Source organism: Pigmentiphaga litoralis (assembly GCF_013408655.1).
In the GTDB taxonomy this organism is placed as follows: Bacteria; Pseudomonadota; Gammaproteobacteria; order Burkholderiales; family Burkholderiaceae_B; genus Pigmentiphaga; species Pigmentiphaga litoralis_A.
Genome location: NZ_JACCBP010000001.1, coordinates 3,135,006 through 3,189,773, shown reverse-complemented (window position 1 = coordinate 3,189,773; position 54,768 = coordinate 3,135,006). Strand labels below are relative to the sequence as shown.

General features: G+C 66.1%; 58 protein-coding genes and 1 pseudogene (2 of these 59 running past the window's edge). 22 read left to right on the top strand and 37 right to left on the bottom strand.

Annotated elements, in window-relative coordinates; translation table 11 throughout:
- The 6 genes from HD883_RS14435 to HD883_RS14410 form a co-directional block, all read right to left on the bottom strand.
- On the bottom strand, window positions 1–200 hold the beginning of the coding sequence (locus HD883_RS14435; RefSeq protein ID WP_179584285.1) for a catecholate siderophore receptor Fiu. 2,146 nt of this gene lie to the left of the window's left edge; only the first 200 of its 2,346 coding nucleotides appear in the window; the start codon lies at window positions 198–200; its stop codon lies beyond the left edge, outside the window.
- Between the two features lie 329 nt (window positions 201–529).
- Complete coding sequence (locus tag HD883_RS14430) at window positions 530–1,909, bottom strand: hypothetical protein (RefSeq protein WP_179584287.1); 1,380 nt, start codon at window positions 1,907–1,909, stop codon at window positions 530–532.
- Window positions 1,910–2,081: 172 nt separating this feature from the next.
- Entirely contained in the window at window positions 2,082–3,080 is a 999-nt protein-coding gene (locus tag HD883_RS14425) for a Bug family tripartite tricarboxylate transporter substrate binding protein (RefSeq protein ID WP_257022197.1), read from the bottom strand.
- 8 nt (window positions 3,081–3,088) lie between these two features.
- Window positions 3,089–4,012 (bottom strand): LysR family transcriptional regulator, encoded by a 924-nt coding sequence (locus HD883_RS14420; RefSeq protein ID WP_179584290.1) that lies wholly within the window; start codon window positions 4,010–4,012, stop codon window positions 3,089–3,091.
- Between the two features lie 43 nt (window positions 4,013–4,055).
- Window positions 4,056–4,847, bottom strand: coding sequence for an amidohydrolase family protein (locus HD883_RS14415; protein WP_179588558.1), 792 nt, complete (start codon window positions 4,845–4,847; stop codon window positions 4,056–4,058).
- Window positions 4,848–4,873: 26 nt separating this feature from the next.
- A complete protein-coding gene (locus HD883_RS14410) occupies window positions 4,874–6,067 on the bottom strand; it encodes a CaiB/BaiF CoA transferase family protein (RefSeq protein WP_179584291.1) in 1,194 nt (397 codons plus the stop codon).
- 205 nt (window positions 6,068–6,272) lie between these two features.
- Here HD883_RS14410 and HD883_RS14405 point away from each other — a divergent pair, with 205 nt between their 5' ends.
- Window positions 6,273–6,578 carry a hypothetical protein gene (locus HD883_RS14405; protein ID WP_179584292.1) on the top strand — a complete coding sequence of 102 codons (306 nt, stop codon included), beginning with the start codon at window positions 6,273–6,275 and terminating at the stop codon, window positions 6,576–6,578.
- A 107-nt stretch (window positions 6,579–6,685) separates the two neighbouring features.
- Here the strand turns inward: HD883_RS14405 and HD883_RS14400 are convergent, their stop codons facing one another.
- The 20 genes from HD883_RS14400 to HD883_RS14305 all read right to left on the bottom strand — a co-directional run bounded on the left by HD883_RS14400 (window position 6,686) and on the right by HD883_RS14305 (window position 25,071).
- Window positions 6,686–7,852 carry a PAS domain-containing sensor histidine kinase gene (locus tag HD883_RS14400; RefSeq protein ID WP_179584293.1) on the bottom strand — a complete coding sequence of 389 codons (1,167 nt, stop codon included), beginning with the start codon at window positions 7,850–7,852 and terminating at the stop codon, window positions 6,686–6,688.
- Window positions 7,853–7,856: 4 nt separating this feature from the next.
- Window positions 7,857–8,660: an alpha/beta fold hydrolase gene (locus tag HD883_RS14395; RefSeq protein WP_179584294.1), complete on the bottom strand. Its 804-nt coding sequence runs from the start codon at window positions 8,658–8,660 to the stop codon at window positions 7,857–7,859.
- A 153-nt stretch (window positions 8,661–8,813) separates the two neighbouring features.
- Window positions 8,814–9,176: a 6-pyruvoyl trahydropterin synthase family protein gene (locus HD883_RS14390; protein WP_179584295.1), complete on the bottom strand. Its 363-nt coding sequence runs from the start codon at window positions 9,174–9,176 to the stop codon at window positions 8,814–8,816.
- Window positions 9,173–9,808 carry a 7-carboxy-7-deazaguanine synthase gene (gene queE / locus HD883_RS14385; RefSeq protein WP_179584296.1) on the bottom strand — a complete coding sequence of 212 codons (636 nt, stop codon included), beginning with the start codon at window positions 9,806–9,808 and terminating at the stop codon, window positions 9,173–9,175. The genes HD883_RS14390 and queE overlap by 4 nt, the downstream gene beginning before the upstream one ends.
- Before the next feature lie 12 nt (window positions 9,809–9,820).
- Complete coding sequence (locus tag HD883_RS14380) at window positions 9,821–10,162, bottom strand: hypothetical protein (RefSeq protein WP_179584298.1); 342 nt, start codon at window positions 10,160–10,162, stop codon at window positions 9,821–9,823.
- 111 nt (window positions 10,163–10,273) lie between these two features.
- The gene (locus HD883_RS14375; RefSeq protein WP_179584300.1) at window positions 10,274–11,647 is read right to left on the bottom strand and encodes a heavy metal sensor histidine kinase; all 1,374 of its coding nucleotides are present in this window, start codon (window positions 11,645–11,647) and stop codon (window positions 10,274–10,276) included.
- Complete coding sequence (locus HD883_RS14370; protein ID WP_179584302.1) at window positions 11,644–12,327, bottom strand: heavy metal response regulator transcription factor; 684 nt, start codon at window positions 12,325–12,327, stop codon at window positions 11,644–11,646. Before HD883_RS14370 ends, HD883_RS14375 begins: the two co-directional genes overlap by 4 nt.
- A 9-nt stretch (window positions 12,328–12,336) precedes the next feature.
- Window positions 12,337–13,128, bottom strand: a complete 792-nt coding sequence (locus HD883_RS14365) for an ABC transporter ATP-binding protein (protein ID WP_179584304.1) — start codon at window positions 13,126–13,128, stop codon at window positions 12,337–12,339.
- Window positions 13,129–13,130: 2 nt separating this feature from the next.
- Entirely contained in the window at window positions 13,131–14,795 is a 1,665-nt protein-coding gene (locus HD883_RS14360) for an ABC transporter permease (RefSeq protein WP_179588559.1), read from the bottom strand.
- Window positions 14,792–15,841: a Fe(3+) ABC transporter substrate-binding protein gene (locus HD883_RS14355; RefSeq protein ID WP_179584306.1), complete on the bottom strand. Its 1,050-nt coding sequence runs from the start codon at window positions 15,839–15,841 to the stop codon at window positions 14,792–14,794. Before HD883_RS14355 ends, HD883_RS14360 begins: the two co-directional genes overlap by 4 nt.
- Window positions 15,842–15,956: 115 nt before the next feature.
- Window positions 15,957–16,568: an HAD family hydrolase gene (locus HD883_RS14350; RefSeq protein ID WP_179584308.1), complete on the bottom strand. Its 612-nt coding sequence runs from the start codon at window positions 16,566–16,568 to the stop codon at window positions 15,957–15,959.
- Between the two features lie 3 nt (window positions 16,569–16,571).
- A complete protein-coding gene (locus HD883_RS14345) occupies window positions 16,572–17,402 on the bottom strand; it encodes a phosphodiesterase (protein ID WP_257022196.1) in 831 nt (276 codons plus the stop codon).
- Between the two features lie 14 nt (window positions 17,403–17,416).
- Complete coding sequence (locus HD883_RS14340; RefSeq protein ID WP_179584312.1) at window positions 17,417–18,478, bottom strand: ABC transporter ATP-binding protein; 1,062 nt, start codon at window positions 18,476–18,478, stop codon at window positions 17,417–17,419.
- Window positions 18,468–19,265, bottom strand: coding sequence for an ABC transporter permease (locus HD883_RS14335; protein ID WP_179584314.1), 798 nt, complete (start codon window positions 19,263–19,265; stop codon window positions 18,468–18,470). Before HD883_RS14335 ends, HD883_RS14340 begins: the two co-directional genes overlap by 11 nt.
- 4 nt (window positions 19,266–19,269) lie before the next feature.
- Window positions 19,270–20,079, bottom strand: a complete 810-nt coding sequence (locus HD883_RS14330; RefSeq protein WP_179584316.1) for an ABC transporter permease — start codon at window positions 20,077–20,079, stop codon at window positions 19,270–19,272.
- Window positions 20,080–20,098: 19 nt separating this feature from the next.
- Complete coding sequence (locus HD883_RS14325) at window positions 20,099–21,112, bottom strand: ABC transporter substrate-binding protein (RefSeq protein ID WP_179584317.1); 1,014 nt, start codon at window positions 21,110–21,112, stop codon at window positions 20,099–20,101.
- Window positions 21,109–22,167, bottom strand: coding sequence for a LacI family DNA-binding transcriptional regulator (locus HD883_RS14320; RefSeq protein WP_179584319.1), 1,059 nt, complete (start codon window positions 22,165–22,167; stop codon window positions 21,109–21,111). Before HD883_RS14320 ends, HD883_RS14325 begins: the two co-directional genes overlap by 4 nt.
- A 99-nt stretch (window positions 22,168–22,266) precedes the next feature.
- Entirely contained in the window at window positions 22,267–22,743 is a 477-nt protein-coding gene (locus tag HD883_RS14315) for an aromatic-ring-hydroxylating dioxygenase subunit beta (protein WP_179584321.1), read from the bottom strand.
- Window positions 22,744–22,754: 11 nt separating this feature from the next.
- On the bottom strand, window positions 22,755–23,999 hold the full coding sequence (locus HD883_RS14310; protein WP_179584330.1) for an aromatic ring-hydroxylating oxygenase subunit alpha: 1,245 nt from the start codon (window positions 23,997–23,999) through the stop codon (window positions 22,755–22,757).
- 61 nt (window positions 24,000–24,060) lie between these two features.
- Window positions 24,061–25,071 carry a Bug family tripartite tricarboxylate transporter substrate binding protein gene (locus HD883_RS14305; RefSeq protein ID WP_179584332.1) on the bottom strand — a complete coding sequence of 337 codons (1,011 nt, stop codon included), beginning with the start codon at window positions 25,069–25,071 and terminating at the stop codon, window positions 24,061–24,063.
- A 287-nt stretch (window positions 25,072–25,358) separates the two neighbouring features.
- Here HD883_RS14305 and HD883_RS14300 point away from each other — a divergent pair, with 287 nt between their 5' ends.
- Complete coding sequence (locus tag HD883_RS14300) at window positions 25,359–26,072, top strand: GntR family transcriptional regulator (RefSeq protein WP_179584334.1); 714 nt, start codon at window positions 25,359–25,361, stop codon at window positions 26,070–26,072.
- A 148-nt stretch (window positions 26,073–26,220) separates the two neighbouring features.
- Here HD883_RS14300 and HD883_RS14295 read toward each other — a convergent pair whose 3' ends face one another.
- Window positions 26,221–27,195 carry a tripartite tricarboxylate transporter substrate binding protein gene (locus HD883_RS14295; protein ID WP_179584336.1) on the bottom strand — a complete coding sequence of 325 codons (975 nt, stop codon included), beginning with the start codon at window positions 27,193–27,195 and terminating at the stop codon, window positions 26,221–26,223.
- A 423-nt stretch (window positions 27,196–27,618) separates the two neighbouring features.
- Between HD883_RS14295 and HD883_RS14290 the strand changes: the two genes are divergently transcribed.
- The 3 genes from HD883_RS14290 to HD883_RS14280 all read left to right on the top strand — a co-directional run bounded on the left by HD883_RS14290 (window position 27,619) and on the right by HD883_RS14280 (window position 29,487).
- Window positions 27,619–27,936, top strand: a complete 318-nt coding sequence (locus HD883_RS14290) for a hypothetical protein (protein WP_179584338.1) — start codon at window positions 27,619–27,621, stop codon at window positions 27,934–27,936.
- A 6-nt stretch (window positions 27,937–27,942) separates the two neighbouring features.
- The gene (locus HD883_RS14285) at window positions 27,943–28,704 is read left to right on the top strand and encodes an IclR family transcriptional regulator (protein WP_179584339.1); all 762 of its coding nucleotides are present in this window, start codon (window positions 27,943–27,945) and stop codon (window positions 28,702–28,704) included.
- Window positions 28,705–28,788: 84 nt separating this feature from the next.
- Window positions 28,789–29,487 carry a hypothetical protein gene (locus tag HD883_RS14280; protein WP_179584341.1) on the top strand — a complete coding sequence of 233 codons (699 nt, stop codon included), beginning with the start codon at window positions 28,789–28,791 and terminating at the stop codon, window positions 29,485–29,487.
- A 31-nt stretch (window positions 29,488–29,518) separates the two neighbouring features.
- Here the strand turns inward: HD883_RS14280 and HD883_RS14275 are convergent, their stop codons facing one another.
- Window positions 29,519–30,397 (bottom strand): LysR family transcriptional regulator, encoded by an 879-nt coding sequence (locus tag HD883_RS14275; protein WP_179584343.1) that lies wholly within the window; start codon window positions 30,395–30,397, stop codon window positions 29,519–29,521.
- A gap of 191 nt (window positions 30,398–30,588) precedes the next feature.
- Here HD883_RS14275 and HD883_RS14270 point away from each other — a divergent pair, with 191 nt between their 5' ends.
- Entirely contained in the window at window positions 30,589–30,801 is a 213-nt protein-coding gene (locus HD883_RS14270; RefSeq protein WP_179584345.1) for a hypothetical protein, read from the top strand.
- Here the strand turns inward: HD883_RS14270 and bla are convergent, their stop codons facing one another.
- Complete coding sequence (gene bla, locus HD883_RS14265) at window positions 30,802–31,752, bottom strand: class A beta-lactamase (RefSeq protein ID WP_179584348.1); 951 nt, start codon at window positions 31,750–31,752, stop codon at window positions 30,802–30,804.
- Window positions 31,753–31,884: 132 nt separating this feature from the next.
- Here bla and HD883_RS14260 point away from each other — a divergent pair, with 132 nt between their 5' ends.
- Window positions 31,885–32,754, top strand: a complete 870-nt coding sequence (locus tag HD883_RS14260; protein WP_179584350.1) for a LysR family transcriptional regulator — start codon at window positions 31,885–31,887, stop codon at window positions 32,752–32,754.
- Here HD883_RS14260 and HD883_RS14255 read toward each other — a convergent pair.
- Together HD883_RS14255 and HD883_RS14250 are read right to left on the bottom strand one after the other, a co-directional pair.
- On the bottom strand, window positions 32,747–34,294 hold the full coding sequence (locus tag HD883_RS14255; protein WP_179584352.1) for a UxaA family hydrolase: 1,548 nt from the start codon (window positions 34,292–34,294) through the stop codon (window positions 32,747–32,749). The two genes, HD883_RS14260 and HD883_RS14255, sit on opposite strands and share 8 nt — an antisense overlap.
- Window positions 34,295–34,326: 32 nt before the next feature.
- Window positions 34,327–35,361 carry a Bug family tripartite tricarboxylate transporter substrate binding protein gene (locus tag HD883_RS14250; protein WP_179584354.1) on the bottom strand — a complete coding sequence of 345 codons (1,035 nt, stop codon included), beginning with the start codon at window positions 35,359–35,361 and terminating at the stop codon, window positions 34,327–34,329.
- On the opposite strand from HD883_RS14250, the gene HD883_RS14245 reads away from it, so the two are divergent.
- The 5 genes from HD883_RS14245 to HD883_RS14225 all read left to right on the top strand — a co-directional run bounded on the left by HD883_RS14245 (window position 35,360) and on the right by HD883_RS14225 (window position 39,865).
- Window positions 35,360–35,569, top strand: coding sequence for a hypothetical protein (locus tag HD883_RS14245; protein WP_179584356.1), 210 nt, complete (start codon window positions 35,360–35,362; stop codon window positions 35,567–35,569). The two genes, HD883_RS14250 and HD883_RS14245, sit on opposite strands and share 2 nt — an antisense overlap.
- Before the next feature lie 69 nt (window positions 35,570–35,638).
- On the top strand, window positions 35,639–36,511 hold the full coding sequence (locus HD883_RS14240; RefSeq protein ID WP_179584358.1) for a VOC family protein: 873 nt from the start codon (window positions 35,639–35,641) through the stop codon (window positions 36,509–36,511).
- Between the two features lie 2 nt (window positions 36,512–36,513).
- Complete coding sequence (locus tag HD883_RS14235; protein ID WP_179584360.1) at window positions 36,514–37,293, top strand: IclR family transcriptional regulator; 780 nt, start codon at window positions 36,514–36,516, stop codon at window positions 37,291–37,293.
- Window positions 37,290–39,023, top strand: coding sequence for a bifunctional 3-(3-hydroxy-phenyl)propionate/3-hydroxycinnamic acid hydroxylase (locus HD883_RS14230; protein ID WP_179584362.1), 1,734 nt, complete (start codon window positions 37,290–37,292; stop codon window positions 39,021–39,023). Before HD883_RS14235 ends, HD883_RS14230 begins: the two co-directional genes overlap by 4 nt.
- Window positions 39,020–39,865, top strand: coding sequence for a fumarylacetoacetate hydrolase family protein (locus tag HD883_RS14225; protein WP_179584364.1), 846 nt, complete (start codon window positions 39,020–39,022; stop codon window positions 39,863–39,865). The genes HD883_RS14230 and HD883_RS14225 overlap by 4 nt, the downstream gene beginning before the upstream one ends.
- Window positions 39,866–39,916: 51 nt before the next feature.
- Here HD883_RS14225 and HD883_RS14220 read toward each other — a convergent pair whose 3' ends face one another.
- Entirely contained in the window at window positions 39,917–40,873 is a 957-nt protein-coding gene (locus tag HD883_RS14220; RefSeq protein ID WP_179584366.1) for a LysR family transcriptional regulator, read from the bottom strand.
- Window positions 40,874–41,051: 178 nt separating this feature from the next.
- Between HD883_RS14220 and HD883_RS14215 the strand changes: the two genes are divergently transcribed.
- Entirely contained in the window at window positions 41,052–41,384 is a 333-nt protein-coding gene (locus tag HD883_RS14215; protein ID WP_179584368.1) for a CzcE family metal-binding protein, read from the top strand.
- A 78-nt stretch (window positions 41,385–41,462) separates the two neighbouring features.
- Here the strand turns inward: HD883_RS14215 and HD883_RS14210 are convergent, their stop codons facing one another.
- Entirely contained in the window at window positions 41,463–42,209 is a 747-nt protein-coding gene (locus HD883_RS14210) for a DUF481 domain-containing protein (RefSeq protein ID WP_179584370.1), read from the bottom strand.
- 314 nt (window positions 42,210–42,523) lie between these two features.
- Between HD883_RS14210 and HD883_RS14205 the strand changes: the two genes are divergently transcribed.
- Entirely contained in the window at window positions 42,524–43,537 is a 1,014-nt protein-coding gene (locus HD883_RS14205; protein WP_179584372.1) for a mechanosensitive ion channel family protein, read from the top strand.
- Here the strand turns inward: HD883_RS14205 and HD883_RS14200 are convergent.
- Entirely contained in the window at window positions 43,452–45,134 is a 1,683-nt protein-coding gene (locus HD883_RS14200) for a class I SAM-dependent methyltransferase (RefSeq protein ID WP_179584374.1), read from the bottom strand. The genes HD883_RS14205 and HD883_RS14200 overlap by 86 nt on opposite strands.
- Before the next feature lie 271 nt (window positions 45,135–45,405).
- Between HD883_RS14200 and HD883_RS14195 the strand changes: the two genes are divergently transcribed.
- Both HD883_RS14195 and HD883_RS14190 read left to right on the top strand, forming a co-directional pair.
- Window positions 45,406–46,659: an FAD-dependent monooxygenase gene (locus tag HD883_RS14195; RefSeq protein WP_179584376.1), complete on the top strand. Its 1,254-nt coding sequence runs from the start codon at window positions 45,406–45,408 to the stop codon at window positions 46,657–46,659.
- Window positions 46,660–46,707: 48 nt separating this feature from the next.
- Window positions 46,708–47,490 (top strand): DsbC family protein, encoded by a 783-nt coding sequence (locus HD883_RS14190; RefSeq protein ID WP_179584378.1) that lies wholly within the window; start codon window positions 46,708–46,710, stop codon window positions 47,488–47,490.
- 84 nt (window positions 47,491–47,574) lie between these two features.
- Here the strand turns inward: HD883_RS14190 and mltA are convergent, their stop codons facing one another.
- Window positions 47,575–49,035, bottom strand: coding sequence for a murein transglycosylase A (mltA, locus tag HD883_RS14185; protein ID WP_257022185.1), 1,461 nt, complete (start codon window positions 49,033–49,035; stop codon window positions 47,575–47,577).
- 37 nt (window positions 49,036–49,072) lie between these two features.
- Between mltA and HD883_RS14180 the strand changes: the two genes are divergently transcribed.
- Entirely contained in the window at window positions 49,073–49,249 is a 177-nt protein-coding gene (locus HD883_RS14180) for a hypothetical protein (protein WP_179584382.1), read from the top strand.
- Here the strand turns inward: HD883_RS14180 and apaG are convergent.
- Window positions 49,243–49,617, bottom strand: coding sequence for a Co2+/Mg2+ efflux protein ApaG (apaG, locus tag HD883_RS14175; RefSeq protein ID WP_179584384.1), 375 nt, complete (start codon window positions 49,615–49,617; stop codon window positions 49,243–49,245). The genes HD883_RS14180 and apaG overlap by 7 nt on opposite strands.
- 112 nt (window positions 49,618–49,729) lie before the next feature.
- Here apaG and rpe point away from each other — a divergent pair, with 112 nt between their 5' ends.
- From rpe to HD883_RS14155, 4 genes and pseudogenes are all read left to right on the top strand, one after another.
- Window positions 49,730–50,446, top strand: a complete 717-nt coding sequence (rpe, locus tag HD883_RS14170) for a ribulose-phosphate 3-epimerase (RefSeq protein WP_179584386.1) — start codon at window positions 49,730–49,732, stop codon at window positions 50,444–50,446.
- A gap of 114 nt (window positions 50,447–50,560) precedes the next feature.
- A complete protein-coding gene (locus HD883_RS14165; protein ID WP_179584388.1) occupies window positions 50,561–51,277 on the top strand; it encodes a phosphoglycolate phosphatase in 717 nt (238 codons plus the stop codon).
- A gap of 281 nt (window positions 51,278–51,558) precedes the next feature.
- Entirely contained in the window at window positions 51,559–53,079 is a 1,521-nt protein-coding gene (locus HD883_RS14160) for an anthranilate synthase component I family protein (RefSeq protein WP_179584390.1), read from the top strand.
- Between the two features lie 125 nt (window positions 53,080–53,204).
- Window positions 53,205–53,579 (top strand): annotated as a pseudogene (locus HD883_RS14155) (acetyl-CoA C-acyltransferase); the annotation flags it as partial.
- Window positions 53,580–53,650: 71 nt separating this feature from the next.
- Here the strand turns inward: HD883_RS14155 and HD883_RS14150 are convergent.
- The gene (locus HD883_RS14150; RefSeq protein ID WP_179584392.1) at window positions 53,651–54,559 is read right to left on the bottom strand and encodes a LysR family transcriptional regulator; all 909 of its coding nucleotides are present in this window, start codon (window positions 54,557–54,559) and stop codon (window positions 53,651–53,653) included.
- Between the two features lie 95 nt (window positions 54,560–54,654).
- Between HD883_RS14150 and HD883_RS14145 the strand changes: the two genes are divergently transcribed.
- Window positions 54,655–54,768 carry the 5' end (the start) of a VOC family protein gene (locus HD883_RS14145; protein WP_179584394.1) on the top strand. Its footprint extends 456 nt past the window's final position, so 114 of the gene's 570 nt are visible here — the first part of the coding sequence; it begins with the start codon at window positions 54,655–54,657; the stop codon falls past the right edge of the window.

The window sequence follows — 54,768 nt, the reverse complement described above, 5'->3', positions numbered from 1 at the left end:
GAGGACAGCGCATCGGCCTTGTAGTCGTTTTGCGCTTCGCCGCTGACGGTGATTTCGGGCAGCGATGTCGTCGAGCCGGTGGCGGTCTGGGCGCTGGCCGGATGCATGGCAATCCCCGCCGCGAGGGCGGCGGCGGTGGCCGCGGCAGTCGATGGGCGGCGCGGCGCAGCGGGATGCTTGCGGCTCTTGATGTACGACATGGGTGCTCCTGTAGGGGACCCCCCCCTGGGCGCTTCGCGCCTCCCCCGGGGGCGGCACTGGCGGACTGGCGGAGCCAGATCCGCTGTGCCCTGGATGAGTGGTTCTTGACTGAATGTAATTAGTAATACGAATGATAATGGATATCATTTGAATTGTGAAGAAATGTGGAGTTTTGTTTGGCAGATGTGTTGAGTGGTTTGCGGGAATGGCGTGGCCGTATCTACGTCGCGGCATGAAGGGGGCTGGACATTGCCATCCGACGCGGGCAATAAAAAAGCGGCGTGCCGCTTTCGCAGCACGCCGCCTTGGGCAGCTCAAAACGAAAAGATCAGTTGCGTTGGCGAGGGGGAATACGCGTTTCCAGCGCGGCGGGCATGTAGTCCGGAAGGAAGCGGCAGCCGGCGCCGTATTCGGCTTCGAAGGCAGGGCAGGCCGCGGCGACGCTGGCGGGTGTCGGCTTGGTGCCTTGCGTGACCCATTTGGTCAGCGACGACATCATCGTCACGTAGGCGGGGTCGCTCAGGTAGCTGTGCGCGTTGTCATTCGTAAAGGTCTGCACCAGATGGTCGGCGGTGCCGGCCCGGGTCATGGTGCGGCCAAAGAAGTTGGCCATTTCAACGAACGCGGTCGGGTCCTGCGTGCCGCGCATGGTCAGCACCGGCACCGGAATCTTGCCGTTCGGATCCGTGTCGGCCGCGAATTTCGCGGCCGCCGTCGGGTCGGCGGCATACCGCAGCACGCCCGCATTCAACGCCGCGTCGTCATCCGATCCGCTGTAGCGCACGCCAATGTTGCCGAACGGGCTGGCGCCGCCGGTGCGTTTGCTCGAGATGTCCTGGAAGTGGAAGGTACCCCAGTTGATGTGCGACTGGATCGAGCTTGCCGGGATCTTGATGACGTTTTCGATCGTGCGGATCTTGCGGGTTTCTTCCGCCGTGCGCTGTGCCGCGGTCTTGTTCAGGCCCAGGCATTCATTGACGCGGCCGGTCAGGTCGGCAGACGTCATGGTCACGCCCGCGGGCAGGCCAAGGTTGAGCGGGTAGGCCGCTTCGGTCGGACGCGGATGGTTGTTGCACAGGTACTGGTAGACCACGCGCAGGTCCAGCCGGAAGTCGTACGAATAGCTGCCGCCGGCGATCACGCCGCTGGTCAGCAGCACGCCGTCGTAGGGTGCCTTGCCGTTGTTGGTGGCTGCGGTATAGGTCTCGGCCGCTTTGGCTGCCACGCCGCCGCCCCAGGATTGACCGTGCAGGATCGTCAGTTTGGGCTTGGCCACGTGTTCGATAAAGATCTTGCGCAGGCGTTCGGTATCTTCCGCGGCGGCGCGCACTTCGACGCCGCCCTGGCGGAAGGTCGAGCCGGCCCAGGCATAGCCTTGCTTGACCATGATGGTCCAGCGTTCCAGGTCTTCTACGGCGCGTGCCGGTGTCGGCGCGTCCAATGACGGGCCACCATGGGCGTGCATGACCAGGTCGCCATTCCACTTTTCGGGCATCGCGATCAGGTAGAAGGCGCCGGCCGAGTCCTGGCCGGAGAGGCACTTGGCCGTGGCCGGCACGACAGACGGGCAGGTAGCCGACGTGGGGGCCTTTTCGCCCGATGCGACCGGGGTGGTGCTGGTGTCGTTGTTGTCGTCACCGCCGCCGCAGGCGCCAAGTAACATGACGGCGGCAACGGCCGCGCCAAGGGAAAGGGGGGTGGTACGCATGAAGTGTCTCCGGAGGAATTTGTGTAGTTGTTCTGCGCAACCATCGTAGAGACGTGTCACATTAGCGTCAAATATATGGAAACGGGTGTCTTCATATTTTTGGGATATGGAGATGCGCCGGTGGTCTGCATGCCGGCCGGTTTGCACGCCAACCGTGGCGCGTCCCCGCGCTTCAGCGAACGCGCAGTGGCGCCGCCCGCAGCATGGCGCGGTTCGCATCAAAATCGGCCTTGATCCGCGCAGCAAACGCGTCGCGTGTATCGCTCGCCGGCAGGTTGTCGGTGGCGGCCAGGCGTTGCTGGAAGGTCGGCGACGCCACCGCCGCATTAATCGCCTGATTGAGCGCGTTCAATATTGAAAGCGGCGTCCCGCCCGGTGCAAACACGCCAAAAAAAGACGACAGATTGGCCTGCTCAAATCCAAGTTCGGAGAAGGTCGGCACGGTCGGCAGCACGGGCAATCGAGCCGGTGCACCCACGGCCAGCGGCTTGAACTGGCCGGCGGCGATGGCGCGCAACGACATCTCGCTGACGTTGGTCGACAGCAGTTCGAACTGGCCGCCCAGGGCATCGGTCAGTTGCTGCCCGCCGCCCTTGTAGGGCACGTGAACGATACGTGTGCCGCTGGCGCGGCTGACCTGTTCCATGACCATGTGGCCGGTGGTGGCGATGCCTGAAGATGCCCATCGCAATTGACCGGGATGCGCCCGTGCGTGGCGCAGCGTGTCCGCCAGCGTATCGAAGGGCAAGGCCGGTGTGCCGACCAGCAGCAAGGGCGTGTGCATCACGCCTGCCACCGGTGCAATGTCACGCAGCGGATCGTAGGTGACGGCGCCTACCAGTGGCCGGACCGTCAATGGCGTGATCGCCGAAAACACCAGGGTCGTGCCATCGGGCGCCGCGCGGGCGATCATGCCCATGGCCACGCTGCCGCCGTCCCCCGCGCGGTAGTCGACGATGACCGGCACGCCCAGCGGCGCAGCCAGTTCTTCGGCCAGCACATGCGCCAGCGTGGCGCTCACGCCACCGGGCGGATAGGCGACCACCAGCCGCAGCGGTCTGGGCAAAACAGGACGCGATGGCTGCGCCGCCGCCACGCCTGGCGCCAGCAGGACGGTAGCGCCTGGCGCCACCAGTGCCATGCCCGCCAGCAGCAGGCGCCGTCGTGTCATGAGCACGCTCATTGTTGAGCGGTGGCTTGCGCCGTCTCGCGGCACAGCGCCACGAACCGCGCCGTGGCGCCCACGCAATCCGCCGTGCGATAGACCAGCGTGATCGGCGCGTCCAGCCTGGCGCTTTCGCGCAGCGGCCGGTAGACCACTTCTTCCGGATGCAGGGTCCGCATCGATGCCGGCACGATCGACACGCCCATCCCCGAGGCCACCAGATTGATGTTGGTGGTCATGCGCTCCACCTCGGCATAGATGCGCGGCTGCAAACCCTGTTCATTGAACAGCGCCAGCAGGTTCTGATACAGCCCGGGCGCGCCGGGCTTGCGCACCAGGATCAACGATTCATCGCGCAGGTCCAGGATCGACAGCGGCTGGGCCGCGCGGCGGCCCGTGCGCTGCGCCAGGGGATGATCGGCGGGCAGTGCCACCATCACGGGCTCGCGCAGCAGCGTTTCGAACGACAGGCCCGGCGGCGTTGCAACCGGCACCCGCAGCAGTCCGCAATGCAGGCGGGCATCGGCCACCGCGTCGGTGATCTCGGCCGCATTGCGTTCGGTAATGGTCAGCGCGACGGACGCCACATGGATGCGGCAGGCGCGCAGCACGCGCGGCGTAAAGGCGTGGGCGCCCGCCGAACTGGTAATGCCCACATCGAGCCGGCCCGTTTCGCCGCGAGCGACCAGGGCCATGCGGGCCTGCATGGCTTCGGTGTCGTTGACGATGCGGCGCGCTTCGGCTTCGAACAGGCGGCCGCCATCGGTCAGGCTGACGCCTTTGGGATGCCGGTGAAAAAGGGCGAGGCCCAATTGCTGTTCAAGGGCCTTGATCTGCTGGCTGAGCGGCGGTTGCTGGATGCCGAGCTGTTCGGCCGCGCGGGTGATGTGGCCCGCGTCGGCCACCGCCAGAAAGTAGCGCAGGTGACGAAATTCCATATCGAAATCATATCGTCCACGCCATTCGGGATATATCTGACGTTTACCCTTGGCGAAATCCGTATAGCGCTTCGGGGTTGTCGATCAGGATGCGCTGGCGCTGCGCCGCGTCGGGTACCCAGCGCGCCAGCAGGGCGGCCAGGGACGCATCGTCGGGTTTGACCCGCTCGGTCACGTGCGGCCAGTCGCTGCCCCACACCAGCCGGTCAGGCGCCGCGGCTACCCAGGCCTGGGCCAGACTATCGGTATCGCGGTAGCCGCCTGCCTCGCCCACCGCCGAATCCAGGTAGGGTCCCGACAGCTTCAGCCACGCCTTGCCGCCATCGAGCTCACGGCGAATGATGCCGAAGGCCGGATGGTTCACGCCGCGTTCCACCGGCAGCCGCCCCAGATGATCGAACACGATGGCTGACGGCAGCCGCCGCAGCAAGGATTCGTGTTCCACGATCTGCGCCGCCGTCCAGTGCAGTTGCACATGCCAGCCCAGTTCATGCACGCGGTGCGACAGCGATTCGACCATGTCGAAGCCGACGACCGCATGGGCCGGGGTGTACAGCGTGAAGCGGATGCCGCGGATCCCGCCCTCGTGCAAGGCCTGCAATTGCGCATCGGTGACGTCGTCGCGAACCACGGCCACGCCGCGGGTGTGCTCGCGGCCCAGATCCTGGATGGCTGCCAGCGTGACGCGGTTGTCGGTGCCGAAGTTGCGCGGCGTGACCACGACGGTGCGGCGGGTGCCGAGCACAGGCTGCACCCGGCGGTAGTCATGGCCCGTGCCCACTACCGGCAGGGGCGGCGCGCCCGCCGGAAGGAACGCCGGGTCGTAGATGTGCATGTGCGCATCGCACGCCAGGGCGTCTGTCACAGCACGGCGGCGCTGGCGCGCAAGGCTGCGATCTCGTCATCGCTGCGGCCGGCCAGCTTCAGCACGGCATCGGAATGCTGCCCCAGGGTCGGCGCGGCAAAGGGCTCGGGCCCGGGCGTGCGGCCGTGCACCATCGCGCGCTTGAAGCCGCGATACGTGCCCAGCGACGGGTGCTCGAACACGGCCACCATGTCTTCGGCCTGCACCTGCGGAAAGTCGAACATGTCTTCGACCGACCGGGCGGCCGAGCAGGGCACTTCTTCACCGAACAGGGCTTCCCATTCCAATGCCGACCGGGCCTGCAAGGCCGCGTGCAGCTTGGGCACGATTTCGGTGTGATGCTGGGCGCGCTTGCGCACGCTGTCGTATCGATCGCCCGCCAGCAGTTCGTCCAGCCCGGTCTTCAGACACAGGGCTTTCCAGAAATGCGGGGTGTTGGCCGAAATGTAGATGTAGCCGTCGCGGGTCGGGTGGATGCCCGTGATGCCGCCCGACCGCATGTCGCGGCCGACGTCTTTCGGTTCGCCTTCGGCCCACACCATGCGCGCCGATTGCAGGGCAAGCGCGCTGCGCAACAGCGACACCCCCACATACTGGCCTTCGCCGCTGCGTTCGCGTTCGAACAGGGCCGACGCCACGGCGCCCGCCAGCAACGAGGCTGCGTAGTAGTCCACGATGGACCCGTACAGGATCTCGGGCGGACCGTCCTGCTTGCCTTGCAGCACGCACATGCCGGTCATGGTCTGCAGCACCTGGTCGTACCCGGCCTTGTCCTTGAGCGGTCCGGTCTCGCCGTACCCCGTCACGGCGCAGTAGATCAGCCGGGGATTGATGGCGCGCAGCGTGTCGTAGTCGATGCCCAGGCGCGGCGGAACGTTGGGCCGGAAATTGTGCACCAGCACATCGGCGTCGCGGACCAGATCGCGCAGCACGTCCAGCGCGGCGGGCTGCTTCAGGTCGAGCGCAATGCCCAGCTTGCTGCGGTTCACGCCCAGGAACGCACGGCTTTCGGCTTCGAGCGTGGACGGGTATTTGCGCAGGTTGTCGCCCACGGGCGGTTCGATCTTGATGACTTCGGCGCCCTGGTCGGCAAGCAGGGTGCAGCCGTAGGGACCGGCAATATAGGCGCTCAGGTCGAGCACGCGGATGCCCGTCAGGGGCCCGCGTCGGGAAGAGGGGGATGTCGTCATGGACAGGATCCTAAAACAGGCAAATGATCCCGAAAAGCGACGTTTCGTAAACCGAAGGGTTACCAAATCTGTAGGCCGCAGCCGGGCGAGCCTTGCAGGCCGTGGACCTCGGTTAACCTGCATCGGTAACCCCGTATGGGCACACGCGAGAAGTTGGCGCACACTGCCAGACCGACCGCCGCCTATCCACCTGCCGGATTTACCAATGACCTCCCCCCGTTTCGAACGAGCTGCCGCGCTGGCCGCTCTCCATGTCGAATCGCCCACGCCGCTGACGGCCATGGCGATCTACCTGGAACTGACCGTCAACGACAGTGACGACGACGCGGTGCGGGCGCTGCTGGCGCAAACCGAGGCCACGACCCTGGCGGCGACCACATCTGCCGCCGAGGTTGCCGGGACGGCGTCGGGTACTTCGGCAGCCTCCGGCGCGCCTTCAACGCCAGGAAGCACGGCACAAAAAGGCACGGAAAGCTCACCTTCGAGCGGCGCGCCGGTACGTAATCGCTGATCCCTTCCGGGATATCCGCCGCGTTTCCAGCGCACATTCAATCGTATATCCCGTCACGTTCGCCGCGGCTTTTCCAGCAGCCGCCGCCCACCCAGCTGCCTTCCCCGCTAGCTGCCCGATCTCGGAAACGTGGCCGTGAATGTCGTCACCCCCGCCGCGTCGGACGTCACCCTGACCGTCCCGCCATGCGCCGCAGCAATCTCACGAACGATGAACAGGCCCAGGCCCACGCTCCGGGCGCTTTCCGGCACGTCGTAGCCTCGCGTCATGGGCTCGAACATGGTCTTCAGCAGGGCGTCGGCGATGGGCGTGCCCTGATTGCGCACCGCCAGACGGAATGACTCCGGATCCACGGCCGACGTGACATCGACCGGCGTATCAGCCGCTCCATAGGCCATCGCGTTCGCCACCAGGTTTCCCAGCAACTGGGCCAGGCGATCCGGATCGGCCAGGCACACGCCATCCCCTTCATGCCGGTACACCAGCGGCCTGCCTGGAAAGGCGATTTCCAGTTCCGACACGGCGTGCGAAATCACGTCGTGCAGGTCGATCGGCCGCGCCGTGACGTAGATGCCCTGACCGACACGCGCCAGCGTGAAGTCCAGCAGGTCGGCAATCAGCCGGGACGATCGCTCCGCGGCCCGCGTGATGAACTGGAGCAGCTTCAATTGCCGGGCGTCATGCTGGCCGAGCAACAGGGCTTCGGTCGCCACCGTGATGGTCGACAGCGGATTGCGCAGATCGTGGCTGACGATGCCGACCATCTGTTCGGCAAAGTGCGCGCGGTCTTCCGCGGCCTTGCGAAGGTGGCTTTCGGCCAGGGCCAGCTCGGCCTGGGCCGCCCGTTCGCTGGCCAGGCTGTCTTCGGCCTGCTGCCGCGCCCGCACCAGTTCGCTTTCGTACTTGGCGCGATCCTTGGCAATGAACATGGCCACTTCATGCTGCACGCCGCTGTCGTGCGTCCGGCGCACGGCGTTCATCAGCAGCGGAATCCGGGTGCCGTCGGCATGCACGATGTCGACCTTGATTTCGGCCACCGACCCCTGCATCCGCAACAGCGGCGCCCAATGGGTCTGGTGAAAGATGCGCGCGCCCATCGTGAACATGTCCTGCAGGCGCCGCCGCCCGACCAGGTCGGCCGCGGTCACTCCGGTCCACCGGCAGAAGGTGGCGTTGGCGAGCAGGATGGTCCCGTCTTCGGTCGTTACCAGCAGGCCGCAGGGCGCTTCTTCGAACAACAGCGCGACATCGTGCGTGGTGCCTGCCGTCGTCATGGCGCTACGGTTCCTGCGCCGCCAGGAAGTCGTCCATTGCATCGATGCACGCCGAAGGGGCGCTCAGGTGCGGGCAATGGCCGACATTGTCGATGATCCGAAGCTGGCTGTTCGGCAGCACGCCATGGATGTATTCGCCGACCGACCGCGGAGCGATCAGATCGTCACTGCACTGAAGGATCAGGCTGGGCGTGGTCAGTTGCCGCAGCTCGGCCCGGTTGTCGGACAGGAACGTCACCCGGGCAAACTGCTTGGCGATCTTGGGATCGGTACGGCAAAAGCTGTTGGTCAGTTCGTCGGCCAGTTCCGGTTCGCCCGGGGCGCCCATGATCGCGGGCGCCATGGTGCTGGCCCACCCCAGGTAGTTGCTTTCCAGCGTGTCCAGCAGGGAGTCGATGTCGGCGCGTGTGAAACCGCCCACATAGCTGCCCTCGTTGATATAGCAGGGTGACGGGCCGATCATGATGTGCGCGGCGATGCGTCCGGGCTTGGCCAGGTCGGCCAGCACACCGATCATGGCGCTGACCGAATGGCCAACGAAGATGACCGGACCGGTCGCGAACTGGTCGATGATGTCCACGACGTCGCTGGCATAGCCGGCCAGCGAGGCGTATTTGACGGGATCGTAGGCCGACAGGTCGGAAGCGCCGCTGCCCACCAGGTCGAACAGGACGACCCGGTAGCGTTTGGCATGGCCTGGCGCCAGGAACCGCCACATGTTCTGGTCGCAACCAAAACCGTGCGAGAACAGGACGGTGGTCGTGCCTTCGCCCAACACGCGAACGTTATTCCGTTGCGTTACATCCATGAACGACCCTTGAGCACGGTTGCCCCGGCGCTGGCTGTGCAGCGGGGGAGGCGCGGCCGGTGGCGCGCGCGTAAGCAATTTACCGCATGCTCATGTGTAGCGTCGAGTAAATCGCGGGCGCCTGCATCGCGCAGAAGGATGACGTGGCGCGGCTTACAGGTGCAGCGTGCAGCGATCGCCCGAGGCGCGCCGGGCCACCGTCACGCGGACCAGGCCGGGCAGGGCCGGCTGCAGCGCCGTGGCAATGAAGGCACACAGGCCTTCCAGGGTAGGCATCTTCAGGCCGGCCACTTCGTCCAGCAGACGGTGATCGAGTTGTTCGCGCACACCGGCCAGGGCGGCGCGGAAATGGCCGAGGTCGATCAGCATGCCGGACGCCGGGTCGGGCATGCCAGCGACCGTGACGTCCGCATGATAGGTGTGCCCGTGGATGCGCAGGCTGGAGTCGGTCTCGATCTCGCGGTGCAGGGTATGCGCCGCTTCGAAATAGAACTCCTGGGTCAACTCGTACTTCATCGTATGCCGATCACTTTGTGGGATTGCACGCTCAGGCGCCACATCGGGTGCTGCATGCACCAGTCGATGGCCCATTGCACGTTCTTTGCCTGGTCCGGGCCGTCCATGGCCTGGACGAAATAATGGTCGAAGGGCAGGGCTTCGAGCGCCAGCAGGTCGACTTCGGCCTGGGGCACCACGACTTTCAATTCGGTGCCGCGGGTCTGGTTCAGCGGGGCCGTGCTTTTGGGGCTGACGCAGATCCAGTCGATGCCGTCGGGCGCGGCCACGGTGCCATTGGTTTCGACCGCGATTTCAAAGCCACGCGCATGCAGCGCGTCAATCAGGGCGGTGTCCACCTGCAGCAGGGGTTCGCCGCCGGTCAGGACCACCAGCGGGGTGCCGCGCGGCGCGTCGGGCCACTGGCTTCTGATCACGTCGGCCAGGTCGTCGGCCTGCGGATACTTGCCGCCCAGCGTCCCGTCGGTGCCGACAAAATCGGTGTCACAGAAGGTGCAGACGGCGGTGCTGCGGTCGGACTCGCGGCCCGACCACAGATTGCAGCCGGCAAACCGGCAGAACACGGCGGCGCGGCCGGCATTGGCGCCCTCGCCCTGCAAGGTATAGAAGATTTCTTTTACTGCGTAGGTCATTTCAACTCGCGGTCAGTCCTCGGGAATCGCACTTTCGTCGAAGCCGATGATCTTGCCGGACTGGCGGATGATGGTCACATACACCCGGTGCCGGTACAGGCGTTCGAACTCGGGATCGTGGGCCCCAAGCTTGAGCGTCTTTTCGAATTTTTCGATGATGAGCGCGTCGTCGTTGACGCCGTCATAGACATCGACCCCGACCACCGTGAAATCGAACTTGGCGCCGCGTTCCTTGAAAAAGGCGCGCGCCTTGATTTCTTCGGGGTCGTCGGCGTCGAAATCCTGGAACAGATAGTCGCGCGTCGCGTCGTCGAGCGGCTCGTCCTTGAAGTGGTCAGAAAAGCGGTAATCCATGGACTTATCCTGGGGGAAGACCTGGCGCGCGCGGGGGTCGCGCGGCGTGTCAACCCGCTAGTATCGCCGAAAACCCGGGGTTGACGCGCCGCGGGGCGTTGCGCGGATCCTTCATCCGGCCCGCAAACGTTGCTGGCTGGACGCCAGCGCGCCGGGCAATTCGATGCCGACCAGCGTTCCTTCCAACCCCTTGCCGTCGGCATCGCGCACCTTGCCTTCGGCCCAGACCTTGCCGCCATGCATGCGGGCCACGGCGCGCACGATCGCCAGTCCCAGGCCGTGCCGCGCCGCGTCGCCGTGGGCCGAGCGGGACGCATCGGCGCGGTAGAACCGGTCGAACATGCGCAAGGCCACCTCGGGTGACACGGGGTAGCCGGTGTTGAAGACCGAAATGCGCACCGCGCCGGGCAGCGCATCGACACGCGCCGTCACCTGCCGGGCGCCGTCCGCGTGGCGCACCGCATTGGTCACCAGGTTGGCAATGGCGCGGCGGATCAGGGCCGGGTTGCAGACGGCGCTGGCCTGGCCGATGCGCTGGGCGGTGGCGCCCGCATCGTCCAGCACCGGGCCGCAATAGGCCAGGACGCCGTCCACCAGTTCGGCCAGGTCCACCCGTTCCAGCGACCGCGCGCGTTCGCCCTGGTCCGCCCGCGCCAGGAACAGCATGTCGTTGACGATGGCGGCCACCCGTTCCATTTCTTCAAGGTTGGAGGCCAGGGCGTCGCGCAGCGCATCGGCCGACCGGGGCGCCGACAGCGTCACTTGCGCGCCATTGATGGCGCTGGCCAGGGGCGACCGCAGTTCATGGGCCACGTCGGCGCCAAAGCCTTCCATCTGCCGGTAGGCAGTGTCGAGTTTGCCCAGCGCATCGTTGAACGCGGCCACCAGATCGCCCAGTTCGTCGTCCACGTGCCGGGTGTCGAGCCGCCCGCCTATCGTGATCGCGCGGGCTTCGGCCGACAGCCGGCGCAGGTTGCCCGCGACCCAGTGCGCGGCCAGGGCGCCCAGCATCGAGGTCAGGAGCACCCCCGCCAGGCCGGCGCCCAGCAGCACCGTGGCATACCGTTCCAGGCGCGCTTCGCGATAGCGGGTATCGACTTCCAGGCGGGCGCGCGCGATCGGGCCATGGGTGAGGGCGATGTCGACCGCGTCGCGCACCACGCCGTCTTCGCCCTCCCGGCGATAGGGCTGGCCCAGCGGCACGGCGGTGGTTTCGGCCGGGCCGGGCAGCCAGGTGACATCCATGTCTTCCTGGCCGCGCATCATGTCGTTCACGCGGCGGTAGGACGATTCCGGCGTGTTGTCGGCATGCGCCTCGTCCATCAATTGCAGCACCAGGCGCGACTTGGTCTGCAACTGGTCGTGGTCCGCCGCGATCAGGCGCGTTTCGAAGCCGCTGTGCAAGGACACGCCGATCGTCACGAAAATGGGCAGGGACACCAGGGCCAGCGCGGCGGCCAGCCGCCCGGCCAGCGAGCGCCTCACGGCCCGCGCCGCTCGAGCACGTAGCCCATGCCGCGCACGGTGTGCAGCAGCTTGTCGTCGAAGGGTTCGTCCAGTTTCAGGCGCAGGCGGCGCACGGCCACGTCGATCACGTTGTTGTCGCTGTCGAAGGTCATGTTCCACAGCTGTTCGGCCAGTTCGCGGCGGGACAGCACTTCGCCCTGGCGCTTCAGGAAATACGCCAGCAGCATGAATTCCTGCGCGGTCAGGTCGATCTGGCGGCCGGCGCGAAAGGCCTTGCGGCGGCGCGGGTCCAGTTCCACGTCGGACAGCCGCACGCGGGCGGGTTCGGCCAGGCTGCCGCCCGCGCCGCGCCGCATCAGGGCATGCGCCCGCGCCAGCAGTTCCGAGAACGCAAAGGGCTTGACCAGGTAATCGTCGGCGCCGGCATGCAGGCCGCGCACCCGGTCTTCGACCTGATCGCGCGCCGTCAGCATCAGCACGGGCGTCGTCTTTTTCTTGCGCAGGTCGGCCAGCACATCAAAGCCGTCCAGCCCGGGCAGCATCACATCCAGCACGATCAGGTCGTACTGCCCTTCGATCGCCAGGTAGCGGCCCTGCAGGCCGTCGTGCGCAATGTCGACCAGATAGCCCGCTTCGCTCAAACCCTGGCACAAGGACGCCGCCAGTTTGGGTTCGTCTTCGATCAGCAGCAGGCGCATGGTGAAACTCTATCCCTGTCGGGCGAGGGCGGCGTCGCGCTGGCGGACCAGCGATTCGCGGCGGATGAAGTCGGCGACGAAGGTGTCGGCCGGCCGATGGTGCAGGTTATACGGCGAATCCCATTGCCGCAATTGCCCGCCTGCCATCACGCCGATCCGGTCGGCCAGCGCAAAGGCTTCCGCCTGGTTGTGCGTGACCAGGATCGCCGTGTGGCCCGACGATTTCAGGATGTCGCGCACTTCAAACGCCAGGTGCTCGCGGGTATCGACATCCAGGTTGGAGAAGGGCTCGTCCAGCAGCAGCAGGTCGGGCGAGGCGGCCAGCGACCGGGCCAGGGCGACCCGTTGCTGCTGTCCGCCCGACAATTCATGCGGGTAGCTGTCGCCGGCCGTGGGCAGCCCCACCATGTCAAGCATGGCGGCCACCTGCCTGTCGCGTTCGCGCGCGGGCCGGCGACGCAGGCCGAAGCCCACGTTCTGCGCGACCGTCAGATGGGGAAAAAGGGCATAGTCCTGGAACATCATGCCCACCCGCCGCAGTTCGGGCGCCCGCTGTTCGGTGGGGGACGACAGCACCTCGCCATCGAGCAGGATGCGGCCGCCGCGCACCGGCTCGAAGCCGGCAATGGCGCGCAGCACGGTGGACTTGCCGCAGCCCGATGCGCCCAGCAGGCAGCCGATGGCGCCGCGTTCCAGGTCCAGCGAAAAGTCCGACACGACACTGCGCTCGCCCTGCGGCGTGTCGTAGGCCAGATGCAGGTTTTCAAGGCGCAGCGCAGGGGTCTGCAACGGGGAGGACATGGTCAGCGGCCTATCTTGAGTTGGGTGCGCGCCAGCAACATGACGGGCAGCAGGCCCGCCAGCACGATCAGCAACGCGGCCACCGCGCCTTCTTCATACGTGCCGCGGGCGGCCTCGGCATACAGCCAGGTGGCCAGCGTATCGAAATTGAGCGGGCGCAGCAGCAGGGTGGCGGGCAATTCCTTCATGGTATCCACGAACACCAGCAAGGCCGCCGCGGCCAGCGCGGGCCGCAGCAGCGGCAGGTGCACCCGGCGCAGCGTGCCGCCGGCCGTCTCGCCCAGCAGGCGCGACGCCTGTTCCAGCGAAGGCGGAATGCGGGTCAGGGCGGCATCGACACTGCCCGCCGAGATCGCCAGGAAGCGGATGGTGCACGTAATGACCAGCGCGGTCACCGAGCCCATCATCACCAGCCCGGTGGTGCCGAAGGTGGCGCCCAGCAGGCGGTCGATGGCAATGAAGGGCGTCATCAGGCCGATCGCCAGCACGGTGCCGGGCACGGCATACCCCAGGCTCGCGACCCGGGCACAGGCGCGTACCGGATCGATGCCGCCGCCTTCGCGCAGGGTGCGGCTGGCCCAGCCCACCACCAGTCCGCAGGCGACGGTCAGCACCGTGGCGGCCAGCGCCACGGTGAGCGTATTGCGCAGGCCGCCCAGCAACGCGTCGGATACCCCGCCCACCCGATGCAGCCGGGCCCAGGTCTCGGCCACCAGATACGATACCGGCGCGACAAAGCCGATGACCACCGGGATCAAGCCCAGCGCCAGGGCCAGTGCTGCCTGCGCGCCGCGCAGCGGCCGGGGCGGCATCGGCCGCATGCGCTGCGTGTTGGCGTAGCGCTGGCGGCGCCGCGCATGGCGTTCCAGCAGGATCAGGGCGACGATGATCGCCAGCGTGGTCAGGGCCAGTTGCGCCGCGCCCGCCAGGTCTGACCGGGTGATCCACGTCGTATAGACCGCCACCGTCAATGTCGGCACCCCCAGGAATTCGGACGCGCCGATATCGTTGAGGGTTTCAAGCAACGCCAGGCTCAAGCCCACCGCGATGGCCGGGCGCGCCATCGGCAGGGCGATCCGCCTGAAGGCTTCGGCGCGCGTGGCGCCCAGGGTGCGCGCCGCTTCCATCAGGCTGGCCGCCTGGCTCATGAACATGACGCGTGTGCTCAGGTACACATAGGGATAGAGCACGAAGCCCAGCACGAAGATGGCGCCGGGCAGCGATCGCAGATCAGGGAGCCGGAACTGCCGCGGGCTGTCGAAACCCAGGACGGCACGCAGCGCCGTCTGGATCGGACCGATCGGGTGCAGCAGATCCAGGTAGGCGAACGCCACGATATAGGTCGGTACCGCCAGCGGCAGCAGCAGCGCCCACGTCAGCATCTGCCGCCCTGGAAAGCGATAGGCCGTGACGAGCCAGGCGCTGCCCGTGCCCAGCAGCGTGACCAGCACACCCACGCCGGCCAGCAGCAGCAGGGTATTGGCCAGCGCCTGCGGCAGCACATAGTTGGCCAGATGCGACCAGTGGCCGAAGTCGCTGTCCAGCGCGAACCATGCCAGCGTCGCAATGGGCGCCAGCACGATCAGGGCGATCAGTACCGTGACGATCGCAGCGGCGCGGCCCCGTGCCGGACGGCGCAGCCTTCGTTGGGGCCAGGACAAGATCAGTTGTCGAACCCGACCTTGTCGATCAGTTCGCTGGCCTGCTTGCGGTGGCGGGCGATCTCGGCCACTGAAAGGGGATCGACCTTGAGCGGACCCAGCGACGCCATGACCGGGTCGAGCGCGATACCCGCGCGCACCGGGTATTCATAGTTGACGCGCGCAACCAATGCCTGGCCCGCGTCGGACACCAGATATTCCATCAGCTTGACGGCGTTGGCCGCGTGCGGCGCATGCTTTGCGACCGCGGCGCCCGACACGTTCACGTGCGTGCCGCCGCCCTTGGCGAAGGTCGGGCGCACCACCTTGATGGCGTCGCCCCACTTGCGGCCGTCGGTGCCCGGCGCGGAATTCTTCATGTGCCCAACGTAATAGGCGTTGGCCAGGCCGATGTCGCAGATGCCGCCCAGAATGTCGCGCGCCACGTCGCGGTCGCCGCCGGTGGCCTTGCGCGCCAGGTTGGCCTTGACGCCGCGCAGCCACGTTTCGGTTTCGGCCACGCCGTCATGCGCGATCTTGGCCGCCACCAGCGCCGTGTTGTACGGGTGCTGGCCCGCGCGGATGCACACCTTGCCCTTCCACTTCGGATCGGCCAGCGCTTCGTAGGTGAAGGTCTGCACCGGCAGGTCCTTTTCCACATACAGCACCCGGTCGCGCAGCGACAGCGCATACCACTGGCCGGCGGGGTCGCGCAGGTTCTCGGGCACCGCGGCATCCAGCGTGGTCGACTTCACGCGCTGGGTCACGCCGCCTTCGACCAGGTCCACCAGGTTGCCGATGTCCACCGTCATCAACACGTCGGCCGGCGATCGCGCGCCTTCGGCCTTCACACGTTCCAGCAGGCCATCCTTCACGAATACCGTATTCACCTTGATGCCGCTCTGCTTGCTGAACGCATCGAGCAGCGGCTGGATCAGCGCGGGCTCGCGGGTCGTGTAGAGGCTGACTTCTTCGGCGGCGAACGCGGGCGCGCTCAGGGCGGCTGCCGACGTGGCCAGGGCCAGGGCGGTGGACCGGAGCAGACGCCCGCGGGCGGTAACGGTAAAGGTCATGGGGCAGATCCTGTAAGGCGGGGACAGAAGAGAAACGCGCCGCCGATTCTAGGGGAAATACGAATCGTTCTACTTAATGTCCGAGTGCCGGGTAGGGTTTCCTGACAGGAAGCTGTCATGTCCGGAAAGAGGCCACCTCCCAGTCGTGCCGGATCGCCCAGGTCGTCAGGCGCGCGTCGGGATCGACGGCGATCGGACGTTTCACGGCCTGCAACAAGGGCAGGTCGTTGAACGAATCGCTGTAGAACCAGCTGTCCTCCAGCCGGCCGAGCGAGGTGCCCACGGTATGCAGCCATGCGTCCACCTGGCGCACCTTGTCGGCCGCGAAGCAGTCGGTAATGACGTGATCGACGCCAAGGTGCGCGGCCACTGGCGCAACCAGCGCATGGCCGGTGGCGCTGACGATCACGGTCATCATTCCCCGCTGTTTCAAGTCCGTGATCGTCGGTATCGCCGCGGGCGCAAGGGCAGGCAGCAGCAAGGTCTGCTCGAACGCCTGCCGCCAGCCGGGTACGGCGTCCGCCGGCAAGGACGCATCCAGTTCGGTGCGAAACCGCTGCAGCGCCGGATAGTCCAGCGTGCCGCGGCGATAGTCTTCCATGAAGCCTTCGTGCTGGATCATGGCGGCGGGGCTGACGGCGTTCTGGCGCAGCAGCCAGCTCATCCACAACTGGTTGCTGTCGTCCACCAACAGGGTGTGGTCAAGGTCAAGGAAAGCAATACGCATGGGTCAGTCGATCAGTGCGCCGGTAGGGTCATGAAAGGGGTAGGGGCCGTCAAAGGCGCCGGTGTACGCGGTGTGGCTGACGATGCGGCCGGAGCCGGGCAACGCGTGGATGCCGAAGCCCGGCGGTTCCAGCGTCCACTGCGATGCGGCGTCGGGCGCCAGGTCCAGGCACACCTGGTGGGCGCACGAAGGCACGGTCAAGGCCAGGCCGGCGCCGAAGCGTACCTGAATGGCGCGATGCAGGTGGCCGCAGATCACGCGTTCCACATTGGGATGACGTTGCAGCAGCGCTTCGAGTTCCGCCGCACCGGCCCGCAGGCCGATGGCGTCCATGTGGCCGATGAGCGTCGCGAACGGCGGGTGATGCATGGCGACGATCACGGGACGGTCGCGATGCTGGTCCAGCTGATCGGCCAGCCAGGCCAGCCGGTCTTCGCACAAGGACCCTTCGCTGGCCTGCGGCACGACGGTGTCGAGCGCGATCAGTTGCAGATCCCCAATGGGGACGCTGTATTGCACGAAGCCATCGGTGCCCAGGTAGCTGTGCTCGGGAAAGCTGGCGCGCAAGGTCTGGCGGTCATCATGGTTGCCGGGCATCAGGTAGAAAGGCATGGCCAGCGGCGCGAGCAGATCGCGCAGGTGCGCATATTCGGCCGGCCGGCCAAAGTCGGTCAGGTCGCCCGTCAGCACGACGGCATCGGGCCGCTGGGGCAGCCGCCCGATCGCCGCGACAGCTTGCGCAAGGTAGGGCGCGGTATCGAGCCGCCCATAGGCAAGCTGCCCGGGTTCGCGGATGTGGGTGTCGGACAGCTGGACAAGCAACGTCGTGGGCATGGTCGGGAAGGTCATCAGGAAACAGGATCAAGGCAGGGCATGAGCCGGCCGTCGCGGACGCGCACGCCCACCCGGTCGCCGACCTGGGCGGGGTGATCGCGGTCCACATCGGCATGCAGGTCGGGCTGGTCGGCCAGCGACAGGGTCAGGTGCACGCGTTCGCCAAGAAAGCGGCGGCGCAGCACGGTGGCCTCGCCCCAGGCGGCCTGGACCGCACCGACATCGATGTCTTCGGGCCGCACCAGGAGCTCGGCCGGGCGCGGTGCGGACGTCATGCCGACAGGGTACGCCTGCGGCTGGCCGCCCAGGTGCACGCCGTGCCCGCCGGCATCGGTGCGCAAGCGGTTGACGCGCCCAAGGAAGCTGGCCACAAAGGGATGCGCGGGATTCCGGTACAGGGTCTCGCCGTCGCCCACCTGCACGATGCGCCCGGCCTGCATGACCGCCAGGCGGTCGGCAATGGCCAGGGCTTCCTGCTGGTCGTGCGTGACGTGAATGGCGGTGATGTGCAAGCGGCGCAGCAGTTCGGCCAGCTCATCGCGCAGCGATTCCTTGAGCTTGGCGTCCAGCGCGGTCAGGGGTTCGTCAAGCAGCAGCACCCGCGGCCGCACGGCCACGGCGCGGGCCAGCGCCACCCGCTGCCGCTGTCCGCCCGACAACTCGGCGGGCCGCTTTTTTTCCAGACCGCCCAGCCGCACCAGGTCGATCAGTTCGCCCACGGTGCGGCGCTGCACGTCGGGCGCGACGCCGCGTATCCGCAGGCCGTAGGCAATGTTGGCTTCGACCGACATGTGCGGGAACAGCGCGTAATGCTGGAACACGATGCCGATGCCCCGGCGCTCGACCGGCAGCGGCACGACATCATCCCCGCCGAACAGGATGCGGCTGCCGGCATCGGGCGTTTCCAGGCCCGCGATCAGGCGCAGCAAGGTGGTCTTGCCGCAGCCCGACGGGCCCAGCAGCGCGACCACTTCACCGGGCTCGATCGATAATCGCGTGGGATGCAGGCCGCGCGTGCCATCGGGATAGGTCTTGGCGCAGTCGATGACATCGACGCGGGTGCGTTCAAGTTCCAAGGTGTTTCTCGATCAGGTGGCCGAGCCATTGCAGGCCCAGCATGACAGGCAGAATGACCAGCAGGAAAACCAGCGTGTAGGCCGACCCGACTTCGATGCGCATGGACGCATAGCTGTCGGCCAGACCCACCGGCAGCGTGCGGGTCAGCGGGGTATGCAGCATCCAGGTCAGGTTGAATTCACCCACCGACAGCGTAAAGACCATCAGGCTGGCGGTCACGATGGAAGGCAGCACGGCGGGCACCAGCACACCCAGGAAGCGTCGTGCGAACGATGCGCCCAGCGACCGCGCGGCTTCATCCATGGCGAGCAGGGCATCGCGCCGGAACGCGGCGCTGACCGCGTGCACCATGAAGGGCAACGTGAAGACGATGTGGCCGACCAGGATGAAGGCAAAGCTTTGCCGGAAGCCGCGGATCTGGCCGTACGCCAGGATGAGCGCCAGCGCCGTGGCCAGGCCCGGGACGGCCACCGGCAGCGTCAACAGTTCCTCGAACAGACGGGCCCAGCGCGAGCGGCTGCGCGCCATGGCATAGGCGCACGGAATGCCGAGCAGCAGCGTGCCAGCCACGCAGGCCAGGGCCAGCATCAACGAGGCCGAAATGGTGCCGCCATACACGTCGATCACCTCGGTCAGCCAGCGCAGGGTCAGCCCGCTCTTGATGCCCACGCTGTAGTTGTTGACCAGGCCGGCCAGCACCGACAGCGCGATGGGTGCAAGCAGGAACACGCTGACCACGACGGTCAAGGCCGGCAGCAACAGGGGAAGGTGTCGGGGGTGCCGCATGGTGTCAGGCTCCCGTCGTGGCGGATTGTGCCGACTTGCGGGTCACGAACAGCGTGAGCCAGGTCAGCAGGCCCAGCGCGATCGACAGGCTCGCGGCAAGACCGAAGTTGGCGTAGTTGGTGAACTCGTCGTAGATCGTGATGGGCAGCACCTCAAACTTGCTGGCCAGCGTGAACGCGGTGCCGAACGCGCCCATCGCGGTGGCGAAGATGATGGCGCCACAGGCCCGCGTCGTCTGCACCAGGCCAGGCATCCACACGTCGCGCGCCACCTGCCAGTGCGACGCGCCCAGTGACCGGGCGGCCTCTTCCAGTTGCGCGTCCATGGCACCCGCGGCCGCCGTATACGTGGCGATCGCGCGCGGCAACGAGAAATAGACATAGGCCAGGAACAGGCCGGTCAGCCCGTACGCAAAGGTGCTGCGGCCCAGCCCCAGCCATTCCGTCAGGTCGGCCACCAGACCCTGGCGCCCGCCCAGCAGGATGATGAAAAAGCCGACGATGACGCCCGGAAACGACAGCGGCAAGGTCAGCAGGGACAGCAGCAGCCCTTTGCCGCGAAAGCGCAGCCGCGCCAGGGTGATGCCCACCAGCCCGCCGATCACCAGCGTGACCAGGGTCACGGTCAACGACAGGGCTAAGGTGTTCAGCAGGCTGCGCAGATAGCGGCCATGGGTCAGCACGGCAAAGTACGCCGCTGCGCCCTGCGCGGCCGGCAGCGTGAACAGGCGCGCCACCGGCAGCAGCCAGAAGGCCGCGACAAAGGCCACGGCTGGCGCTGCAAGTACGCCCAGCAGTCGGGAAGAAGACATCATGCCGTCGGCCGTACCGTGATCAACGCACGTCGGACAGATAGCGGTCCGAGAACGCCTTCTGCACCGCGGCCATCTTGCCGTAGTCCACGCTCTTGGCGCGGGCATATTCGGTGGCGGGCAGGAAGCGGGCCTGCACGTCCTTGGGCATGGCCGATGCGCGCACCGGACGCAGGTAGGCGTTGGCCCACAGCGCCTGGCCTTCATCCGACAGCACGAAGTCCAGCACCTTGTTCGCGTTGTCGCCATGCGGCGCGTTGGCCACCTTGCTCATGACATACGGAACGACCAGCGTGCCTTCGGCCGGGATCACGAACTGCACGTTGGCCTTGTCCTTGTATTTGGCGCGATAGGCATTGAAGTCGTAGTCCAGCAGGATCGCGATCTCGCCCGACAGCACGCGGGCATAGGCCGTCTGCTTCGGCACGATCGGCTCGTTTTTCTGCAGGGCCTTGAAGTAGGCGATCCCGGGTGCAAAATCATCCAGCGTGCCGCCGCGCGCCTGGTTCGCCGCGACCGCACCTACATATCCCACGAATGCCGATGCCGGATCCAGATAGCCGATCAGGCCCTTGTAGTCGGGCTTGAGCAGGTCGGCCCACGACTGCGGCACGGGCTTGCCCTTCAATGCATCGACGTTGACCATGAAGCCCATGGTGCCCGAATGGATCGTGAACCAATTGCCTTGCGGATCCTTCAGGCCATCCGGAATGTCGGCCCAGGCGGCAGGCTTGTAGGGCGCCGTCACGCCTTCTTTCTGCGCCTGGATGGCGAAGGTCACGCCCAGGTAGGCCACGTCGGCCACCGGGCTGGCTTTTTCGGCCACCATCTGGGCCAGGGACTGGCCGGAATTCTTGTTGTCGGGCGGGACGGTCACGCCCGTCTTGGCCTTGATGGCCTTGATCTGCGTACCCCAGTCGGCCCATTCGGGCGGGCAGTTGTAGCAGATCGCATTCTGTGCAAACGCACTGGCGCTGGCGCTCAGGGCGACCGCGGCCAGGGTGGCGTGGACGACACGGGTCAGGAAGGGAGTCATGAGGGATCCAGGGTCGAAGTCAGGGAAGCAACGCGGGCGCGTCGCGAAGAAGAGGGCGAGTCGGGCGCCGTGGTGCACGATTCGCCGGTACGGAATGCATGGGGCAGAAGGCGGCTGGCGTGCGGCGCCAGGGGCTGGCCGCTGGCCAGTGCGGCCACCAGCCATTGCACGCTGTCGCGGCCGATCGCCTGATTGGGCTGCGTGATCGTGCTGAGCGCAGGCGTCAGGTCCCTGCCCAGCGCAATGCCATCGAAGCCGGCAATGCTGATGTCGCGCGGTACGGTCAGGCCTGCAAGGTGCGCGGCGCGGATGCTGCGGATGGCGATCAGGTCGTTGGAGCACACCAGCGCGGTGGGCCGGCCGGGCGTGTCGAGCAAGGCGCCGATGTCCTGGATGGCCGTCTCGATAAAGGGCACTTCTAGGCAGACGTAGGTGTCGAGACCATGCGCCTGCATGCCCTCGCAAAAGCCGCGCTGGCGTTGCAAGGCGCGGTCCGATGCCGCCAGTTCACCGCTGATGAACGCGATGCGCCGATGGCCCAGGGCCACCAGCCGCGCCACCATCTCGATCACCGCGGTTTCGTTGTCGACCGACACGCAAGGGTGATCGGCGTGCCGGTTGTAGGCCAGCACATAGGGCAGGGACGCGGCGCGCAGCCGGTCCAGCGCGCGTGACGTGGCGGGTTGCGACACCACCAGCACCATGCCGTCGACATCGGCCGCGATCAATTGCAGCACGGCCTGCTCTTCGCGTTCCAGCTCGTAGTCGGTGGTGATGGGCAGGATGGCATACCCTGCCGCGCGGGCCGCCTGCGCGATGCCGTCCAGGCATTCGGCAAACACCGGGTTCAGCAGTGTCGGCAGCACGATGCCCAGCACCTTGCTGCACTGCGTGCGCAGACTGCGCGCGCTGGCATTGGGCAGGTAGCCGAGTTCCTGCGCGATACGCAGCACATGCTGGCGTGTATCGGCGCTGACCTTGTCGGGGAAATTGAACACCCGCGAGACGGTCGCCATCGACACGTCGGCACGGGCAGCCAACTGTTTGATGCTCACGGTGGCGCTCCAATGAAAACGTTTACATTGGAGCGCGCGAACGTGAACGCTTGATGACACGGCGCGCGCGCGGCGCCGTGCCGGTGGCTCGGGCTGCGGCTACACCGGCAGCACGATCAGCGTATCGACCTTCTTCGAATCCAGCACCACTGCCCGTTCCTTGAAGCGGGCGGTCTCTTCGGCTACCTGGATCCGGTCTTCATACTGCCCCGACAGAAACAGATCGGTCGTCCCGTTCTGCATGATGCGTATGACCGCGAACCCGGTCACGGCGCGGTGCATGCCATCGTCGTCCGTGCCAAGAAAGCGGGTCGGCCCGAGCAGGTGGCGATACCGGTGCGGCTCGAAAATGTTGGCCTTGCGCAGGGCGGCCACACGGTCCAGCAGCATGCCTTTGCTGGAGCAATACAGAATGCCGATCGGCAATCCACGGTCTTCGCTGTCGCGCGTGGCGATGCGGTAGCGGCAGGCGTCCACGAAGAGTTCGGGCCAGTCTTCATAACGCCCGTCGTCGATGCAGAACACGTAGTCGTTGATAAGCGCCGTGATCGCGGCGCGTTGGGTCAGCGTGGTCAAAGGCGTCTCCATCACAAATTCATGTGCCGGCGGTAGCGCTGCCAGAAGCCGCGCACCGACGCTTCGCTGACGCGCGATTCCTGGTTCTCGACCGTGCGGCCGCCCATCTCCAGGACCGTCTCGCCGTCGGTCTCGTTATGGAGCGCCCGCTGAACGAAATTGCCGATCACGCCGTCTTCCAGCGACACCAGCCCCGCCGGTCCGACAAGGTTGCCCAGCGCGATGCGGATGTCGGTCTGTTCGGGTGTGTCGTCTTCATAGCCGAACAGGATCCACAGCAGCTCGCATTTTTCGGGGCCTTGCGGCACCAGCAGGCGAATGGCCAGCGAGTTCTGGATCTGCTGGATCACCAGATTCGGAAAGATGCCCTGGATGGCATGGGTGATGCCGTCGTCGAATTCCTGCCAGCTCTTGAGCAGGCTGGGGTCATGCAGCTTGAATTCGTCGTCCTGCGCGCGCAGGGTGCTGTCGTCATAGCCCGCGCCCGTGTCCGACGCCATCTGCGAAAAGCTGATGTGATGGCCGCCATCGCCTTCCATGACCAGCCCGCCGCGCATCGACAGGCGGTTCAATTTGAAGGTGGTGAAGAACAAGTGAAGCAGGCTCGCATGGTACGAGTCCTTCACGTTCTCCATGTACAGCTTCCAGTTGTTGTGCATGACCTGCGAGTAGCTGCCCAGCACGCGGATCTTGCGATGGAAGATGCGTTCCATGTGCTCGCACATGCGCGGGCCAAGAAAGTCCCGCAGCGGTTCCACGGTGTCGGAAAAGGTGGCGAATACCAGGCCGTTGAAGACCTCGACACGCAGCGCGCGCAGGTTGTGCTGCGACTTGTCGAAGTCTTCCGGCATGCCGCCCACGCCCGCGACGCCGCGATGAAAGGCCACCGTTTTCAGCTGCCCTTCCAGGTCGTAGGACCAGTTGTGATAGACGCAGGTGAAGCGTTTGGCGCTGCCGCGTTCTTCAATGCACAAGGTGGCGCCGCGGTGCGCGCAGCGGTTCACGAACACACTGAACTGGTCGTCGGCGCTGCGCACCAGTACCACGGGCGTTTCGCCCACGGTGGAGGTCTTGTAGTCGCCCACCTGGGGCACGTCGATGTCGAGTCCGACAAAACTCCAGATGTCGCCCTTGAACAGTTTTTCCTGTTCTTCGGCATGCAGGCTGTCATCGCTGAAGACGCGGAAGGGCACGCGGCTCACGCCTTGCGCGGGCCATTCGATGCCATGGGGCCGCAGGGGGGACGAGGTGTCCATGAATGCTCCTGTTGCGGCGGCCTGGACGGCCGCTCGATGGGGTGGGGCAGGGCGGCGGCGCTTATTGCGCCGTGGTGCCCGAATCCTTGATCGCCTTGGACCACAGCGCCAGTTCCTTCTTCTGGAACACGGCCATGTCGGCGGGTGTGCTGCCCACGGGGGTCGCGCCCAGGGTGATCAGGCGGTCCCGGAAGGCGGGGGCCTGCACGCTTTTCGACACGCCGGCGGCCAGCTTGTCGATGATCTCGGGCGGCGTCTTGGCGGGCGCATAGATGCCGTACCAGGCGGTGACTTCGAAGCCCGGCAAGCCCTGCTCGCGATAGGTCGGCACGTTCAGTCCCGGCACGCGGTCGTGGGTCGCGATGGCAATGGCCTTGAGCTTGCCGCTGTTGATGAATTGCGCTGCCGCGGTGTATTCGACCGAGACAAAGGTGATCTGGCCACCCAGCAGGTCGGCCAGCGCAGGGGCCGAGCCCTTGTAGGGCACGTGTGTCGCTTCGATGCCCGTCATGGACTTGAGCATTTCGCCTGCCAGGTGGTGTGGCGACCCGATGCCCGCCGACCCGAAGGTCGCGCCCGGGTGGCTCTTGATATAGGCCAGCAGTTCCTGGAAGGAATTGACGCCCAGCGACGGGTTGACCACCAGCACATGCGGGATCGTGGCGATCAGCGACACGGGCGCAAAGTCGGCGGGCGCATACGAGATCGTTTTGTACAGCGATGGGTTGATGCCGTGCGTGGTGGTCGATCCCAGCAGCAACGTATAGCCATCGGCTTCGGCACGCGCAACGTACGTTGACCCGATGATGCCGGCGGCGCCGGCGCGATTATCGACCAGGAAGGTCTGCCCCATCTGGTCCGACCACGACTGCGCGACACCGCGCGCAATCATGTCCAGCGCGCCGCCCGGCGCGAACGGGGCGACCAGGCGGACCGGTCGGCTGGGATAGGGCGACTGCGCAAGCGCTGCCGGACCCAGGCCCAGGCCACAGGCAAGCAGGCTGAGCGCGGCGGCGCCAAGGACAAGGCGCCGGCCGGCGGACGGCAGGTCTTGATTGAGTGAGACACGCATCTTTTCAACTCCCGAACTGCGAATGACCGGCCCGGCGCCGGCAGCCTGAGTGTCTCTCTCCAACCGCTATTGTCGGTATATCGTATACGATCCGGAAGCGTCGTCAACGGCTTTTTTTCGGCGCCAGGCGGGCGTTGCCGGTTCCCGGTCGGGTCCCGGCCGGGGCTGTCCAAGGCGCGCAGTATCGCCGTTGCCGGGCCAGATCAGCCTGCGTGCTTGCGGTAAACTGCCAGCCCACGAGATCACGCGCCACCCAGCCGCGCCGTGGTCCGGAAGCGATGTCAGTCATGCCAAAAAAGAACGAGAGCAAGCCCACCGAACGCATCGTCGCGCGTTCTTCGATGGTGTCGCAGATCCTGCCGCGCCTGCGTCAGGACGTGGTCGAAGGGCGTTGGAAGCCCGGCGAACGGCTGATCGAACCCGTGTTGTGCGAACAGTTCGGCGTGTCGCGCACACCCATGCGCGACGCCTTGCGCGTGCTTGAATCGGAAGGGCTGGTCGAACTGATTCCGCATGTGGGCGCGGTGGTCACCAAGCCCGAGGCCGCCGACATTTCAGGGACCTTCGACATCCTGGCCGTGCTCGAGGCGACGGCCGCCGAGAAAGCCACCCGCGACCGCTCGCCCATGTTCCTGGCCAAGCTCAAGAAGCTGGTCGCCAAGATGGATGCGGCGGTCAACGCGGGGGACGCGGCGGCCTACATCAAGGTGAATGACGAATTCCACCGGCGCATCGTGATCGAGTCGGCCAACCCGGCGCTGATCGACATCCATGAACACCTGATGTGGCACGTGCATCGAGTGCGTCACGCCACCTATCGCAGTCTGCCGTTCACCAAAGACACCGGACGGCATCACGATGAACTGCTTGCCTTGATGGAGCAGGGCGATGCGCCGGGCGTGTTCGCGGCCATGCGCGCGCACATGCTGGACGTGGGCCGCAACGTGATGAGCGCCTCGGGCTGGCAGCAGGATGTGGAGCCGTCGGCCGAGGTGGCCTGACAGCGGGTTGCCTGACAGCGGGACGCAAAAAAACGGGCAGTCGAAAGTCGATCTGCCCGCTTCATTGTTGCCAGCTTCGGCGTTGCCCGCTTCATTCCGCCAGCTTCGTTCCACCAGCTTCATTCCGCCAGCAAGTTGCCATCCGCAACTACATCTGCGCGATCCCTGCCGCTTTCACCAGCTTGGCGTTCGCGTCGATCTCTTCCTTGATGTAGGCATCGAACGCTTCCGGCTTCATCGTCCAGGCATCGGCGCCCAGCTTGGCGAACCGTTCCTTCACTTCCGGCGAGGCCAGCGCTTTCACGACTTCGTCATTCAGGCGGTTGACGATCTCGCGCGGCGTCTTGGCCGGGACCATCATGCCGATCCAGAAGTTGAATTCCGATCCGGGCACGCCGGCTTCGGCGGTGGTCGGCACGTCGGGCAACGCAGCCGACCGTTTGGGCGAACCGACCGCCAAGGCCAGCAGATGCCCTTCCTTAATCTGGCCAATGACCGGGGCGATCGGCGAAAAGTAGTAGTCGACGCGGCCGGCCAGCACTTCGCTGACGGCTTCGGCCGATCCCTTGAACGGAATGTTGGTGGCATCGATCTTGGCCGCCATCTTGAACTTTTCGGCGTTCAGGTGCGTGGCGCTGCCCTGGCCTGCCGACGCAAAATTCAGGCTGCCTGGCTTGGCGCGCGCGGTGGCCACCAGGTCCTGCAGGGTCTTGATGTTCTTGGTGGGCGAGATCACCAGTGCGTTCGGCAACGACGAGATCGGCGTGACGGCCGCAAAGTCGCGAGTCGTATCGAACGGCAGCTTGGCAAAGGTGGACGGGTTCACCGTGTGCGACGACGAATGAATCATGATCGTGTAGCCGTCAGCCGGGGCACTGGCCACTGCTGCCTGCCCGATCGTCCCGCTGGCGCCACCGCGATTGTCGATCACGAAGGTCTGGCCCATGCTGGCGCCCAGCTTGTCGGTAATGGCGCGGGCGATGATGTCGGTGGTGCTGCCGGCCGTGAAGGGCACGATGACACGCACGGGTTTGTTGGGGTAGTCGCCTTGGGCGCTCGCGGCAAACGGCAGAGCGGCCGTCAGGCACGCCAGCGCGCCGACGGTGGCACGGATGAGGTTCATGCTGTCTCCTGTGGATGGGTGCTACGGCGTTGCCAGAGGCGTTCCGCCGGGCGGAAGCCTCACTGTCTTGTCTTTTAATTCACCGTTAAGTTAATTATCAGCAGCGAGGCGGATCGCGTCAATGCGTTCTTCCGGGTCCTGGATCGGGAGATACCCTTAAGGGTCACGCTGCGTGGAATGCGCTGTGGCGTCGAGTTCATCCAGGTGGGTGATGGACAGCGGCGGCAAGCAAGCACTTCGTCATTAGTTAACCGTTTAGTGATTTAAACGAGGCGCGGGGACCAGACGCCCTGGGCGTCCGCCGGATGCGCCAACTGGCAAGGGTTACAGTGTCACTCCACGCAGCGGACGTGCCGCCGCGTCGAATGAGGCCCCTGCTGCATGTTTACGACCACCCTAACGCCCCAGGACCGACGGCTCCTGATGTTCGTCCTCGTGGCCGCGCCCTTGCTGGACCGGCAACGCACCGGCCGCGACATGCCCGATGACGATCATGCAAGCGTGCTGTCACGCTGGCTGGAAAAGAACGACCGCAAGGTCAGCCTGATCACGCGGGCGCGCTTCCTCAGTTATTCCAGCCGCTTCTACAAACAGCTGATCCGCACCCAGGCGCCGGAACATATCGCGATCCTGTGCGCGGCGCTGCGCCAGGCCTTTGAAGGGGGCGAGCGTCCGCCGCTGGCCGAACAACTGATGTCCGACTGCACGCAGCTGCTGGTCGAACACAAGCTGGATCAGTGATCCGCCATGTCCAGCCTGACCCGCATGCTTGCCGTGCTGACCCTGTTTGAAAAGAACGTGCCGACGCTGGATGCCGACACCATCTGCGCGCGCCTGGGGTACTCCCAGCCGACCGGCTATCGCTACATTGCAGAGCTGGTGCGCGCGGGGCTGATCGCGCGTATCGGCGTCGGCGCGTACGGGCTGGGCCCGCGCATCATCGAACTGGATTATTCGATGCGCGAAGCGGACCCGGTGCTGGGCGCCGCCAAGCCGGTCATGGCCGACCTGGTCCTGGCCACCGGCGGCGACGCGACACTGGCCGCCTGTTACGGTGACCACTTCGTGACGACGCACCACCATGCCGGGCCGGAAGGCATGAGCCTGAGCTACGGCCGCGGCCGGCCCATGCCCTTGCTGCGCGGCGCGCTGTCCAAATGCCTGCTGGCCTGGCTGCCGCGCGCGCAGCAGCAACGTATCTATCAACGCGGCATCGCGGACCAGGACCTGTCGCCCGACGACCTGGCCGAGCGCCGCGCAAGCTGGACCACCATCCGCAAGCAGGGGTTCGCGGTGTCGATTGGCGAACTCGATCCGGGTGTCGTCGCTGTCGCCGCGCCGGTGTTCGATGCCGAAGGCGCCATCCTGGCCGCGGTTGCCGCAGTGCTGCGCAAGCAGCGTTACGACCTGGTCAACAAGGCCCAGCTGAATGACCTGGTGATCGATGCCGGACGCCGCATCGGCCGCGCGGTGGCGGCGCCGTCGCTGTTGCCGGACTCGGCGCAATGAGGATGCCGGAGACAGGGTGAACCAAAACCTGCTCGCCCGGCATTACCGTTCTTGATGACCTTCCTGAATCCCTAGAGCGAGCCCATGCCAGAGATCTCTCCGTTTTTCGCCTTCGCCGCAGTCGCCCTGGTGCTGATCCTGATCGGCTCGATGTGGCTGTTCGGCGGCCGGCGTCCCCGCCGGGATGCCGGTCCGCGCCTGAAGCCAGTGCGGCGATTCATCGGCTTGCTGGTCTTGCTGACGGGCCTCTTGTCCGCCTTCCTGGGCTTTACCGTCTACCGCTATCTGCAGCTGTTCGACGACGAACCCGTTGCGGTGATCACGCTCAAGCAGCAGTCGCCGCAGCAGTTCCTGGCCACAGTCACGCTCAACAGCCACGACATCATCGGCGCGCCGCCGGCCGTGCATGAATTCACGATCAACGGCGACGCCTGGATGATCGACGCCCGCGTGCTGCGCTGGCAGCTGCCCGCCGCCCTGGCGGGCGTCCCTTCCTTGTACCGGCTGGAACGCCTGTCGGGCCGCTATGACGCGATCGAGCAGGAACGCACCGCGCCCCGCAGCGCGTACGACCTGGGCGACGCCGGCGCGCCCGACCTGTGGTCGCTCAAGAAACGATTCCCGACCTGGCTGCCCTTTGTCGACGCGCAGTTCGGCAGCGCCACCTGGATGCCCATGTTCGACAACGCGCAGTACACGGTGCTGTTCAACGGGCGGGGCGGCTTGCTGGCAAAACCGGCGGATGCGGCCACGGCCGACGGCCTGCGCAAGCGAGGCTGGTAGGCCGCCAGGGCTGGTCGCGGTTGGCGCGATGTCAGCCCGGCAATTCCAGTTCCGCCTGCGCGCAGGCATGGAACAGCCGCGCCAGTTGCGCGTGCGGCGCGCGGCCGGGCCATAACAAGCCCATACGCCGCACCGGCGCCGGATCGGGCAGGCGCAGCTTGACCAGCGGCAGGGTGTCCAGCCAGGCCGGGGCCCAGTCCGGCACCAGCGACACGCCCAGGCCCTGCGCCACCATCGACGAAATCGCCATCAGCCCATCGATCTCTAGCCGTTCATGCGGCCGGATGCCATGCTGGCGCAGGTAACGGTCGGCCATCCGGCCGCCCCACACCGACCGGTCGTAACGAATGAAAGGCTCGCTCGCCATGACGGCGTGGGCGTCGTGCTCGGCCAGATGCGCCGGCGCCAGCACCACCAAGGGTTCCTCCGCCAGCAGGCGCCATTCGTATTCCTTGGGAATCGCGAACTGCGGTTCGACGATGATCGTGGCGTCCAGATCGCCCGCCGTCGTGCGGTGATACAGGTCGCGGGACGTGCCCGGTTCGACATAGATGGCCAGTTTGGGATGGGTGTCGTACACCCGGCGCAGCACCGGCGGCAGCAGGCCGATCAGGGCGGAAGTGGATGCGCCCAGGCGGAATTCGCCAAGCGGCGTGTCGTCGGTGGCGGCGGCATGCAGGTCGCGCACTTCCCGCAGCACCTGGCGCGCGCGCTCCATCACCTTGAGTCCGGCCTCGGTCGCTTTCACATTGCGGCCCGCCCGTTTGACCAGCGCGACGCCCAGGTCTTCTTCCAGCGACTTGACCCGCGCGGCGATCGCGGCCGGCGTCAGGTCAAGCCGCCGAGCGGCCTCGGCCAGCGAACCGCACTCCACCACGGTCACGAAGCTTTGCACATATCGGGTATCCATCGGCCGTCCGCGGGACAAAAAACAAGGGGTCCAACGATACCGGGTTTGCCTATGTGGCGCGCGCCGATAGTAAGCGCTACAGTCGAACCAGACTAATTCGTAACTAACTCTAACGTTGTAGTCAATTTGGTCGATAAAAGCTGGGATATGGACAACGAGCCTCAAAAGGCTCTTCCCCACTGGATAAGAAAATGACGATGTCGGACAGCTTGTGGATCCTGATGGCGGTGGTGTGCGTGGGCACGCTGGTATTCCTGGGTGTGGGCATTGCCCGGGGCGTCCGGGTGCTCGACCCCCACGCCTCGGCGGAACACCCCCCGGCGGATCAGCGCGTAGCCGCTGACCACGTCCCGGCTGGCGATTCCCGCCGGACTAATCCGCCCGGTCATTCCTTCCCCGCCTGATCACCCTACCGAGGCCGCCACCCAGCGGGCGACCTCGACAATGGCCGCGTCCCTGAGCTTCGGGGCCGTGGCGGCCGCTTCGGTCAAATAGGTCGTTACGATCAGCGGACCTCTGCCCGCCGCCCCGGCCGGCCAGATCACTGCAATGTCGTTATGGGTGCCGTTGGTGCCCGTTCCCGTCTTGTCGCCCACCGTCCACCCTGCCGGTACGCCGGCGCGCAAGCGCGTGTCGCCCGTCCGGTTATCCACCAGCCACGCCACGAATTGCTTGCGTGATGCGGGCGACAGCACCGATCCCAGCGCCAATGCCCGCAAGGTCGCGGCCATGGCGGCCGGGGTCGTCGTGTCGCGCGGGTCGCCCGGGATCGCGCTGTTCAGCGCGGGCTCGTTGCGGTCCAGGCGGGTCGTGGCGTCGCCGATCGACCGCAGCCAGGCCGTCAGGCCGGCCGGGCCGCCAAAGCTGGCCAGCATCAGGTTGGCGGCAGTGTTGTCGCTCAGCGTCGTCATGGCCGTACAAAGGTCAGCGACCGTCATCCCGTTGCCGCCCACGTGTTTTTCGGTGCCGGGCGAATAGTCGACCAGGTCCGTCTTGGCAAAGCGCACGCGCCGGTCCAATTGCTCCTTCCCCTGATCCACCCGATGCAGCACGAATCCCGACGCAACGGCCTTGAAGGTGCTGCACATCGGGAAGCGTTCATTCTCGCGGTAGCCATAGCGTGTGCCGGTGTGGGTGTCGATCACGCCGACGCCCAGGCGGCATTGGGCGGTCTGTTCGATGGCGGCAAAGCGCCGTGCGGCGTCGGCCGCGCGTGGATCCTGGGCATAAGGTGCGTCGGCCTCTGACTTGTCCGATCGCGGGGCCCCGTTGGCCCATATTTTCTGGGTGCATCCCGTCGTGGCCAGGCCCAGCAGCGCCGCGCCGGCGGTCAGGGCAAAATGACGTCGATCCATAGGTTGTCTCCGTTGTACTTGCAAGAGTGCGAGGCAAAACATTGCCCGGAGCCGAAAGATAGCGCCCGCTGCCGCCCGCCACAATCAACGATAATCTCGCCCACACCCAAGAAAAACTGGGGCATCGCCACCATGCACTTGCCACTCAATGCCTTGCGCGCCTTTGAAGCCTCCGCGCGCAACCTGAGCTTTACCCGCGCCGCGGCCGAACTGAACGTGACGCAGACGGCCATCAGCCAGCACGTCAAGAATCTGGAAGACCGGGTGGGGGCGCCCCTGTTCCGGCGCCTGCCCCGGGGGCTGGCCCTGACGGATGAAGGGCTGGCCATGTTGCCAGGGCTGACCGACGCCTTCGGGCGTATCGCCAGTCTGCTGGAGCAATGCAGCGACCAGCGCGCCCGCGAAGTGCTGACGGTAGGCGCGGTCGGGACTTTTGCGATCGGCTGGCTGTTGCCACGCTTGCGGGCCTTTCAGCAAGCGCACCCTTTCGTGGATTTTCGCCTGTTCACCAACAACAATCGTGTCGACCTGGCGGGGGAAGGGTTGGACTATGCGATCCGATTCGGGGACGGCGCATGGCATGGAACGGAGGCCGACTATGTGTTCGATGCGCCGTTGTCACCGGCCTGCGCGCCCTCGATTGCCGAGCGAGTGCGCGGTCCGGCCGACCTGGCGCGCGAGGTCCTGCTGCGGTCGTACCGGTCCGATGAATGGTCGCGATGGTTCGATCAGGCGGGGGTGCCGTGTCCGGTGCTGCGCGGCACGGTCTTTGATTCGTCGCTGACCCTGGCCGAGGCCGCTGCACAGGGCGAAGGGGTCGCCCTGTTGCCCACACGCATGTTCACGCGGGACCTGCAGCAGGGCCGCCTGGTGCGGCCCTTCGATCTGGAAATCACGACCGGGGGCTATTGGCTGACGCGCCTCAAGTCCCGGCCGGTCACGCAGGCCATGGACGTGTTCCGTGCCTGGCTGCTGGACGGCGGGTCCGCAAGAATCAGCTGACCACGCCGATGTTCCATGGCACGAATTCGTGGTTGCCCAGCCCGAGCAATTCGCTCTTGCTGCGCTCGCCCGACGCCGTGCGCAGGATCTGCTCAAAGATGCGTTGGCCGACTTCCTGCAGCGTGGCCGTCCCGTCGACGATGTCGCCGCAGTTCACGTCCATGTCTTCGGTCAGGCGTTCGTACATCGGCGTGTTAGTCGCCAGCTTGATCGACGGCACCGGCTTGGCGCCGAACATCGACCCCCGGCCGGTCGTGAAGCAGATCAGGTTGGCGCCGCCCGCGATCTGGCCGGTGGCCGAGACGGGATCGAAGCCCGGGGTGTCCATGAACACGAAGCCCGGTTGCGTCACGCGTTCGGCGTAGCGATACACCTCCATCAGGCCGGTCGTGCCGCCCTTCATGGATGAACCCAGCGACTTTTCAAAGATATTGGCCAGGCCGCCCATCTGGTTGCCCGGGCTGACGGCGCCGTTGATCTGCACGTCGCGGCCGGGCGAGTATTCCTCTTTCCACCAGCGAATGCGTTCGACCAGTTTTTCGCCGACTTCGCGGGTGCGGGCGCGGCTGGTCAGGGTGTGCTCAACGCCATAGATTTCAGGCGTTTCCGACAGGATGGCGGTGCCGCCATGGCGCACCAGGATGTCCATGGCCGCGCCCAGCGCCGGGTTCGCGGTGATCGACGAAAAGCCGTCCGATCCGCCGCATTGCAGGCCGATCTTCAGGTGGCTGGCGCTGACTGTTTCGCGCTTGACGTTGTTGGCGTCGGGCAGCAGTTTTTCGATCGCGGCAATGCCGGCTTCGATGGTCTTGCGGGTGCCGCCGGTGTCCTGCATCACGAAGGTGTGCAGACGCGCGCCGTCGCTCAGGCCCTGGTCTTTCATGAGCAGGTTCAACTGGTTGCGTTCGCAACCCAGGCCCACGATCAGCACCGCGGCAAAGTTCGGATGATGCGCAAAGCCGCCAATGGTGCGGCGAAGCAGGTCCATCGGTTCGCCCGACATCTCCATGCCGCAGCCCAGGCCATGGCTGAGGGCGACCACGCCGTCCACATTCGGGAAGTCGGCCAGCCGGCGGTCATTGAAGGCTTCGGCAATGTGGTGGACCACGGTCGCCGAACAGTTCACGGTCGACAGGATGCCAATGTAGTTGCGGGTGGCAACTTGTCCGTCGGCGCGCACGATGCCCTGGAAGGTCGCGCGTTGTTCGGGCGGCAGCACCGGCGTTTCGACGTAGTCGCGGCTGTAGGCGTAGTCGCGGTCAAACTCGCGAAAGACGGTGTTGTGCGAATGCAGGTAGGTGCCGGCCGGAATGTCGGTCGCGGCAAAGCCGATACAAACGTTGTATTTCAGGATGGGTTCACCGGCGACCAGCGCCCGCGCAGCGATCTTGTGCCCGGCGGGCACCTGGCTGCGGGCGGTGATGCCCTCGGACGGAACGGCGGTGCCGATACCCAGCGGCACGCGCGCCACCACCACATTGTCGGCGTGGTGCAGGCGGATCACGGGTCCGGTGACTTGTTTTTCGGAAATGTCGATCATGAATGCCTCGAATGAAGGGGGAACGCGCAGGATCATTCGGCCTTGATGCCGAACTCCTTGATCAGCGTGGACCACTTCGGCACTTCGTTCTGCACGAAGCGGCTGAAGTCGGCGGGATTGCTGGCCACGGTTGTCAGACCCTGATCGGCCAGCTTGGCTTTCAGGTCGGGCTTGGCCAGGGCTTGCTGCATTTCGGTATAGAGCTTCTGCACGACGGGCGCGGGTGTCTTGGCCGGGGCGAACACACCGTACCAGGTCAGCACTTCAAAGTCCTTCATGCCGGCTTCGACCATGGTCGGAATGTCCGGCGCGGTCGGATTGCGTTGCAGGCTGGTAATGGCCAGCGCGCGCAACTTGCCGGCCTGGATGTGCGGCATCGCGACCGGCAGATTGGCGAACATGTACGGGATGTGGCCGCCCAGCACGTCGGCAATCGCGCCCGACTCGCCCGAGTACGGCACGTGCGTCACATCGGCGCGCAGCAGGTGTTTGTAGAGTTCGCCCGCGATGTGCTGCGGACCGCCCGCGCCCGACGATGCATACGACATCGCATTCGGATTCGCCTTGATCTGCTTGGTCAGTTCTTCCACCGTCTTGGCGCTGACCTTGGCCGGGTTGACGACCAGCAGCAGCGGCATCGACACCAGTTGCGACACGGGCGTAAAGCTCTTGAGCGGATCGAACGGCAGCTTGGGATAGATGTTGGGCGCGATCACCATGGTGGACTGCGACCCCAGGAACAGCGAATACCCGTCGGCCGGCGAACGCGCCACGCTGTCGGCTGCAATGGTGCCGGTGGCGCCCGGACGGTTTTCCACGACCACCTGCTGGCCCATGCTTTCCGACATCTTGGCCCCGACCAGGCGCGCCACCACGTCGGCGCCGCCACCGGCAGCAAAGCCCACGACCATCCGCACCGGCTTGTTGGGAAAAGCGCCGGCATCGGCGTGGGCGGCGTTGGCAGCGGCCAGGCCGACCACGGCAGCGCCGACGACGGCGCTCAGGCGCCATGCCGAGCGGGCAGGCGCAGTGCGGACGGACGGACAGGGGGTGAAGTGGAAAGTCATGCGTGTCTCCAGCGATTGGTATGAGGACGGTGGCAGCAGCGAGGCCATCACCGGTAAGCAGGCGCTCATTCTGGTCGCGTGGGATGCAAAGAACAATGTCGTTGCCCTGTGTTCAGACAACAAAGATTTTTGTGTCTGGCGGCGGTGTGACGTTGGCATGACGGCCGTCTGGATGACCAGGGTTTTCCCGATTCGTCTCAGCCGGTGAGAAATTTCGTTGACGCTGTTGGCGTCCGGCCAGATAGTGCGGGCATTGCAGCAATCAGCGGAAACGACCATGGAACTGCGCGCCTCTTTGAATCACCTGAACGTGACCACCCCCGATCCCGCGGCCATGGCCGCCTTCTACTGCAGCACCTATGGCATGACGCAGGCGCAGGCCGGCGACGCGATTGTCTGCAGCGGACCGGGCCGCGTAGTGGCCTTGACCCGCGGCGCCGCCAACAAGCTGGCCTACGCCCACTACACCTTCAACGACACCCCGGCCTGGCTTGCCTTCCGGGACCGGGTACCCGGCGCGGCGCAGATCGATGTGCCGGCGCTGGCCCGGCCCGCGTCCGACGCCATCGCCATCCGGGATCCGGATGGCAACGTGATCGTGTTCTCGGCGCCTGGCGCGGGGGCCGATGAGGCGTCCGGTTTCCGGGACCATGGCGGCCACGGCGCTCTCGGCGCGGCAGACACGGGCGGCATGCCCCAGGCCATCCTCCAGCACTTCGCGCTGCGCACCACGCAACCGCAAGCCATGCTCGCCTTCTACCAGACTCTGGGCTTTGTCCTGTCCGACGAAGTGCACGACCCGACCGGCGCCGTGCGCGCGTGCTTCTTGCGCACCGAACATCTGCATCATTCCCTGGCTTTGTTCGGCGCACCCGCGGCGGGCTTTGACCATCAGTCCTTCGAGACGGACACCTGGGCCGACATGCGCGTGTGGGGCGACCGGATGGCCGAGCTGCGCGTGCCTATCGTGTGGGGCATCGGCCGCCATGGTCCAGGCAACGACGTGTTTTTCATGGTGCGCGATCCGGATGGCAACCTGGCCGAAATTTCGGCAGAGATCGAAGTCTGTGAATCGGAGCGGCCGGCCGGGGTCTGGGTGCATGAAGAGCGCACCCTGAACCTGTGGGGCAAAGCCATCATGCGCGATTGACCATGGGGGGACGTAGCCGCCTGTTGCGCATCCTGGCCTCGTTCGACCTGTCGCGTCCCGTGCTCAAGCCCGCCGAATTGATGGACGAGCTGGGCGTCTCGCGCGCCAGCATCTATCGCGACCTGGCCGACCTGGAACACGCGGGACTGCTGGAACGCGTGGCCGACCGCGGCTATGCACTGGGGTCGCTGATCGTGGAACTGGACCGGCAGATCCGGCTGGCCGACCCGCTGCTGAATGCATCCGGCACCCTGCTGCGCAAGCTGGCCGACGAGACAGGCGGGACGGTATTGCTGTGCCGGGTGCATGGCGCCAAGGTGCTCTGCATCCATCAGGAAGCCACGCAGGCGGGGCAGACGCCGGTCAGCTATGAACGCGGGCGCGCCATGCCGCTGTACCGCGGGGCCACGTCCAAGATCATCCTGGCGCACCTGCAAGACAGCGCGCTGGCCGCCTTGTGGGAACGCGATGCCGACGAGATGGAGGCGGCCGGATTGCCGCCGACCTACGACGGTCTGCGGGACGCAATGCAGGCCATCCGCAACGATGGCTACTACGTCACGGAAAGCGAACTGGATCGCGGCCTGGCAGGGTTTGCCGCGCCGCTGATGGATGGTGTGCGGGTACTGGGCAGCCTGAGTGTCGTGACCCCCGCGCAGGACCTGACCGACGCACGCCGCAAGTCGGTGCTGACGCGGGTGGTGACAGCGGCCGCGACCATCGAGTCGCGCATCGAGGAAGAGCGCCTGAAAGCGCGCAACAAGAAAGGCAGACAACGATGACTCCGACCCCCCGCCATACCCCGATCGTGATCCTGGGCGCCGGCCCCACCGGTCTCGTGCTGGCCAATCTGCTGGGCACCTATGGCGTGCCGGCGATGGTGCTGGACCGAAATCCTTCCACGGTGGACGAGCCGCGCGCCGTGTCCATCGATGACGAAAGCCTGCGCACGCTGCAGACGGCCGGGCTGGTGGACGAGGCGTTGACGCAGATCGTGCAGGGCTATGGCGTCCACTACTTTTCGTGGTCGGGCAAGCCCTTTGCGAAGGTGGAACCTACGTCGCGTGAATACGGCTACACCAAACGCAATGCATTCCGGCAGGCCGTGCTGTGCGCGCAGTTGCGGGAAGGACTGCGGCGGTTTCCACACATCGACGTGTGCTTCCGGCACGAGGTCACGTCCTTTTCGCAGACCGCCGACGGCGTGCGGCTGGAGGTCGAGGCCGAGGGCGCGCCAACGGTCATCACCTGTGACTGGCTGATCGGTTGCGACGGCGGGCGCAGTGCGACACGCGAACGCCTGGGCATCCCGCTGACGGGGAATACCTTTGCCGAAAAGTGGCTGATCGTCGACCTGCTGGATCGGCCCGACCCCTTTCGTCACACCCGCACCTATTGCGATCCGTCGCGGCCCGCCATCCGGCTGCCCGGGCCCGACGGCACCGTGCGCTACGAATTCATGTTGAAGGGTGACGAGACCGCCGACGACGTGCTGGATGATGCCCGGTTGCGCAGCTGGATTGCCCACCGCGAACCGCGCGACGCCAACCTGACGATTGCCCGCAAGGTCGTCTACACCTTCCATTCGCGGATCGCTGAACGGTGGCGCGACGGCAGGGTGCTGCTGGCCGGTGACGCCGCCCACCTGACGCCGCCGTTCGCGGGGCAGGGCATGAACAGCGGCGTGCGCGACGCCACCAATCTGGCGTGGAAGCTGGCGGCCGTGGTGCGGGGTGGCGCCGATGCCAGCCTGCTCGACACCTATGCGTCCGAGCGCAAGCCGCATGCGTGGGCACTGATCAAGATGGCCATGCTGATCGGCAAATACATGCAGCCCAAGTCGGTCATGGGGGCGATGGCGGCGCAATTCGCGCTCAAGGCCATCAGCCTGTATCCGCCTGCCCGCGACTACGTGCTGCAGCTGAAATTCAAGTCCAAGCCGCGCTTTCTGGAAGGCTTCTTCGTGCCCGACGGCGCGCTCGATGCGCCCATCCGGTCGGGCCAGTTGATGGCGCAGCCGCAGGTCGAACTGCCGGGCGGGCGCCGCGTGCTGCTGGATGACTGGCTGGGCGCCGGCTTTGCCTGCGTCAACTGGCATGACGACGCCGCGCCGGTATCGTGGCCGTCGATCGGCGGACTGCCGTGCCGCACGGTGCGCCTGGTGCGCCAGGACGAAGACTTTCCGTTGGGCATTCGTGATGGCGACCTTGTGGCGCGCGACTGCGATGGCGTGCTGGCCGGCATCCTGCGCCGTGCGCAGGCCCGCGCCATGGTGCTGCGCCCCGACCGGTACGTCATGGCTTTCATTGCGGATGACGACGGACCTTCGCATCCGTCCACCGTGACCGCGGTGCGCGCGCTGTACCAGCGCCACGCCATCACGACCGACGCAGTAGTTGAATTTGGCAACGATTCGCCGCAGACTGCAGGGCGGCGCATCGAACGACACGAACCCCTTACAGCAACAGGTCCTGCAAACGCCAGGGCTGTCATCACCGGAGAACATGCATGAAATTCCTCAGCTTCGTCCACAACGGCAAAGCCAGTTGGGGCACGGTAGTCGGCGACGGTGTGGTCGACCTGACCTCGGCCGAATTCCCGACGCTGAAGTCGGCGATCGAAGCCGATGCGCTGCAACGCCTGGGCCAGGGCGCGCAGCAGTCCAAGCCGGTGGCTTCGCTGGACACGCTCGACTACCTGCCGGTGATTCCCGATCCCGGCAAGATCGTTTGCGTGGGCCTGAACTATGACGATCACGTCAAAGAGACCAAGCGCGACAAGACCGAAAACCCCACCATGTTCCTGCGCGTGGCCGAGTCGCAGACCGGGCACAACAAGCCCATCCTGCTGCCGCCGGAATCGCATGAGCTGGACTACGAAGGCGAGATCGCCATCATCATCGGCAAGGGCGGACGCCGCATCGCCGAAGCCGACGCCTGGGATCACATTGCCGGCTACGCGCCGTACAACGACGGATCGATCCGCGACTGGCAGCGTCACACCATCCAGTTCACGGCAGGCAAGAACTTCAATGAAACCGGTGGCTTCGGCCCGTGGATGGTCACGCGCGACGAGATCGCCGACGGCGAATCGCTGTCGCTCGAAACCCGCCTGAACGGTCAGGTCATGCAGAAGTCGTCGACCGACATGATGATTTTCGACATCCCGCGCCAGATCAATTACATCTCGACCTTCACCACCCTGAAGGCCGGCGACGTGATCGTGACCGGCACGCCGGGCGGTGTGGGCGCCAAGCGCAATCCGCCGGTCTGGATGAAGGAAGGCGACACGGTGGAAATCGAAGTGGGCAAGGTCGGCACGCTGGTGAACACCATCAAGGCCGAAAAAGCCTGAGTGGCTGGCCTGCCGTCAGTGTGCTGACGGCAGGCTGATCACCGCGGGCCATCAACGCGGGCGGATGCGCGCGCCAGGGATCACCTTGGCGGGTTCATCCGCCCGTTTGCGTTGCAGGAACACGTCGATCAATTGTTCGCGGAACCACTTGTGCGGCGGACTGCGATGGGTGCGTTCATGCCAGCCGACCGCGATCTTGCCGGTCGGGATCGGCACGGGCAATTCGAACAGCTTGAGCGTGCTGCCCAGGCTCAATGCCAGCGTGCGTGGAAAGACCGCGGCAAAATCGCTTTCGTACAGGATGTTGGTCGCCAGCATGAAGCTCGGCACCGAGGCCACGACCTTGCGCGCCATGCCGTGTTCGGCCAGCGCCGCGTCAATGTCCCCGACAAAACTGCCCCCCATCGGCGACACGATCACATGGGTCAACGCGCACAGGTCTTCCATCGACATGACGCGTTTGTTGAAGGGATGATCGCCGCGCAGCGCGCAGACGAACGACTCGGTCGACACATGCCGGGTATGCAGGCGCTCGGGCATCATCGACAGCACCGTCAGCAGCAGGTCCAGCTGGCCAGTGGCCATGCGTTGATCGATGTCGGGCTTGTTCAGGCGGGTCAATGGAATGAAGGCCAGCCGGATGTTGGGCGCCCGTTCGGCCCAGGTCGCGAAGGACGCGGCCAGGCCGTTGTGCATGGCATCGGGGCTGCCGATCTGGATGGTGGCTTCGGACGTGAGCGGATCGAAGTGGTCGGGCTGCACGATGGCGCGGAACTCGCCGATCAACTCGGACAGGCGCGGCGCGATTTCGAGTGCGCGCGGGGTCGGCGTCATGCCCCGCGATCCCGCCACCAGCAAGGGGTCGTCGAACATGGCGCGCAGCCGCACCAGCTGCGCCGAGAGCGCGGGCTGGCTGGTCTGCAGGCGCGCGGCGGCCCGGGTCACATTGCGTTCGGTCATCAGCGCATCAAGCGCCAACAGCAGATTCAGATCGAGCTTGCGGGTCATGGCGGCGCGTTGCGGGCAACGGTTCGGTATAAAAGGGAAATATACCAGCGATACCACGTATCGATTTGCGTGATTGCCGAGGCAGGCGCAGCATGAATTCCAAGACGTCACGACAAGCGGCACTGCAACCCATCCCGCCCTTGCCGTTCCAGGCGCCGACCCACATCAGGAGTCAATCATGCAAACCTTCTCACTCAGCCATCGTGTCATGGCCGCCAGTTTCCTTGCCGCTGCCAGCATGGCAGCCAACGCTGCCCCGTTGAACAACAGCCTGCTTGGCGCTGCGGTGCCGGTGTCGCAGGCGACGCGTTCGATCTCGCTTGCGCCCACCACGGACTACGTCAACGTTCAGTATGGCGAAGTGGTCCGCTTCGACGGTGCGGGCGAGCCCTTTGCCGTCAAGTTCGATGGGGTGCGCGACACCTTTTCTCTGAACACGTTCTCGCCCGTCGGTGCGCTCGATCACGTGGTGCGTGTCTATGTCGAGCCCGATGCCGACAACAGCCATTGATTGCTGCCGTCCCATCGAACGAAGGCCGCCTGGATCGACTCCGGCGGCCTTTGTTCATGCTGCAGCGGCTGACTGAACTCAGTCGGCGCCGAAGCGGTACCCGATGCTGGTCAGGAACAGCGTGTCGGTCTTCTTGATGCCCGGACGCGGATTGCTCTGGAAACGGTTCGACAAGGTCAGCTTCAGTTCGATCTTCTTGGTGATCGACGTTGCCAGACCCGCGTCGAACTGCGCCCGCAGGCCGCTGTCCGTCAGGTTCGGGTAGAGCGCAAAACGCTGGTTGAGCGACGTCGTGTCGGTGATCCGATGCTGCGATTCTTCGCCGATCAGAAATTCCATGCTGTTGCGCGTTTCGCTCGTGAAGCGCTCATGGTTGTAGGTCAGACCCGAAAACACGTCGAAGATCGTGTTGTCGTTCTTGATCAGGTGATAACCCACGCCGCCTGCCGTCACGGCCCGCAGATCCAGTTCCTGCAGCTTGTCGTGTTCCGTATCGAGCGAGCCGAACGCAAACACGTTTTCGTTCAGGTTGCGGTCGTACTTGGCGCCGGCGCGGAACAGGTTCGCGGTCTCTTCGCGGTTGCCGTCATTCTTCTTCGTGCCGTACAGGGTCGTCAGGTAGAAATTGAGCTTGTCGTCCTGGCTGGCCTTGGCGGCGTTGGCCGAGATGTTGAACGACGTCGCGTCCGTGTTGCCCGAGGCGACACTGGCGCCGGCGTTGATGGCGCCGCGCCATTGGTTGTCCTGCTTGACGGGGGCTTGCGCAAGCGCGGAACCGGCAGCGAACAGGGCGATCAGAGGGACGAGACGTTTTTTGACTGGCATCGGTGGGTTCTCCTGGGGGACGGCAGGCGACGGTGCGCGCTGCGACAATGGCGTCGAGCCGGACAGCAGGGTGCCCGGCAGACAGGGAAGGCATTCAAGGTGACGATGATGCAGCGCGCGCAGGCGTGCGGCGGCGGTGGACACGCGCCATGAGGCATGGCGGCGCCTGTACGAACGACGCGCAGGCGCGCCGTGGAATGCATGAGCCTTGAAGACTACACTGTGCATCGCGATGCGCGAACCCCGGGTTCCGGGCTCGTCATCGACCCATACACCTGTTACGTGCAGATACGCCGGCGTTTTCCTTCCCCTCCATGCAAGCCATTCTTTCGTTTTTTACCGATGTCCGCGACAGCGTTTCGGCATCGAGCACGCTCAGCCAGCTGTTTGCCACGGTGGTGGTGCTGGTCGCCGCCATGATGGTCACGCGGTCCGCCGCCAAGTACTACCGGGGCAAGGATTCCGGTTCGACCGGCGAACGCCGCACCGCCTACACCGCCGTGCGCAATGGCGTCGCGGTGGTCGTGCTGATCCTGCTGTTGTTCCTGTGGGGCGGCCAGTTGCGGCACTTCGCGCTGTCGGTCGCCGCGCTGGCAGCCGCCGTCGCCATCGCCAGCAAAGAGTTCGTGATGAGCGCATTGGGTTCGTTGATGCGCGCCACGCAGCGGCCCTATGCGGTGGGCGACATCATCGAGATCAACGGCATGAAGGGCGAAGTGCTCATCATCGATCTGTTCAGCACGACGCTGCTCGAAGAAGCGCAGTCCGGCTATGTGACGGGCCGCACCTATCAATTCCCCAACATGCTGTTGCTGCTGAATCCGGTGCGCAAGTCGTCGACCATGGGCAGCTTCGTGCTGGAAGCGGTGCGGGTGCCGCTCGACCCCGCTGACGATGTGGTGTCCGCTGAACAGCGTCTGCTGCAATCGGCAGTGGTCGTGTGCGAGCCCTGGGTGCAACAGGCCGATGCGCACTTTCGCCGGATCGAAGGCGCGTATCTGGTGGCCTTGCCGGAAAGCCGGCCCGTGGCGTTGATCGAACCGGTGGATGCCAAGCGGGTCGATGTGGTCGTGCGCTTTCCGTGCCCGAGCAATCGGCGGATGGCGGTGGGGCAGCAGATCCTGAACGGCTACTACGCGATGATCCGCGAAGAAAGAAAGGCGCGGTCGGCGGCCAACGCGGCGGCGCCGGGCAAGGCGGCGGACAAGGCGGCGGGTTCCGCCTCGCCCGGCGCCGCGAGCGTCACGCCTTCGCCAGCCACAACCTATACAGCCCCGCAAACGCCGCCGGATAAGCCTGTTCCACTTCGTCCCATTGATCCGGTGTGAGCGTGTCCGGGTCCTGAGCCACGACGCTGCGCGCCATCGCGGCGGTGGCCAGGGGCGCGTCGACTGCCAGCAGTGTCAGTCCCTGCCGTTGCGCCATGGCCACCCATTCGGTCATGGGCAACGCGCGTTCACGCACATGGAACAGCAGGTCGCGCAGTCCGCCCGCTGCATGGAAGTCCGGCGATCGCGCCACGCCATCGGGCAATGAAGCGCCGCCTTCCTGGATCAGCATGCGGCGAAAGGCCAGCCGGCCGTCGGCATCATCGGTCCATCCTTCGGCATGGATACGGCGTCGCAAGGCCTCGAACGGCGCGCGGGCCCGGGCGCTGTAGACGGCCGCATACAGGACCGCATCGGGCGCCATGACCTTGGACAGCGCCGCAAAGCCGGCCTCCGGATCCGGCAGATGCGGCAGCACGCCGACACACTCGACCGCACGAAAGGTCTGCCCCAAGGTCGCAGCCTGATGCAGATCCATGGCGTGGAAGGTCACGTCGTCCAGCCCGGCTTCCGCGCATTTGTGCGCGGCATGCGCCAGGGCGTTGACGCTGAAATCGATCGCGACGATCCGCGCCAGGGGATACCGGTCGTGCGCCACAAAGATTTGCTGACCCGTGCCGCAGCCCGCGACCAGCACCTGCGCACCGGTCGCAGGCCAGGCCGACACCCGGCGCGCCACCCGCGCCGGCAGGTGGGCCGGCATGCCCAGCGGTTCGCGCACCCAACGAGGGTAGGGATGCGCATCGTAGTGATCGCGGACGGGATCCTCCGACAGGCGCGCGGCATCCGCGATCAGCCGGTCGCGTACCACCGCTTCCCGCGCCGCCGCCTGCACCCGTTCGATCAACGGCGCCAGGCCGGGCCATTCGCGCTGGGCATGGGACGACCGCAGCAAGGCCCCCAGTGCACTGCCGGCCAGCGGCACGGCCGTGGCCACCAGCGCAATGTCGGCGGCGTTGACGGCAGTGCCGATCTGGTGGCGGGCCAGCAGGCCGGCTTCCAGCGCCTGGGCACGGGCCAGCGTTTCGGCGGAGGGCGGCTCGATGCCTTCGGTCAGGTCATTCTGCAAGGCCATCGCCAGGGTCAGCCGCAGTGGCGTATCGCGCTTGCCTTCATGACGGCGCGCCAGCAGCAGGTCGCGCAGCCGGGCCAGCAAGGTCTGCCAGTCGGCATCGGCAAGGATCGCCACACTCGCCAACGCGCAGAACACGGGCTGACTTTCCAGGTGTCCGGCCGCGGTCAACAGCTGGCGGGCCGAGGGCGCCTCGTGCGTGGGGGCGCCGGTCGACGGCATCAATGCCTGCGCCACGGCCGGCTCGGCGGCCAGGTAGGCCAGCACCGCGGGGGCCAGGTCGCTGGGCCGCACCCAGGCCTGGTCGAGCGCCAGGCACAGCACCCGGTCGACGTCCGCATGGCGCCGGGCAGGGCAGTGCGCCACCAGGAACTGGCCCAGCGCCGCGCGGGCGCGCGCCGATTCGGGTGCAAGGGCAATGGCCGCATACAGGGCGTCGAAGGCGTGCCGGTACTGGCCGGACGCCGCGGTGTCGCGCGCCTGGGCCAGCAGGTGATCGACAGACGGAGCAAGATGAGAAGGCATGGGGGTCGCCTGCGCATGCCGGCGTGAAGGGCCGCCGATCCACCCTGGCGGCAGGGGCCGCCGTGCAACGACCGGCAGGGGCCGCATCGGCGCGGGCCCGTCCGTCAGCCGCCACTGTCGCAGATGTCCGGGCCGCACGGGTGAAGATTGTGTGACGGCGGCGACGGCGGCCGCCCTGCGCTGCCGCTGACTGTCCGGGTCATGAACGGTAAACTCAACCATCCCCTGCCGGGCGGCCGCGTCGCCCAGCGTCATTTCTTCGAGCCGCGCCATGAACTCTTCCCGCTCTTCCGCCTCGACCATCATCGTCATCGGGACCGGCATTGCCGGCCTGGCCAGCGCGCTGGCGCTGGCCCGCAAAGACCAGGATGTGGCGCTGCTTGGTCCCAAGGCGCCGCTGCCGCCGGCCCGCGCGGACGAGTTCGACCCGCGCGTTTATGCCATTTCGCCCGCCAGCCAGCAGTTCCTGGTCGAGCTTGGCATCTGGGACCTGCTGCCCGCCGACCGGGTCATGCCGGTGGAAGCCATGGAAGTCTTCGGCGACGCCGCCTCGCCACCTGCCGATGCCGTGCGCCGCATGCCTGCGCCGTCCACCGGCCGGGTGGAACTGTCCGCATGGCAGGGCGGGCTGGCGGCCATGGCGTGGATCGTCGAATCACGCGAGCTGGAACGGGCGCTGCGCCAGGCCGTGCAGATGTTCAATATCCGGTGGATCGCCGATCGCTACGCGGGCCTGGAGCGCCATGCGCCCGATGCCCCGTTGATGCTGCGGACCGCCAACCATGCCGGTCTGCCCTGCGGCCTGGCTGTGGGGGCGGATGGCGCCGACTCGCCCCTGCGCGAATCGATCGGCCTGCCGGTGACGCGTTCCACCTACGATGCCACCGGGCTGGTCATGCACCTGTCGGTGGCCTTGCCGCATCAGGGCCGCGCGCGGCAATGGTTCACGCCCGATGGCGTGCTGGCGCTGCTGCCCATGCCCGATGCCGACGGGCAACCGCAGGTGTCCATGGTCTGGTCGATGCGCACTGCCAAGGCCGATGCCTTGCTGGCCATGGACGCGGCCACGCAGCGCGTCGCCATGGGCGAGCGCCTGTTCGAGGCCACCGGGGGCGTGCTGGGCGCGCTGACGGCCCGTACGTCGCTTGTGGGCTTCCCGCTGGCCTTGCAATCCGCCAGCCAGATGGTTGCGCCCGGCGTGGCGCTGGTGGGCGACGCGGCCCACCTGGTGCACCCGCTGGCCGGGCAGGGCCTGAACCTGGGCCTGGGCGATGCCAAGGCGCTGGCCGACACCCTGGCCACGCGCGAGGCCTACCGCAACGTGTATGACCTGCGCGTGCTGCGCCGGTACCAGCGCGCGCGGGCCGAGCCGCTGCTGGCGATGCGGCTGGCGACCGACGGCCTGTACCGCCTGTTCGATTCGCCGCTGGCCCCTGTCAATTGGCTGCGCAACGCGGGCATGAATGTGGTGGATCGCCTGCCGCCATTGAAGCGCCTGTTGGTGCAGGGCGCGTCCGGCCTGTAGGCGGGGCACACCCACGCGCTATCATTGGGCGATCAAGAAAGGAAGACTATGAAGCGAACCGTAGCGGGCTGCCTGTCCGCCCTGATGTTGTCCCTGGCCCTGCCTGCCGCCGTATCGGCCCAGGTCTCGCCCGCCAGATCGGCGCCTGCCGCTGCTGCAACGGCCCCAGCCGCCGCGCCGACGGCTGCCGAAAACACGGTCAAGAAACTGTTTTCCGATCGGTTTGGCGCGGTCGCGATCGACAGCGTGACCCGCACGCCCTATGGGCTTTACGAAGTGCGCATCGGGTCGGACCTGCTTTACACCGACGACAAGGTCAGCTTCGTGCTGGACGGCACGCTGATCGACGCCGCGACCAAACGCAACGTGACGCGCGAACGGGTCGAAAAGCTGCTGGCGGTCAACTTTGACGAGCTGCCGCTGGACCTGGCGATCAAGCAGGTGCGGGGCAATGGATCGCGCCGCATTGCGCTGTTTGAAGACCCGAACTGCGGCTATTGCAAACAGTTGCGCAAGTCCATGACCGGCATCGACAACGTGACCGTGTACACCTTCCTGTACCCGATCCTGGCGCCCGATTCGACCACCAAGTCGCGAGCGGTGTGGTGTTCCGCGGACCGGGCCAAGACCTGGGATGACTGGATGCTCAATGGCAAGACGCCCACCGGCGCGGGCACGTGCGACACCCCGATCGAGAAGGTCGTGGCGCTGGGCAAGAAGCTGCAGATCACCGGCACGCCGACCATCTTTTTTGGCGACAACACGCGAGTCGGCGGCGCAATGCCTCCGGATCAGCTGAAGGCCAAGCTGGACTCGATGGGCAAGGGCTGACCCAGCCTTGAAAGAAAAAACGCGCCGTAAGTCCGGCGCGTTTTTTTTTGTTGCGTCGAGGCCGGGTATCCAGGCCCCGCCGTATCACCGAGCCGGCGCCGGCGCGCCTTCGCCCTTGGGCCACAGCACCCACATCTTGCTGGGCTGCTTCATGCGGCCGGCCTGCTCGCCGGCTTCCTCGCCATAGCCCCAGAACACGTCCGCGCGGGCCGGGCCCTTGATGGCGCTGCCGGTGTCCTGCGCAAACACCATCTTCTGCAACGGCACCTTGGAATTGGGCATGGTCGTGGAAAGGAACGCCGGTGTGCCCAGCGGAACGATGGCCGGGTCCACCGCGATCGACCGCTGCGCGGTCAGCGGCATGCCGAAGGCGCCCTTGGGGCCTTCTTCCGCATTCACCACGGGTTCTTCGCGGAAAAACACCACGGCCGGATTGGCGTTCAGCATTTCCTTCACGCGGGTCGGATGCGTCTTGGCCCATGCCTTGATGCTCTGCATCGACGCCTGATCCAGCGTCAGCTCCCCCTGGTCCACCAGCCAGCGGCCGATCGACACATAGGGGTGGCCGTTGTGCTCGGCATAGGCCACGCGAATCACGCTGCCCTTGCCTGGACCGTCGTCCAGCGACGCGCGCCCGGTGCCCTGTACCTGCAGGAAGAACGCATCGACCGGATCGCTGACCCACACGATGGCAGCCGGCTCGCGGCCCGCGCGTTCCAGTTCGGCGCGGCTGTCGTAGGGCACTACCCGTTTGCCGTCGAGCTTGCCGCGCACGCGCTTGCCCGCCAGCTCCGGATACAGAGACCCCATGTCGAGCACCAGTAGATCATTCGGCACGGCGTACAGCGGCCACTGGTACGGGCCGCCGCGCACGCGGGACGCACGCACCAGGGGCTCGTAATAGGCGGTGGCCAGGCCGGTCGCGGCCTCGCCTGTGGGCGTGCGGACAGTCCAGGGTTCCAGCCATTTTTCAAGAAAGGCGCGTGCCTGGGCCGGGCTGGGATTGCGCAGCGACGGATCGCGCGCCGCGGCGCACACCTGTTGCCATGCATAGGGATCCACGGTTTGCGGGGCGGCGAGCGACACAGGCCGGCCGGTGCGCAGCATGATGGACCGGCAATTGTCCTGGAAGGTCGTCCAGGCGCTTTCCACGGTGTCGGCCTGCCAGCCACTGACCGACGCCCACCCGCTGCGCACGAAGTGCTTGCTGGCCTGCAGGGCGGGTTTGCTGGCCGGACGGGCGACCGGGGCGGCAGGGGGGCGAGCGGTGGACGGGGGCACCGCGATGCCGCCGGGTGTGGTGGTGGGCGCCGGATGTACCGGGTCGGCGGACCCCGCCGTGCCGCCCGACGAGCCGGGCGACGATGACCCCGGCCAGGCCGAGCCGGGCGATCCGTAGGCGCCCGATGTGCCGGACGACCCCGACGGGCCGGCATCGCCACCCGAGTCGGGCAGCACGGTCACGGGCGCGCCGCCACAGCCCGCCAGCGCAAGCGCCGCGGCCAGCGTCAGCGCCGCGGGGCGCAAGCGGTTACAGTGGGACAAGACAGACTTTTTCGCAGTGACCTTGCGAACGGACATTATGTGGTTGCTCCTTCTGGAAGCGGCATTGGCGCTTGCCTTGCTGGTATTCATCGTGATGTGGACCGTGTGGCCGAAGCGCAAGCAGCTCGGTAACGAGATGCGCAAGCCGCCGGCTGCGGACGCCGCCGATCCCGGCACGAAGCAGGATCCGACGCGCGATCCGCGCGGTCAGTGAAGGGTGCGAGGCACGGCCAGCACGAATTCGGGAATGTCGACTTCAAACGGGCTGCCGTTGTCGCCGACGCAATGATAGGTGCCGCGCATGGTGCCGACCGGGGTCGATAGCGGACAGCCGCTGGTGTACTCGAAGCTCTGGCCAGGCTGCAGCAGCGGTTGCTGACCCACCACGCCCAGTCCGCGCACTTCCTGCTCCTGCTGATTGCCGTCGGTAATGATCCAGTGGCGGCTGATCAGCTGCACGGGCTGCGAACCGGAATTCGTGATGCGTATCGTGTAGGCGAAGATGTACTGATTCTCGGCCGGATCGGACTGATCGGCGAGATAGCGCGGTTCAACGGTGACCGACAATTCGTGAGATTTCATGCGTGCGCCATATCGATACGACAAATTTCATACAATTCATGGGATGACCGGTGCGGATCCTTCCGCAGCCCCCTGAGGCGCCCGGCCTGACATCTCTGCACTGGAAGCTTCCATGACCGATCTGACGCCATTCGACCCGCACGCCACCCGTATTGCTCCAAGCATTTTATCCGCCGATTTCGCCCGGCTCGGGGAAGAGGTGCGTAACGTTGTAAGCGCCGGCGCGGACTGGATCCATTTCGATGTCATGGACAACCATTATGTGCCGAACCTGACGATCGGCCCGCTGGTGTGCGAAGCGATCCGGCCGCATGTGCAGGTGCCGATCGACGTGCACCTGATGGTCGAGCCCGTGGATGCGCTCGTGCCGATGTTTGCGAAAGCCGGGGCAAACATTATCAGCTTTCACCCGGAAGCGTCACGTCATGTGGACCGCACGCTTGCATTAATCCGGGATCATGGCTGTCATGCGGGGCTGGTGTTCAACCCGGCTACCCCGCTCGATTACATGGACTACGTCATGGACAAGCTCGACGTGGTCCTGCTGATGTCGGTCAACCCCGGCTTCGGTGGACAGAGCTTCCTGCCCAGCACCTTGCCCAAGCTGCGCCAGGCGCGCGCCCGCATTGACAAGTGGCGCGCCGAGACGGGGCACACCATTGCGCTGGAAGTGGACGGCGGCGTCAAGATCGACAACATCGCCGAGATTCATGCCGCGGGCGCCGATACGTTCGTGGCGGGCTCGGCCATTTTTGGCAAGCCAGACTACGCAGGTGTCATCCGGGACCTGCGCGCGCAGATCGCGAAGGGCGCGTCGCTGGCAGCGTGATGCCGGGCCGGCACGGACGCCGCGGGCACGGCACTTGCCGTATGCTTCGCTGACATCGTCTTCGGCCGGTCCCGCGCGCCACCTCGCATCACCTCCCTTACCCCAGGAATTCCCATGCCCTTGCACGCTGTATTGTTCGACCTCGACGGCACGCTGGTCGACTCGGTGCCCGACCTGGCCTACGCCGTCAACGCCATGCGCGTGGACCTGGGCATGGCGCCGCTGCGCGAAGATGTCATCGCCACCTACGTGGGCAAGGGCGTCGAAAACCTGGTGCACCGCGCGCTGGCCGCGAGCATGGACGAAGCCACCGAACACGAACGGTTCCCCGAAGCGCTGGCCTCGTTCCGCCACGCGTATCACATGATCAACGGCGAAAAGACGCGCATCTTTGACGGCGTCATTGAAGGCCTGCAGGCCATGCGCGCGCAGGGTCTCAAGCTGGCCGTGGTCACCAACAAGGCGGCCGAATTTACCGGACCGCTGCTCAAGAATATCGGGCTGCATGCCTTTTTCGACGTGGTCGTCAGCGGCGACACGGTGGATCGCAAGAAGCCTGATCCCATGCCCATGCTGTACGCGTGCGAACAGCTGGGCGTCGCCCCGGCCGACGCGCTGGTGATCGGCGATTCCATGAACGACGCATCGTCGGGCCGCGCGGCCGGCTGCACGGTCCTGCTCGTGCCCTATGGCTACAACGAAGGCCGCGATATCCGATCCATCGAAGCCGATGGTATAGTTGCAAGCATCAAGGAAGCCGCCGAGTGGACCGCGTCACGCACCGCATCGGCAGCCACCGGATCCGAACCCCTGCCGCTGACGATGCACTGATCGCGGCAACATCGTTTACGAATTCAATCATCCGCATGCTGATCATCACCCCCGCGATCCCGACCTGCGCCACCTGGCGCTGGTGGCGTTCGTCAGCCGGGTGGTGGTGATTCTTCCCGGCCGATCGTTCAACGACTGAACGTCCGGCCATCGTTAGACCCCAAGTTTTCGAATCGACCCCGCCCGCGTCCTGAAGGACCGGAGGCGTCGTCATGTCATGTCCGACTCCGGTACCCAAGATGCGGGCGGTGCACCAGACACCGCATGTTCTCGAGGACACCATGACAGAAGTCGAATTCCAGGCGCTTGCCGCCCAAGGCTACAACCGCATCCCGCTGGTCGCCGAAACCTATGCCGACCTCGACACGCCGCTCGCGCTGTACCTGAAGCTCGCCCAGACCGGCCCGGCCAAGGGCGCCATGAGCTGCCTGCTTGAGTCCGTGGTGGGCGGCGAGCGTTTCGGCCGCTACTCCTTCATCGGCCTGCCTGCCCGCGCCTTTCTTCGCACCCACGGCACCGTCACGGAAGTCGTCGAAGACGGCGTCGTGACCGAAACGCATGACGGCGATCCGCTGGCTTTCGTGGCCCACTACCAGAAGCGCTTCAAGGTCGCACTGCGGCCGGGCATGCCGCGCTTCATCGGTGGGCTGGCCGGCTACTTCGGCTACGACATGGTCCGCCACATCGAAAAAAAGCTGGGACCGTGCACCAAGCCCGACCCCGCCGGCATGGGCGATCCGGTGCCCGACATGCTGCTGCTCTTGATCGATGAACTCGCCATCGTCGACAACCTGACCGGCCGGCTGTACCTGGTCGTGTATGCCGACCCGACCTTGCCCGAAGCCTATCCCCGCGCCCGCAACCGGTTGCGCGACCTGCGCGCCCAGCTGCGCAAGTCCGTCGACATTCCCTACAGCCAGGCCAGCCTGCCCACCGAAACCCAGCGCAACTTCCCCAAGGCTGACTACCTGGCCGCGGTCGTCAAGGCCAAGGAATACATTGCCGCCGGCGACCTGATGCAGGTGCAGGTGGGGCAGGTGATCGCCAAGCCCTTCCGCGACTCGCCGCTGTCCTTGTACCGCGCACTGCGGTCGCTGAACCCGTCGCCCTACATGTACTTCTGGAATTTTGGCGACTTCCAGGTAGTGGGCGCGTCACCCGAGATCCTGGTGCGGCAGGAAGTCGTGACCGAAGGCGGCGCGACCCGCCAGAAGGTCACCATCCGCCCGCTGGCCGGCACCCGCCCGCGCGGCGCGACGCCCGAAGAAGACGCCGCCCTGGCCGAGGAGCTGCGCGCGGACCCGAAAGAAATTGCCGAGCACGTCATGCTGATCGACCTGGCCCGCAACGACGTGGGCCGCATCGCGGACATCGGCTCGGTGGTCGTAACCGACCAGATGGCCATCGAACGGTATTCGCATGTGATGCATCTGGTGTCCAACGTGACGGGCACCCTGCGCGAAGGCATGAGTTCGATGGACGTCCTGCGCGCCACCTTCCCGGCCGGCACGCTGTCGGGCGCGCCCAAGGTCCGCGCCATGGAACTGATCGACGAGCTGGAACCCGTGCGCCGCTGCATCTACGCAGGCGCCGCGGGCTACCTGAGCTATGGCGGTGAGATGGACGTGGCGATCGCGATCCGCACGGGCGTGATCAAGAACGGCATGCTGTACGTGCAGGCCGCCGCGGGCGTCGTTGCGGATTCGGAGCCTGAAAAGGAATGGGCCGAGACGGAAGCCAAGGCCCGCGCCGTGCTGCGCGCGGCGGAGCAGGTGCAGTCGGGGCTGGATGACCCGATTTGAGTCCTTGAGGGTGGACATCGCATCGGCATCCGTTGCGGTGTCCAGGACCGCCTGTGTGACACCTTATCGGGCGGCGCTTGCCCCCGGCCCCGCCACGATCGCCGACAGGAAAAGATCGATCGCTCATGACGCCCTGGGCGCGGCTGGTGTCGTTCGGCATTGCGGCGGTCGAGCCCGGCATGTTTGGCATCGGGCCAGTTCCCGCGGTGCAGCAGGCCCTGGCGCGGGCCAAGTGGTCGATCGGCGACGTGGAACGGATCGAGATCAACGAGGCGTTTGCGGCAATCACGCTGGCGTGCCTGCGGGAGCTGTCCTTGCCGGAAGACATCGTCAATATTGAAGGCGGCGCGATCGCCCATGGCCATGCCATTGGCGCGACCGGCGCGGTGCTGACGACGCGGCTGCTGCACAGCATGCGGCGCGATGGACTGCGGCGCGGCATCGTCACGCTGTGCATTGGCGGCGGGCAGGGGATCGCGCTGGCGCTTGAGGCGCTGTAGGGCGTTGCATCAAAGCCCCGCAGCGTGCCAGCAGGCGGACCGCGATGGCACTTGAAAACGCCTGACGCGGCTCAGCGCCGCTTTGCCTGCTGCGCCACGTGCTCGTGCAGCACGTCGATAAAACTTTGCGCGGCGGGCGAAGGCGCGCGGCGCGACATGCCGTACACGCAGATCGTGCGGTGAAAGGCCGGCTTTACCAATGGCACCATGACCAGCCCATGCGCCTGCACCGTGCGGGCCGCATAGCTCGGGCACACTGTCACGCCCAGCCCGGCTTCGGTCATGCCTAACGCTGTCGTGATGTAGGACACGGACTGCGTTCCTGGCGCCGCCAGGGCCTCGCGCCCGGCGGCATCCAGCTCAGGCAGCACGCGCCGCAGAAAGTCGCGCGTGGGGGCGATGAAGGTCTGGTCCGCCAGATCGCTCCACGCCACCTGGCGGCGTTTGGCAAAGGGGTGGCCTGCCGGACAGACCAGCCAGTGCCTGTCCTTGAACAGTGTCTGGCGCTCGAAGGTGTCGTCCACCTCGATGTCCTGGCCGATGGCCAGTTCAACTTCCCCCGACGGAATACCATCCAGCAAGTGCTCGGGTGGCGTATCGGCCAGGCGCACTTCAATGGCGGGGTAACGCGCGCGAAAGGCTGCGATCACGGGCGGCATCCAGGTGCAGGCCATGAACTGCGGCGCGGCCAGGCGCAGCACCCCACGCCGCTTGTCCCTCAGGTCGGTCAGCCCGGACACTGCCGTCGCCAGGTCGGCCAGCATGCGCTGCACCGCCGGCTGGAATTCCCGGCCGGCCTCGGACAGCACCACGCGCCGCGTATGGCGATCGAAGAGCCTGACGCCCAGGTCCGCTTCCATTTCACGGATGAGCACGCTCAATGCTGACTGGGTGAGATGCAGCGTCGCCGCCGCCGCCGTGAAGCTGCCGGTGTCGGCCACGGCGGTAAAAGCGCGAAGCTGGCGCAGGGTCAGATTCATACAGTCTGTTCATGAGTCGATGAAATAATTTCGATTGAATCATAGGTTGGGCCGCGTTCCAATGACCTGCATCGATAACAGGAAGGAGCGGAGACATGACCACGACACCTTCTGGCGGCGCGGCAACAACGGCTGCCCAGGCCGTGCCGGTGCTGGGCTTGCACCATTTCGCGTGGCGTTGCCGCGATAGCGAGGAAACCCGCCGGTTT

Excerpts from the sequence above, each read along its gene's own strand:
- HD883_RS14430 (WP_179584287.1), bottom strand. The coding sequence starts at position 1,909 with ATGCGTACCACCCCCCTTTCCCTTGGCGCGGCCGTTGCCGCCGTCATG.
- HD883_RS14425 (WP_257022197.1), bottom strand. The coding sequence starts at position 3,080 with ATGACACGACGGCGCCTGCTGCTGGCGGGCATGGCACTGGTGGCGCCA.
- HD883_RS14420 (WP_179584290.1), bottom strand. The coding sequence starts at position 4,012 with ATGGAATTTCGTCACCTGCGCTACTTTCTGGCGGTGGCCGACGCGGGC.
- HD883_RS14415 (WP_179588558.1), bottom strand. The coding sequence starts at position 4,847 with ATGCACATCTACGACCCGGCGTTCCTTCCGGCGGGCGCGCCGCCCCTG.
- HD883_RS14410 (WP_179584291.1), bottom strand. The coding sequence starts at position 6,067 with ATGACGACATCCCCCTCTTCCCGACGCGGGCCCCTGACGGGCATCCGC.
- HD883_RS14405 (WP_179584292.1), top strand. The coding sequence starts at position 6,273 with ATGACCTCCCCCCGTTTCGAACGAGCTGCCGCGCTGGCCGCTCTCCAT.
- HD883_RS14400 (WP_179584293.1), bottom strand. The coding sequence starts at position 7,852 with ATGACGACGGCAGGCACCACGCACGATGTCGCGCTGTTGTTCGAAGAA.
- HD883_RS14395 (WP_179584294.1), bottom strand. The coding sequence starts at position 8,660 with ATGGATGTAACGCAACGGAATAACGTTCGCGTGTTGGGCGAAGGCACG.
- HD883_RS14390 (WP_179584295.1), bottom strand. The coding sequence starts at position 9,176 with ATGAAGTACGAGTTGACCCAGGAGTTCTATTTCGAAGCGGCGCATACC.
- queE (WP_179584296.1), bottom strand. The coding sequence starts at position 9,808 with ATGACCTACGCAGTAAAAGAAATCTTCTATACCTTGCAGGGCGAGGGC.
- HD883_RS14380 (WP_179584298.1), bottom strand. The coding sequence starts at position 10,162 with ATGGATTACCGCTTTTCTGACCACTTCAAGGACGAGCCGCTCGACGAC.
- HD883_RS14370 (WP_179584302.1), bottom strand. The coding sequence starts at position 12,327 with ATGCGCCTGCTGCTGATCGAAGACGAACCCAAACTGGCGGCGTCCTTG.
- HD883_RS14365 (WP_179584304.1), bottom strand. The coding sequence starts at position 13,128 with ATGTCCTCCCCGTTGCAGACCCCTGCGCTGCGCCTTGAAAACCTGCAT.
- HD883_RS14355 (WP_179584306.1), bottom strand. The coding sequence starts at position 15,841 with ATGACCTTTACCGTTACCGCCCGCGGGCGTCTGCTCCGGTCCACCGCC.
- HD883_RS14350 (WP_179584308.1), bottom strand. The coding sequence starts at position 16,568 with ATGCGTATTGCTTTCCTTGACCTTGACCACACCCTGTTGGTGGACGAC.
- HD883_RS14345 (WP_257022196.1), bottom strand. The coding sequence starts at position 17,402 with ATGCCCACGACGTTGCTTGTCCAGCTGTCCGACACCCACATCCGCGAA.
- HD883_RS14335 (WP_179584314.1), bottom strand. The coding sequence starts at position 19,265 with ATGCGGCACCCCCGACACCTTCCCCTGTTGCTGCCGGCCTTGACCGTC.
- HD883_RS14330 (WP_179584316.1), bottom strand. The coding sequence starts at position 20,079 with ATGATGTCTTCTTCCCGACTGCTGGGCGTACTTGCAGCGCCAGCCGTG.
- HD883_RS14325 (WP_179584317.1), bottom strand. The coding sequence starts at position 21,112 with ATGACTCCCTTCCTGACCCGTGTCGTCCACGCCACCCTGGCCGCGGTC.
- HD883_RS14310 (WP_179584330.1), bottom strand. The coding sequence starts at position 23,999 with ATGGACACCTCGTCCCCCCTGCGGCCCCATGGCATCGAATGGCCCGCG.
- HD883_RS14305 (WP_179584332.1), bottom strand. The coding sequence starts at position 25,071 with ATGCGTGTCTCACTCAATCAAGACCTGCCGTCCGCCGGCCGGCGCCTT.
- HD883_RS14300 (WP_179584334.1), top strand. The coding sequence starts at position 25,359 with ATGCCAAAAAAGAACGAGAGCAAGCCCACCGAACGCATCGTCGCGCGT.
- HD883_RS14295 (WP_179584336.1), bottom strand. The coding sequence starts at position 27,195 with ATGAACCTCATCCGTGCCACCGTCGGCGCGCTGGCGTGCCTGACGGCC.
- HD883_RS14290 (WP_179584338.1), top strand. The coding sequence starts at position 27,619 with ATGTTCGTCCTCGTGGCCGCGCCCTTGCTGGACCGGCAACGCACCGGC.
- HD883_RS14285 (WP_179584339.1), top strand. The coding sequence starts at position 27,943 with ATGTCCAGCCTGACCCGCATGCTTGCCGTGCTGACCCTGTTTGAAAAG.
- HD883_RS14280 (WP_179584341.1), top strand. The coding sequence starts at position 28,789 with ATGCCAGAGATCTCTCCGTTTTTCGCCTTCGCCGCAGTCGCCCTGGTG.
- HD883_RS14275 (WP_179584343.1), bottom strand. The coding sequence starts at position 30,397 with ATGGATACCCGATATGTGCAAAGCTTCGTGACCGTGGTGGAGTGCGGT.
- HD883_RS14270 (WP_179584345.1), top strand. The coding sequence starts at position 30,589 with ATGACGATGTCGGACAGCTTGTGGATCCTGATGGCGGTGGTGTGCGTG.
- bla (WP_179584348.1), bottom strand. The coding sequence starts at position 31,752 with ATGGATCGACGTCATTTTGCCCTGACCGCCGGCGCGGCGCTGCTGGGC.
- HD883_RS14260 (WP_179584350.1), top strand. The coding sequence starts at position 31,885 with ATGCACTTGCCACTCAATGCCTTGCGCGCCTTTGAAGCCTCCGCGCGC.
- HD883_RS14255 (WP_179584352.1), bottom strand. The coding sequence starts at position 34,294 with ATGATCGACATTTCCGAAAAACAAGTCACCGGACCCGTGATCCGCCTG.
- HD883_RS14245 (WP_179584356.1), top strand. The coding sequence starts at position 35,360 with ATGCGTGTCTCCAGCGATTGGTATGAGGACGGTGGCAGCAGCGAGGCC.
- HD883_RS14250 (WP_179584354.1), bottom strand. The coding sequence starts at position 35,361 with ATGACTTTCCACTTCACCCCCTGTCCGTCCGTCCGCACTGCGCCTGCC.
- HD883_RS14240 (WP_179584358.1), top strand. The coding sequence starts at position 35,639 with ATGGAACTGCGCGCCTCTTTGAATCACCTGAACGTGACCACCCCCGAT.
- HD883_RS14235 (WP_179584360.1), top strand. The coding sequence starts at position 36,514 with ATGGGGGGACGTAGCCGCCTGTTGCGCATCCTGGCCTCGTTCGACCTG.
- HD883_RS14230 (WP_179584362.1), top strand. The coding sequence starts at position 37,290 with ATGACTCCGACCCCCCGCCATACCCCGATCGTGATCCTGGGCGCCGGC.
- HD883_RS14225 (WP_179584364.1), top strand. The coding sequence starts at position 39,020 with ATGAAATTCCTCAGCTTCGTCCACAACGGCAAAGCCAGTTGGGGCACG.
- HD883_RS14220 (WP_179584366.1), bottom strand. The coding sequence starts at position 40,873 with ATGACCCGCAAGCTCGATCTGAATCTGCTGTTGGCGCTTGATGCGCTG.
- HD883_RS14215 (WP_179584368.1), top strand. The coding sequence starts at position 41,052 with ATGCAAACCTTCTCACTCAGCCATCGTGTCATGGCCGCCAGTTTCCTT.
- HD883_RS14210 (WP_179584370.1), bottom strand. The coding sequence starts at position 42,209 with ATGCCAGTCAAAAAACGTCTCGTCCCTCTGATCGCCCTGTTCGCTGCC.
- HD883_RS14205 (WP_179584372.1), top strand. The coding sequence starts at position 42,524 with ATGCAAGCCATTCTTTCGTTTTTTACCGATGTCCGCGACAGCGTTTCG.
- HD883_RS14200 (WP_179584374.1), bottom strand. The coding sequence starts at position 45,134 with ATGCCTTCTCATCTTGCTCCGTCTGTCGATCACCTGCTGGCCCAGGCG.
- HD883_RS14195 (WP_179584376.1), top strand. The coding sequence starts at position 45,406 with ATGAACTCTTCCCGCTCTTCCGCCTCGACCATCATCGTCATCGGGACC.
- HD883_RS14190 (WP_179584378.1), top strand. The coding sequence starts at position 46,708 with ATGAAGCGAACCGTAGCGGGCTGCCTGTCCGCCCTGATGTTGTCCCTG.
- HD883_RS14180 (WP_179584382.1), top strand. The coding sequence starts at position 49,073 with ATGTGGTTGCTCCTTCTGGAAGCGGCATTGGCGCTTGCCTTGCTGGTA.
- apaG (WP_179584384.1), bottom strand. The coding sequence starts at position 49,617 with ATGAAATCTCACGAATTGTCGGTCACCGTTGAACCGCGCTATCTCGCC.
- rpe (WP_179584386.1), top strand. The coding sequence starts at position 49,730 with ATGACCGATCTGACGCCATTCGACCCGCACGCCACCCGTATTGCTCCA.
- HD883_RS14165 (WP_179584388.1), top strand. The coding sequence starts at position 50,561 with ATGCCCTTGCACGCTGTATTGTTCGACCTCGACGGCACGCTGGTCGAC.
- HD883_RS14160 (WP_179584390.1), top strand. The coding sequence starts at position 51,559 with ATGACAGAAGTCGAATTCCAGGCGCTTGCCGCCCAAGGCTACAACCGC.
- HD883_RS14150 (WP_179584392.1), bottom strand. The coding sequence starts at position 54,559 with ATGAATCTGACCCTGCGCCAGCTTCGCGCTTTTACCGCCGTGGCCGAC.